This is a genomic window from Pradoshia sp. D12 (assembly GCF_008935075.1).
Taxonomy (GTDB): Bacteria; Bacillota; Bacilli; order Bacillales; family Pradoshiaceae; genus Pradoshia.
Window position 1 is genome coordinate 30,001 of the sequence record NZ_CP044545.1, and the last position, 57,671, is coordinate 87,671.

General features: G+C 39.9%; 53 protein-coding genes, 2 tRNA genes and 4 rRNA genes (2 of these 59 only partly in view). 55 read left to right on the forward strand and 4 right to left on the reverse strand.

Translation table 11 applies throughout. The features are described 5' to 3' along the window. From F7984_RS00145 to rsmI, 12 genes are all read left to right on the forward strand, one after another. Window positions 1-1,848, forward strand: a 23S ribosomal RNA gene (locus F7984_RS00145); it begins 1,088 nt to the left of the window's first position. A gap of 70 nt (window positions 1,849-1,918) precedes the next feature. Next, window positions 1,919-2,035 (forward strand): 5S ribosomal RNA (gene rrf, locus F7984_RS00150). Window positions 2,036-2,645: 610 nt separating this feature from the next. Next, window positions 2,646-2,855, forward strand: coding sequence for a sigma factor G inhibitor Gin (locus tag F7984_RS00155; RefSeq protein ID WP_066103225.1), 210 nt, complete (start codon window positions 2,646-2,648; stop codon window positions 2,853-2,855). 98 nt (window positions 2,856-2,953) lie between these two features. After that, window positions 2,954-4,402, forward strand: coding sequence for an aminotransferase class I/II-fold pyridoxal phosphate-dependent enzyme (locus tag F7984_RS00160; RefSeq protein ID WP_225983636.1), 1,449 nt, complete (start codon window positions 2,954-2,956; stop codon window positions 4,400-4,402). Window positions 4,403-4,409: 7 nt separating this feature from the next. Further along, complete coding sequence (gene tmk, locus F7984_RS00165) at window positions 4,410-5,090, forward strand: dTMP kinase (protein WP_148631348.1); 681 nt, start codon at window positions 4,410-4,412, stop codon at window positions 5,088-5,090. A 133-nt stretch (window positions 5,091-5,223) separates the two neighbouring features. After that, the gene (locus tag F7984_RS00170; protein WP_066103220.1) at window positions 5,224-5,553 is read left to right on the forward strand and encodes a cyclic-di-AMP receptor; all 330 of its coding nucleotides are present in this window, start codon (window positions 5,224-5,226) and stop codon (window positions 5,551-5,553) included. A gap of 37 nt (window positions 5,554-5,590) precedes the next feature. Then, complete coding sequence (holB, locus tag F7984_RS00175; RefSeq protein WP_066103216.1) at window positions 5,591-6,595, forward strand: DNA polymerase III subunit delta'; 1,005 nt, start codon at window positions 5,591-5,593, stop codon at window positions 6,593-6,595. After that, window positions 6,588-7,415 carry a PSP1 domain-containing protein gene (locus F7984_RS00180; protein ID WP_066103211.1) on the forward strand — a complete coding sequence of 276 codons (828 nt, stop codon included), beginning with the start codon at window positions 6,588-6,590 and terminating at the stop codon, window positions 7,413-7,415. Before holB ends, F7984_RS00180 begins: the two co-directional genes overlap by 8 nt. A gap of 17 nt (window positions 7,416-7,432) precedes the next feature. Beyond that, window positions 7,433-7,789 (forward strand): DNA replication initiation control protein YabA, encoded by a 357-nt coding sequence (gene yabA, locus F7984_RS00185; protein ID WP_066103206.1) that lies wholly within the window; start codon window positions 7,433-7,435, stop codon window positions 7,787-7,789. An 85-nt stretch (window positions 7,790-7,874) separates the two neighbouring features. Beyond that, window positions 7,875-8,612: a tRNA1(Val) (adenine(37)-N6)-methyltransferase gene (locus F7984_RS00190; protein ID WP_413242780.1), complete on the forward strand. Its 738-nt coding sequence runs from the start codon at window positions 7,875-7,877 to the stop codon at window positions 8,610-8,612. After that, window positions 8,599-8,883 (forward strand): GIY-YIG nuclease family protein, encoded by a 285-nt coding sequence (locus tag F7984_RS00195; protein ID WP_066103203.1) that lies wholly within the window; start codon window positions 8,599-8,601, stop codon window positions 8,881-8,883. Before F7984_RS00190 ends, F7984_RS00195 begins: the two co-directional genes overlap by 14 nt. Next, on the forward strand, window positions 8,861-9,742 hold the full coding sequence (rsmI, locus tag F7984_RS00200; RefSeq protein ID WP_066103200.1) for a 16S rRNA (cytidine(1402)-2'-O)-methyltransferase: 882 nt from the start codon (window positions 8,861-8,863) through the stop codon (window positions 9,740-9,742). Before F7984_RS00195 ends, rsmI begins: the two co-directional genes overlap by 23 nt. Window positions 9,743-9,786: 44 nt before the next feature. On the opposite strand, the gene F7984_RS00205 is transcribed toward rsmI, so the two are convergent. Next, window positions 9,787-10,077, reverse strand: a complete 291-nt coding sequence (locus F7984_RS00205; protein ID WP_139063808.1) for a transition state genes transcriptional regulator AbrB — start codon at window positions 10,075-10,077, stop codon at window positions 9,787-9,789. A gap of 503 nt (window positions 10,078-10,580) precedes the next feature. Here F7984_RS00205 and metG point away from each other — a divergent pair. From metG to F7984_RS00330, 25 genes are all read left to right on the forward strand, one after another. Next, on the forward strand, window positions 10,581-12,548 hold the full coding sequence (gene metG / locus F7984_RS00210; protein ID WP_066103195.1) for a methionine--tRNA ligase: 1,968 nt from the start codon (window positions 10,581-10,583) through the stop codon (window positions 12,546-12,548). A 93-nt stretch (window positions 12,549-12,641) separates the two neighbouring features. Beyond that, complete coding sequence (locus F7984_RS00215) at window positions 12,642-13,409, forward strand: TatD family hydrolase (RefSeq protein ID WP_066103192.1); 768 nt, start codon at window positions 12,642-12,644, stop codon at window positions 13,407-13,409. Between the two features lie 173 nt (window positions 13,410-13,582). Continuing rightward, a complete protein-coding gene (locus F7984_RS19620) occupies window positions 13,583-14,800 on the forward strand; it encodes a resuscitation-promoting factor (protein WP_316246012.1) in 1,218 nt (405 codons plus the stop codon). A gap of 163 nt (window positions 14,801-14,963) precedes the next feature. Continuing rightward, window positions 14,964-15,524: a ribonuclease M5 gene (gene rnmV / locus F7984_RS00225; protein WP_066103188.1), complete on the forward strand. Its 561-nt coding sequence runs from the start codon at window positions 14,964-14,966 to the stop codon at window positions 15,522-15,524. Continuing rightward, the gene (rsmA, locus tag F7984_RS00230; RefSeq protein WP_066103185.1) at window positions 15,517-16,398 is read left to right on the forward strand and encodes a 16S rRNA (adenine(1518)-N(6)/adenine(1519)-N(6))-dimethyltransferase RsmA; all 882 of its coding nucleotides are present in this window, start codon (window positions 15,517-15,519) and stop codon (window positions 16,396-16,398) included. Before rnmV ends, rsmA begins: the two co-directional genes overlap by 8 nt. Before the next feature lie 131 nt (window positions 16,399-16,529). Then, window positions 16,530-17,426 carry a sporulation peptidase YabG gene (yabG, locus tag F7984_RS00235; RefSeq protein WP_151675497.1) on the forward strand — a complete coding sequence of 299 codons (897 nt, stop codon included), beginning with the start codon at window positions 16,530-16,532 and terminating at the stop codon, window positions 17,424-17,426. Between the two features lie 483 nt (window positions 17,427-17,909). After that, window positions 17,910-18,167: a biofilm formation stimulator Veg gene (gene veg / locus F7984_RS00240; RefSeq protein WP_066103179.1), complete on the forward strand. Its 258-nt coding sequence runs from the start codon at window positions 17,910-17,912 to the stop codon at window positions 18,165-18,167. Window positions 18,168-18,304: 137 nt separating this feature from the next. Continuing rightward, window positions 18,305-18,460, forward strand: coding sequence for a small, acid-soluble spore protein, alpha/beta type (locus F7984_RS00245; RefSeq protein ID WP_066103234.1), 156 nt, complete (start codon window positions 18,305-18,307; stop codon window positions 18,458-18,460). 188 nt (window positions 18,461-18,648) lie between these two features. Further along, window positions 18,649-19,518, forward strand: a complete 870-nt coding sequence (ispE, locus tag F7984_RS00250; RefSeq protein ID WP_066103175.1) for a 4-(cytidine 5'-diphospho)-2-C-methyl-D-erythritol kinase — start codon at window positions 18,649-18,651, stop codon at window positions 19,516-19,518. Between the two features lie 53 nt (window positions 19,519-19,571). After that, window positions 19,572-20,393, forward strand: a complete 822-nt coding sequence (purR, locus tag F7984_RS00255) for a pur operon repressor (protein ID WP_066103173.1) — start codon at window positions 19,572-19,574, stop codon at window positions 20,391-20,393. Between the two features lie 168 nt (window positions 20,394-20,561). Continuing rightward, window positions 20,562-20,855: a septation regulator SpoVG gene (gene spoVG, locus F7984_RS00260; protein WP_066103170.1), complete on the forward strand. Its 294-nt coding sequence runs from the start codon at window positions 20,562-20,564 to the stop codon at window positions 20,853-20,855. Window positions 20,856-21,059: 204 nt separating this feature from the next. Continuing rightward, the gene (gene glmU / locus F7984_RS00265; RefSeq protein ID WP_066103167.1) at window positions 21,060-22,433 is read left to right on the forward strand and encodes a bifunctional UDP-N-acetylglucosamine diphosphorylase/glucosamine-1-phosphate N-acetyltransferase GlmU; all 1,374 of its coding nucleotides are present in this window, start codon (window positions 21,060-21,062) and stop codon (window positions 22,431-22,433) included. 15 nt (window positions 22,434-22,448) lie between these two features. Beyond that, on the forward strand, window positions 22,449-23,402 hold the full coding sequence (locus tag F7984_RS00270; RefSeq protein ID WP_066103164.1) for a ribose-phosphate diphosphokinase: 954 nt from the start codon (window positions 22,449-22,451) through the stop codon (window positions 23,400-23,402). A gap of 142 nt (window positions 23,403-23,544) precedes the next feature. After that, complete coding sequence (locus F7984_RS00275; RefSeq protein ID WP_151675498.1) at window positions 23,545-24,156, forward strand: 50S ribosomal protein L25/general stress protein Ctc; 612 nt, start codon at window positions 23,545-23,547, stop codon at window positions 24,154-24,156. A 215-nt stretch (window positions 24,157-24,371) separates the two neighbouring features. Then, window positions 24,372-24,935 (forward strand): aminoacyl-tRNA hydrolase, encoded by a 564-nt coding sequence (gene pth, locus F7984_RS00280; RefSeq protein ID WP_066103158.1) that lies wholly within the window; start codon window positions 24,372-24,374, stop codon window positions 24,933-24,935. A 79-nt stretch (window positions 24,936-25,014) separates the two neighbouring features. Continuing rightward, complete coding sequence (locus F7984_RS00285; protein WP_151675499.1) at window positions 25,015-25,245, forward strand: anti-sigma-F factor Fin; 231 nt, start codon at window positions 25,015-25,017, stop codon at window positions 25,243-25,245. A 116-nt stretch (window positions 25,246-25,361) separates the two neighbouring features. Next, on the forward strand, window positions 25,362-28,898 hold the full coding sequence (mfd, locus tag F7984_RS00290) for a transcription-repair coupling factor (RefSeq protein WP_066103153.1): 3,537 nt from the start codon (window positions 25,362-25,364) through the stop codon (window positions 28,896-28,898). A gap of 200 nt (window positions 28,899-29,098) precedes the next feature. Beyond that, window positions 29,099-29,635, forward strand: a complete 537-nt coding sequence (gene spoVT / locus F7984_RS00295; protein WP_066103150.1) for a stage V sporulation protein T — start codon at window positions 29,099-29,101, stop codon at window positions 29,633-29,635. Window positions 29,636-29,810: 175 nt separating this feature from the next. Beyond that, complete coding sequence (locus tag F7984_RS00300; RefSeq protein WP_151675500.1) at window positions 29,811-31,427, forward strand: putative polysaccharide biosynthesis protein; 1,617 nt, start codon at window positions 29,811-29,813, stop codon at window positions 31,425-31,427. A 12-nt stretch (window positions 31,428-31,439) separates the two neighbouring features. Then, window positions 31,440-32,903, forward strand: a complete 1,464-nt coding sequence (gene mazG, locus F7984_RS00305; RefSeq protein ID WP_077248005.1) for a bifunctional methyltransferase/pyrophosphohydrolase YabN — start codon at window positions 31,440-31,442, stop codon at window positions 32,901-32,903. Between the two features lie 26 nt (window positions 32,904-32,929). Beyond that, window positions 32,930-33,196 carry an RNA-binding S4 domain-containing protein gene (locus F7984_RS00310; RefSeq protein WP_066103147.1) on the forward strand — a complete coding sequence of 89 codons (267 nt, stop codon included), beginning with the start codon at window positions 32,930-32,932 and terminating at the stop codon, window positions 33,194-33,196. Window positions 33,197-33,260: 64 nt separating this feature from the next. Beyond that, a complete protein-coding gene (yabP, locus tag F7984_RS00315) occupies window positions 33,261-33,566 on the forward strand; it encodes a sporulation protein YabP (protein ID WP_066103144.1) in 306 nt (101 codons plus the stop codon). Continuing rightward, window positions 33,563-34,213: a spore cortex biosynthesis protein YabQ gene (gene yabQ / locus F7984_RS00320; RefSeq protein WP_151675501.1), complete on the forward strand. Its 651-nt coding sequence runs from the start codon at window positions 33,563-33,565 to the stop codon at window positions 34,211-34,213. The genes yabP and yabQ overlap by 4 nt, the downstream gene beginning before the upstream one ends. 13 nt (window positions 34,214-34,226) lie before the next feature. Then, complete coding sequence (locus F7984_RS00325; RefSeq protein ID WP_066103137.1) at window positions 34,227-34,613, forward strand: FtsB family cell division protein; 387 nt, start codon at window positions 34,227-34,229, stop codon at window positions 34,611-34,613. Between the two features lie 107 nt (window positions 34,614-34,720). Further along, entirely contained in the window at window positions 34,721-35,200 is a 480-nt protein-coding gene (locus F7984_RS00330; RefSeq protein WP_066103134.1) for a S1 domain-containing RNA-binding protein, read from the forward strand. A 327-nt stretch (window positions 35,201-35,527) separates the two neighbouring features. Here the strand turns inward: F7984_RS00330 and F7984_RS00335 are convergent. The 3 genes from F7984_RS00335 to F7984_RS19465 form a co-directional block, all read right to left on the reverse strand. Then, window positions 35,528-35,599, reverse strand: a tRNA-Glu gene (locus F7984_RS00335). A 6-nt stretch (window positions 35,600-35,605) separates the two neighbouring features. Continuing rightward, a tRNA-Met gene (locus F7984_RS00340) sits at window positions 35,606-35,679 on the reverse strand. Window positions 35,680-35,798: 119 nt separating this feature from the next. Next, the gene (locus F7984_RS19465) at window positions 35,799-35,924 is read right to left on the reverse strand and encodes a hypothetical protein (RefSeq protein WP_262366041.1); all 126 of its coding nucleotides are present in this window, start codon (window positions 35,922-35,924) and stop codon (window positions 35,799-35,801) included. Window positions 35,925-35,996: 72 nt separating this feature from the next. Here F7984_RS19465 and spoIIE point away from each other — a divergent pair, with 72 nt between their 5' ends. From spoIIE to F7984_RS00430, 18 genes are all read left to right on the forward strand, one after another. Beyond that, window positions 35,997-38,477: a stage II sporulation protein E gene (spoIIE, locus tag F7984_RS00345; RefSeq protein ID WP_066103129.1), complete on the forward strand. Its 2,481-nt coding sequence runs from the start codon at window positions 35,997-35,999 to the stop codon at window positions 38,475-38,477. Window positions 38,478-38,556: 79 nt separating this feature from the next. Then, window positions 38,557-39,291, forward strand: a complete 735-nt coding sequence (locus tag F7984_RS00350; RefSeq protein ID WP_066103126.1) for a VWA domain-containing protein — start codon at window positions 38,557-38,559, stop codon at window positions 39,289-39,291. After that, a complete protein-coding gene (locus F7984_RS00355) occupies window positions 39,263-40,231 on the forward strand; it encodes a protein kinase domain-containing protein (RefSeq protein WP_066103123.1) in 969 nt (322 codons plus the stop codon). Before F7984_RS00350 ends, F7984_RS00355 begins: the two co-directional genes overlap by 29 nt. 125 nt (window positions 40,232-40,356) lie before the next feature. After that, a complete protein-coding gene (gene tilS / locus F7984_RS00360; RefSeq protein WP_148631333.1) occupies window positions 40,357-41,742 on the forward strand; it encodes a tRNA lysidine(34) synthetase TilS in 1,386 nt (461 codons plus the stop codon). A 23-nt stretch (window positions 41,743-41,765) separates the two neighbouring features. After that, window positions 41,766-42,317, forward strand: a complete 552-nt coding sequence (gene hpt / locus F7984_RS00365) for a hypoxanthine phosphoribosyltransferase (RefSeq protein WP_151675502.1) — start codon at window positions 41,766-41,768, stop codon at window positions 42,315-42,317. Between the two features lie 124 nt (window positions 42,318-42,441). Continuing rightward, window positions 42,442-44,427, forward strand: coding sequence for an ATP-dependent zinc metalloprotease FtsH (ftsH, locus tag F7984_RS00370; protein ID WP_066103115.1), 1,986 nt, complete (start codon window positions 42,442-42,444; stop codon window positions 44,425-44,427). 410 nt (window positions 44,428-44,837) lie between these two features. Continuing rightward, complete coding sequence (locus F7984_RS00375) at window positions 44,838-45,608, forward strand: type III pantothenate kinase (protein ID WP_151675503.1); 771 nt, start codon at window positions 44,838-44,840, stop codon at window positions 45,606-45,608. 29 nt (window positions 45,609-45,637) lie between these two features. Next, window positions 45,638-46,516, forward strand: coding sequence for an Hsp33 family molecular chaperone HslO (gene hslO / locus F7984_RS00380; RefSeq protein ID WP_066103109.1), 879 nt, complete (start codon window positions 45,638-45,640; stop codon window positions 46,514-46,516). Window positions 46,517-46,534: 18 nt separating this feature from the next. Beyond that, window positions 46,535-47,416 carry a peptidylprolyl isomerase gene (locus F7984_RS00385; protein WP_066103106.1) on the forward strand — a complete coding sequence of 294 codons (882 nt, stop codon included), beginning with the start codon at window positions 46,535-46,537 and terminating at the stop codon, window positions 47,414-47,416. Window positions 47,417-47,589: 173 nt separating this feature from the next. Further along, a complete protein-coding gene (gene cysK / locus F7984_RS00390; protein WP_066103103.1) occupies window positions 47,590-48,516 on the forward strand; it encodes a cysteine synthase A in 927 nt (308 codons plus the stop codon). A gap of 153 nt (window positions 48,517-48,669) precedes the next feature. Beyond that, window positions 48,670-49,518, forward strand: a complete 849-nt coding sequence (gene folP, locus F7984_RS00395) for a dihydropteroate synthase (protein ID WP_148631327.1) — start codon at window positions 48,670-48,672, stop codon at window positions 49,516-49,518. Beyond that, complete coding sequence (gene folB / locus F7984_RS00400) at window positions 49,511-49,885, forward strand: dihydroneopterin aldolase (protein ID WP_151675504.1); 375 nt, start codon at window positions 49,511-49,513, stop codon at window positions 49,883-49,885. The genes folP and folB overlap by 8 nt, the downstream gene beginning before the upstream one ends. After that, complete coding sequence (gene folK / locus F7984_RS00405) at window positions 49,875-50,402, forward strand: 2-amino-4-hydroxy-6-hydroxymethyldihydropteridine diphosphokinase (RefSeq protein ID WP_151675505.1); 528 nt, start codon at window positions 49,875-49,877, stop codon at window positions 50,400-50,402. The genes folB and folK overlap by 11 nt, the downstream gene beginning before the upstream one ends. Then, window positions 50,354-50,563, forward strand: a complete 210-nt coding sequence (locus F7984_RS00410) for a helix-turn-helix domain-containing protein (protein WP_066103093.1) — start codon at window positions 50,354-50,356, stop codon at window positions 50,561-50,563. Before folK ends, F7984_RS00410 begins: the two co-directional genes overlap by 49 nt. Before the next feature lie 41 nt (window positions 50,564-50,604). Beyond that, window positions 50,605-51,600, forward strand: a complete 996-nt coding sequence (gene dusB, locus F7984_RS00415) for a tRNA dihydrouridine synthase DusB (protein ID WP_151675506.1) — start codon at window positions 50,605-50,607, stop codon at window positions 51,598-51,600. A gap of 171 nt (window positions 51,601-51,771) precedes the next feature. Then, window positions 51,772-53,259: a lysine--tRNA ligase gene (gene lysS, locus F7984_RS00420; protein ID WP_148631318.1), complete on the forward strand. Its 1,488-nt coding sequence runs from the start codon at window positions 51,772-51,774 to the stop codon at window positions 53,257-53,259. A gap of 398 nt (window positions 53,260-53,657) precedes the next feature. Further along, window positions 53,658-55,210, forward strand: a 16S ribosomal RNA gene (locus tag F7984_RS00425). A gap of 145 nt (window positions 55,211-55,355) precedes the next feature. Next, window positions 55,356-57,671, forward strand: a 23S ribosomal RNA gene (locus F7984_RS00430); it runs 620 nt beyond the window's last position. Together the 16S and 23S rRNA genes form the textbook arrangement of a ribosomal RNA operon.

Here is a 57,671-nt window from a genome sequence, read left to right on the forward strand (position 1 = left end):
CCCAGACAACCAGGATGTTGGCTTAGAAGCAGCCACCATTTAAAGAGTGCGTAATAGCTCACTGGTCGAGTGACTCTGCGCCGAAAATGTACCGGGGCTAAACGTATCACCGAAGCTGTGGATGCATACCGTATGGTATGCGTGGTAGGAGAGCGTTCTAAGGGCTGTGAAGCATGACCGGAAGGACATGTGGAGCGCTTAGAAGTGAGAATGCCGGTATGAGTAGCGAAAGAAGGGTGAGAATCCCTTCCACCGAATGCCTAAGGTTTCCTGAGGAAGGCTCGTCCGCTCAGGGTTAGTCGGGACCTAAGCCGAGGCCGAAAGGCGTAGGCGATGGACAACAGGTTGATATTCCTGTACCACCTCTCTTCCATTTGAGTGATGGGGGGACGCAGTAGGATAGGGTAAGCGCGCTGTTGGATATGCGCGTCCAAGCAGTTAGGCCGATGAGCAGGCAAATCCGCTCATCACATAAGGCTGAGCTGTGATGGCGAGGGAACTAGAGTACCGAAGTTCCTGATTCCACACTGCCAAGAAAAGCCTCTAGCGAGGAAGAAGGTGCCCGTACCGCAAACCGACACAGGTAGGCGAGGAGAGAATCCTAAGGTGATCGAGAGAACTCTCGTTAAGGAACTCGGCAAAATGACCCCGTAACTTCGGGAGAAGGGGTGCTCATTAGAGGTTTATAGCCTCGAAGAGCCGCAGTGAAAAGGCCCAGGCGACTGTTTAGCAAAAACACAGGTCTCTGCGAAGCCGCAAGGCGAAGTATAGGGGCTGACGCCTGCCCGGTGCTGGAAGGTTAAGAGGAGCGCTTAGCGCAAGCGAAGGTGCGAATTGAAGCCCCAGTAAACGGCGGCCGTAACTATAACGGTCCTAAGGTAGCGAAATTCCTTGTCGGGTAAGTTCCGACCCGCACGAAAGGCGTAACGATCTGGGCACTGTCTCAACGAGAGACTCGGTGAAATTATAGTACCTGTGAAGATGCAGGTTACCCGCGACAGGACGGAAAGACCCCGTGGAGCTTTACTGCAGCCTGATATTGAATTTTGGTACAGCTTGTACAGGATAGGTAGGAGCCTTTGAAGCCGGAGCGCCAGCTTCGGTGGAGGCATCGGTGGGATACTACCCTGGCTGTATTGACATTCTAACCCGCACCCCTGATCGGGGTGGGAGACAGTGTCAGGTGGGCAGTTTGACTGGGGCGGTCGCCTCCTAAAGAGTAACGGAGGCGCCCAAAGGTTCCCTCAGAATGGTTGGAAATCATTCGCAGAGTGTAAAGGCACAAGGGAGCTTGACTGCGAGACCTACAAGTCGAGCAGGGACGAAAGTCGGGCTTAGTGATCCGGTGGTTCCGCATGGAAGGGCCATCGCTCAACGGATAAAAGCTACCCCGGGGATAACAGGCTTATCTCCCCCAAGAGTCCACATCGACGGGGAGGTTTGGCACCTCGATGTCGGCTCATCGCATCCTGGGGCTGTAGTCGGTCCCAAGGGTTGGGCTGTTCGCCCATTAAAGCGGTACGCGAGCTGGGTTCAGAACGTCGTGAGACAGTTCGGTCCCTATCCGTCGTGGGCGCAGGAAATTTGAGAGGAGCTGTCCTTAGTACGAGAGGACCGGGATGGACGCACCGCTGGTGTACCAGTTGTTCTGCCAAGAGCATAGCTGGGTAGCTACGTGCGGACGGGATAAGTGCTGAAAGCATCTAAGCATGAAGCCCCCCTCGAGATGAGATTTCCCATAGCGCAAGCTAGTAAGAACCCTGAAAGATGATCAGGTTGATAGGTCCGAGGTGGAAGTGTGGTGACACATGGAGCTGACGGATACTAATCGTTCGAGGACTTAACCAAATGAATCAAGCATACTTGCCAAACTTACATTATCCAGTTTTGAAGGAATGATTTCTTTCTAACCAAATAGTCCGGTAATGATGGCGAAGAGGCCACACCCGTTCCCATTCCGAACACGGAAGTTAAGCTCTTCAGCGCCGATGGTAGTTGGGACGCGAGTCCCTGTGAGAGTAGGACGTTGCCGGGCAATTTAAGAAACCAGTTCAGTTGATGAGCTGGTTTTTTTGTGTTGTTTTTATAGGGACCAGGGAGGATTTTGGATACTTGTTAGAGCTGGATGGGTGAGGAGTCGGGAAGGATCTTTCGTCAAGGATACTACCTTAAAGACTTGTGGAAGCTATAGAAAAGCTGCGCTATTCAACACCTATGGGACATCTATACTCGGGGGAAGGTGGGTGAAGTGTGGAAGAAAGCAGTTATGCTCCACCTATGAAGCACCTACGCCCGATCTATCACCTACCTGCTCCCCACCTATCCCCGAAATAAAGATACGAAAAAGACAAAGGAAGCCATCTATCAAATACTAATGATTCCCCTTTCCTGGGGTTATGTAATTAAAGCTACGAATAGTTGAGCTATGCCAATTTCAAGAACACACCCCAGCATTTTGCTACAACATTTAAGCCGTGAATTCCAAAGGTTTCTACATGAATTATTCCTCAAAGATATTTATATGTTGGACATTTTGAAAGACATACAACGAAATTCACTTGTGGGCATAGAATAATATATAAATTTAAAATATTGTATACAGTTTGTGGCCGGGGGCGATACTAAGAGGTATGGAGGTGTAGTAAATGGCCAACTGCGAGCGTGAAACAAATGATCATCTTAACGAAGAATGTGCAATCTGTGAATCGACGAAAAAAAAGGGAATGCATCTATATAATATTTTTATTTGCTCGGAATGTGAGGATGTGTTAATTCATACAGAAACAAATGACCCTTTGTATAATGAGCATGTAGAGAAGTTGAAGAAAATGAATATTTCCAGTATTTACTCATAAAACTTGAATACCGCTATACTCCATCCTTATAATATAGTCAGCTGGCCCCTTCAACCGGAAGGAGCCTTTTTATTTGTTGGAAAAGGAGGCGTGTATGAGTGGCGGAAAAAATAATTAAAGTACCAATATTAGATATGCTGGAGAAACACCGAAATAAGAAGTCCATATCCATGCATGTTCCAGGCCATAAAAATGGTGTTGTCCTGCCTATTGAGGCTCCTCGGAGTTTTAGTTCGGTCCTGTCATGGGATGTGACAGAACTTGCAGGATTAGATGATTTGCATGAACCAGAAGAGGGTATTAAAGAGGCTGAAGCATTATTAGCGAAGTTTTATCAGACTAAAAAAAGTTACTTTCTTGTGAATGGAACAACTGTCGGTAATCTTGCGATGATCTTGGCTAGTATTGAGCCTGGAGATAAAGTCCTTGTACAAAGGAATTGCCATAAATCTGTGATGAATGGATTAAAACTAGCTAAAGCTAACCCAATATTTCTGACGCCTGTTATAGAATCTGATATTTCAATTGGTGTTCCATATGAAACAATTTATAATAGTTTGAATGATCATCTGGATGTAAAAGCAATTATTCTTACATATCCTAATTATTATGGGTTGGGAGTAGATCTGGCATCTATCATTAAGCGAGCTCATAAAAAGGGTATTCTAGTTTTAGTTGATGAAGCGCATGGTGCCCACTTTGCGGCAGGTGCTCCTTTTCCGCCATCTGCTGTCAATTTGGGGGCAGATATAGTTGTTCACTCAGCTCACAAAACCCTGCCTGCTATGACAATGGGCTCCTATTTACATATAAACAGTGAATTGGTAAACCAAGAGCGTGTGGAAGGGTATTTAAGAATGCTGCAATCAAGCAGCCCATCTTATCCAATTATGATGTCTCTAGATTTAGCGAGGGCTTATTTAGAGAGCTATTCAGAAAAGGATAAGGAATATTTAATAGAGCAAATTGAGTCTTTTAAACAATATTTACGAAGGCATGAGGAACTGTGCATTTTCGAATCAGAAAACAGCGATATTCAGGATCCTTTAAAGCTTGTTCTCTATCATAAAAACGGAATGTCAGGCTTTGAGCTGCAAAAATTAATGGAGCAAGCAGGGATTTATTCAGAGCTCACAGATGAGCTGCATGTACTGCTTGTTCTGCCTTTATTAAAGAAAAGTCAACCATATTCTGTTGATGATATTATACAAAGGCTAGAAAGGATTAATTGGATTACAGGAGAACAAACACGAATAAGCCTGGCTAGTAACCCATTAAAAAATAAACAACAACATATGGAGAGTGTCCTAGCAATATCCTATGAGGAAATGGATATAATGCCGCGGAAAAGAATTTCTCTTGCTCATGCATGTGGAGAAATCTCAGCAGAAACAATTGTTCCATATCCTCCAGGTATTCCGCTCATTCAAAAGGGAGAGATTATTACCTATGACATGGTGCAGAAATGCACATCCTTACTAACTCAGGGGGCTAAAATCCAAGGAGGAGTTTATTTAAAGCAACAACAAATTGAGGTCTTTGTGTAAGTCACATATGATATACTATCTAGTAGTTACAATATTGGAGGTTACTGCCTTGAAACGTGGAGTTTTTATAACGGTAGAGGGTCCTGAAGGGGCTGGGAAAACGACCGTACTAGCAAGAGTGGGAGAGCAGCTTGAAAAGGAAGGCTACTCAATTGTACTGACAAGAGAACCTGGTGGAATTCCTATTGCAGAACAAATCCGGCAGGTCATCTTAAATCCTGATCATACTGAAATGGATTCCAGGACAGAAGCACTGTTATATGCAGCAGCGCGCAGACAGCATCTTATGGAGAAGGTGGTACCTGCATTAAATAAAGGCTGTATTGTCTTATGTGACCGGTTTGTAGATAGCTCATTGGCTTATCAGGGGTATGCAAGAGGTCTTGGGATAGAGGAAGTCAGAGAGATCAATCGCTTTGCTATACAGGATACCATGCCAGAACTTACATTGTTCTTTATGATTGATCCTGAAATTGGCTTGAAGAGAATTGAAAATCATAAAAGTCGGGAAATAAATCGTTTGGATCTTGAGAAGCTCAATTTCCACCAAAAAGTATATGAGGGCTATCAACTATTAATAAAAAATGAACCTGATAGAATAAAGGTAATTGATGCAAATCAAAGCTTTGAAGAAGTTTATCAAGAAACTCTTCAACAAATTCGGACATATATTCACAGGAGACCTTAAGGCAAATGCTTTAAGGTTTTATATTTATCACTTGAATTGCTTTATGGTTACAGAATAACTGGTATAATGGATAAGTAAAGCTTAAATACGCACCGTCATTTTTTCTTTATAATCCTTATAGGAGGTTTTAGCCATGAAACTTATAATAGCAGTAGTACAAGATAAAGATAGTACTAAATTATTAGGTGATTTGGTCGACAATAACTTCCGAGCAACTAAGTTGGCTACAACTGGAGGATTTTTAAAATCCGGTAATACTACCTTTTTGATAGGTACTGAGGAATTAAGGGTGAATAAGGCTCTTGAAATCATAAAGAAGAACTGCAAATCCAGAGAGCAGCTTGTAGCACCAGTTACTCCAATGGGTGGTAATACAGACTCTTATGTACCTTATCCAGTAGAGGTCGAGGTAGGAGGAGCAACAGTTTTTGTAATGCCGGTGGATAAGTTTTACCAATTTTAACAATTTATACAGTCAGTGAGGATGAGAGGAAATAAGCATGATTAACACGTGGGATCAATTAGCCAATCAACAACCAAGAGTATCAATGATGCTCAAGAATAGCCTAATGAAGAATCGTGTGGCCCATGCTTATCTTTTTGAAGGAGAGCGTGGTACCGGTAAAAAGGATACAAGTATTCTTCTGGCTAAATCTTTATTTTGCCATAACCGAGAAGACGGTTTTCTTCCCTGTGAGGAATGTACAAATTGTAAAAAAATTGACCATAAAAACCATGCGGATGTCCATGTTATTGAACCGGATGGTTTATCGATAAAAAAGGAACAAATTCGATTGCTTCATGAGGAATTTCAAAAGAAGGCAGTTGAGTCATCACAAAAAGTTTACATTATTACGCATGCACATAAAATGACTGCTTCTGCGGCCAATAGTTTATTGAAATTTTTAGAAGAACCTCATGCAGGGACAACAATTATTTTGCTTACAGATCAAATTCACCGCATGCTTTCAACCATCCTATCCCGTTGCCAAACGTTATCCTTTATGCCGTTAAATCCAAAGGAATTAAGTAAGCAGTTAATACAGGCAGGAGTACCTGTCACGAAGGCTCCCTTGATTGCGAGTTTGACGAACAGTGTCGATGAAGGTTTGTCGTTAAATGAGGATGAGTGGTTTGCACAAGCCCAAAAAATAGTGGTAAAATTATTTGAAGCAATGAAAAATCCTGTGGATGGTATTATGGTCATTCAGGAGAGTTGGCTTTCGCATTTTAAAGAAAGAGAACAGACAGAAATAGGCTTAATGCTCCTATTGAATATATATCGTGATCTCCTTTATATACAGCTGGATAAGCCGGAAGAGATTGTATACAAAGATATGGAGGAAAGGCTTCGCCAATTGGCCATTCAACATTCCCCCAAAAAATTGGCGTATCAAATGAATCAAATATTAGAGTCAAAACGAAAAATTTCGGCTAATATAAACCCACAGCTGTTAATGGAGCAGCTTGTGCTTAACCTTCAGGAGGGGTTTACACTTGTATGATGTTGTAGGAGTCCGCTTTAAAAAGGCGGGTAAAATATATTATTTTGACCCAGGTGATTTGGAAATAGCCAAGGATGAATACATCATAGTTGAGACAGTACGCGGAGTAGAGTTTGGAAAAGCTGTTATACCCAGAAAGCAGGTTGGGGAAAATGATGTAGTTCTGCCCCTGAAAAAAGTTATTCGAATAGCTGATGAAAAAGACCGGCTGATTGTGGACGAAAATAAACAAATCGCTGAACAGGCATTTCAAGTATGCAGCGAAAAAGTGGTTGAGCATCGTTTGGAAATGAAGCTTGTAGATGTTGAATATACTTTTGATCGTAATAAGGTGATTTTTTATTTCACAGCAGATGGACGAGTTGATTTTCGTGAGCTGGTTAAAGATCTGGCAGCTATTTTCCGAACACGTATTGAATTAAGACAGATTGGTGTCAGGGATGAGGCAAAAATGCTTGGAGGCATTGGACCTTGCGGCAGGATGTTATGTTGTTCTACATTTCTTGGGGACTTTGAACCGGTCTCCATTAAAATGGCTAAAGACCAAAACTTATCATTGAATCCCACGAAAATCTCAGGTCTATGCGGGCGTTTGATGTGCTGTTTAAAATATGAGAATGATGAATATGAGAGCGCAAAAGAGCAGCTTCCAGATTTGGGAGAGTACGTGGTTACACCGGTTGGTCGCGGTAAAGTAATCGGTCTTAACATTCTTGAAAAAATCATGCAAATAGAATTGCAGGGTAAGGAACGAGTAGTTGAATATACGCTGGATGAGATGATGGAGGAAGGCACCTTCTCGATTCAAGCCACAGATTAATAAGGTGGTGGGTGTTGATGAATAAAAAGGAAATTTTCGATTCGGTTAGCAGTATGGAAGCTCAAATTGGAGATTTGTATAAGCAACTTGGAGATTTAAAAGAACATCTCGCAGAAATATTGGAAGAAAATAATTCCCTCAAGTTAGAAAACGAAAATGTAAGGCGTCGCTTGCTGGATTTAGAAAAGACAAAGCCTGCGGTTTCTCAGAAAAAGCAAGCAAAAAAAGGCAATAAGCTAATGGATGTCGGAGAGGGCTACGATAATTTAGCGAGACTATATCAAGAAGGTTTCCATATTTGTAATCTGCACTTTGGAAGTCCACGTAAAGATGGGGATTGCCTGTTTTGTCTTTCATTTTTAAATAAGAAATAAAGATAGTCTTTCCTATCGATAGGAAAGACTATTTTTATAATTGATTTTTTACTGTATATAGGTAGGAGCGGATTGTAGAGTGTATATATTAAAGGATGATGAGCGTCTGGATTATTTATTGGGAGAGCCACTTAGGATTATTCAAAGCCCGAGTGTCTTTTCTTTTTCATTGGATGCTGTTTTATTATCTAAATTTGTATATGTTCCCATTCAAAAAGGGAATTTGGTTGATTTATGTTCTGGAAATGGTGTCATTCCACTCTTGCTCAGTACACGCACCAAGGGGCGTATATACGGAGTGGAGATTCAGGAGCGACTATATGATATGGCCGTTAGAAGTATAGGCTACAATAAGCTGGATGATAGAATTGAAATGTACCATGAGGATTTAAATAAAATTATTCCAATTCTCGGCCATGATAAATATGATGTTGTCACCTGTAATCCACCCTATTTTTTGACACCAGCGAAGGAAATTCAAAATGAAAATGAACATTTTGCCATAGCCAGGCATGAAATTAAATGTACATTGGAGGATGTAATCAGAGTGAGCAGCCAGCTTTTAAAGAACGGCGGTAAAGCGGCCTTTGTTCATAGACCCGGTAGGCTGCTTGATATTGTAACGTTAATGAGAAAGTATAGATTAGAACCAAAACGTCTTCAATTTGTGTATCCAAAGGCAAATAAAGAGGCAAATACAATCCTGATTGAAGGAATAAAAGGCGGAAATCCTGATTTAAAATTATTGCCACCATTAATTGTGTATGATGAAAATAATGAGTATACCAAAGAATTGAGAACCATCACCAATGGACAAGAATAATCACTATTTTTATGTACTTGAATGTGCGGACGGCAGTTATTATGCTGGGTATACAAATGATGTAAATAAGAGAGTGAATACACATAATGATGGGAAAGGTGCCAAATATACACGAGGGAGAAGGCCTGTGGTGCTTCGCTATGTCGAGGAGTATCAGACAAAGACAGAGGCTATGCAGGCTGAGTATCGCTTTAAACAGCTAAGCAGGGGCGCCAAGGAAAGGATCGTACAAATGGGAGGAACAGATAATGAAGGCCCAAAAAAGCTTTGAAAAAGAGAATGAAGCAGTTCTCTATTTAGTACCAACACCAATCGGTAATTTAGATGATATGACATTTCGCACAATAAATATCCTCAAGCAGGCAGATTTAATTGCGGCAGAGGATACAAGGAATACAAAAAAACTGTGCAATCACTTTGATATTCAGACACCGTTAGTCAGTTATCACGAGCACAATATGAATCAGAGCGGGGAATCCTTGATTGAGAAAATGAAAAGTGGAAAACAAATTGCCCTCGTAAGCGATGCCGGAATGCCTGCTATTTCAGATCCTGGCTATGAGTTAGTCCAGTCCTGCATAGAGGAGGACATAAAGGTCGTATCATTGCCTGGTGCAAATGCGGCACTAACGGCACTGATTGCTTCAGGTATAGTCCCGCAGCCATTTTATTTCTATGGATTTCTAAACCGAAGCCGTAAAGAAAAGAAGAAAGAACTGGAGCGATTAAAAATAAAGGATTCGACCATAATCTTCTATGAATCTCCTCATCGTTTAAAGGAAACACTTACGATAATGTATGAGTATTTTGGAAATCGAAAAATAGTATTGGCAAGAGAGCTGACAAAAAAGTTTGAGGAATATATTCGAGGGACAATGTCTGAGATTATACAATGGGCTAATGAACATGAAATACGCGGTGAATTTGTGATCATAACCGAGGGGTCAGATAGGGAAGAGTTAGATGATCTAGGAACAGCCTGGTGGACAGAGATGGAATTGAAAGAGCACGTCGATTTTTATATTGAATCTGAGAACCTTAAACCGAATGAAGCGATAAAAAAGGTTGCGAAAGATAGGGGTCTTCAAAAAAGAGAAATCTATCAGGCTTATCATGTTGAAGAGAATTAAATTAAAAGCTAATCAAAAAGCTCCCCGAAAGGGAAGCTTTTTGATTAGTTGTTTACAACCAAGTTTTCTTGAATCTCTTTAAGAAGCTGTTCTGCTCCTTCACGGCTAAGGATTAATTTACCGTCAGCAAGTGTGAAGTTGTTGTCGGATACTTCACCTGTAACTTGGCAAGTCATATTCGGCTTATATTTTTTTAGAATAATTTTTTCATCGTCAACATAAATTTCTAAAGCATCTTTTTCTGCGATTCCTAAAGTACGACGAAGCTCAATTGGAATTACCACCCGTCCAAGCTCATCTACTTTACGTACAATACCTGTGGATTTCATAAAAATACTCCTCTCATAGTAAAATATTTTTTTAATAAAATTCGTCATTATTCGACAAAATTTAAGGATGTTTTCATAATACCAAGCATTCCCAAAACCGTCAATGTTTTTGGATTGCATAATAATAGTAGTTTATTCCATATTTAGTGAGGTTTTATGAAAAAAACAGTAAAAAAACGATATAAATTTACATAAATATACATTAAATGAATCATTTACATGGACAAATTGACAATAAATTATAAAAGATTCAAAATAAATCAAATATATTTTGCGCATATTTGTAATTTTATTACAAAATTAAATATATTCATATAATTAATACATCTTGTCTACAATAATTATTTGTGAAAAAGATTTCAATATATAAGTGTAATAAAATTTTCCAAAAGCGCCCCGGGTTCATATGTATAAAAATAATTAAAATTCCTTTATAATGTACTATTATGTAATGTATTTATAAGCAAATCTTACGTACTTTATTGCAAGGCCTTTAAGGAGTGGAAAAGATGAAGGAAAAATTAAATACTTTTTATATTACTACCCCAATTTACTATCCAAGTGGAAATCTTCATATTGGACATGCATATACGACAGTTGCAGGAGATGCAATGGCTCGTTATAAGAGAATGCGTGGATATGATGTTATGTACCTAACTGGTACAGATGAACATGGGCAAAAGATTCAGCAAAAGGCAGAAGAAAAAGGAATCAGCCCGCAGGAATATGTTGATGGTATGATCAGAGACATCAAAATACTATGGAACAAGCTTGATATTTCTTATGATGATTTCATTAGAACCACTGAAGAAAGACATAAGAAGGTTGTTGAGAAGATTTTTAAACGCTTGCTTGATCAGGGCGATATTTATCTTGATCAATATGAAGGCTGGTATTGCACTCCATGTGAATCATTTTTCACAGATCGTCAGGTAGAAGAGGGCAATTGTCCTGATTGTGGACGTCCAGTTGAAAAGGTAAAAGAAGAATCCTACTTCTTTAAAATGAGTAAATATGCTGACCGATTATTAAAGTTTTACGAAGAGAACCCTGAGTTCATTCAACCGGAGTCACGCAAAAATGAGATGATTAACAACTTCTTAAAGCCTGGTTTAGAGGATTTAGCTGTTTCCAGAACAACTTTTGACTGGGGCATAAAGGTGCCGGGTGATCCTAAGCATGTTATCTATGTTTGGATTGATGCATTATCTAATTATATTACGGCTTTAGGTTACGGTACTGATGATGACTCCAAGTACATGAATTATTGGCCGGCAGATGTCCATTTGGTTGGTAAGGAAATCGTTCGTTTCCATACTATTTACTGGCCAATCATGTTAATGGCACTTGATCTACCTCTTCCTAAAAAAGTATTTGCACATGGCTGGCTATTAATGAAAGACGGCAAAATGTCTAAATCTAAAGGGAATGTTGTAGATCCTGTAACGCTCATAGATCGATATGGTTTGGATGCCCTTCGTTATTACTTATTGCGTGAGGTTCCATTCGGAGCGGATGGCGTATTTACTCCAGAAGGCTTCGTTGAAAGAATTAACTTTGATTTAGCCAATGACCTTGGAAACTTATTGAACAGAACTGTTGCAATGATTAATAAGTACTTTGAAGGAAAAATACCAGCTTATAAAGGGTCAGAGCGTGAATTTGATCAGCAGCTGCTGCAGGCTAATAAGGAAACGGTAGTAAAATATGAAGAGGCAATGGATGATATGCAATTCTCTGTTGCGTTGTCTACTATATGGCAATTGGTAAGCCGCACAAATAAATACATTGATGAAACTCAACCATGGGCCTTAGCGAAAGATGAAGCTAAAGTTGACGAGTTGGCATCTGTAATGGTTCATTTAGCAGAATCCTTAAGAAGAGTTGCTATCATGCTGAAGCCGTTCCTAACTGTAACTCCTGAAAAAATATTTGAACAATTGGATTGTCAGGATCCTTTATTACAAAGCTGGGATAGCTTGAAAGAGTTCGGATTGATCTCTGAAAATTCAACTGTTAAAAAAGGACAGCCTATCTTCCCTCGCCTGGATATGGAGGAAGAAGTTACTTATATTAAGGAAGCGATGCAAAGCACGGCACCAGCTGCACCGGTCCAAGAAGCGAAAAAGGAAATCGAACAACCTACAGAGGTAGAAGAGATTACGATTGATGATTTCAAAAAGGTGGAGCTCAGAGTAGCTCAAGTAATAAAGGCTGAGCCCGTGCCAAAAGCAGACAAACTGTTAAAACTTCAATTAGATCTTGGATATGAGCAGCGTCAGGTTGTTTCTGGCATTGCGGAGCATTACAAACCAGAAGAATTGACTGGTAAGAAGGTTATTTGCGTAACGAATTTAAAACCGGTTAAACTTCGCGGTGTACTATCTCAAGGGATGATTTTAGCTGGTAGTCTTGATGGTCAATTAGCGTTGGCCTCAATTGCGGAATCCCTACCAAATGGGGCACAGGTTAAATAATTGATTTTGAACGTAGGGATGTTACATGTGAAACATCCCTATTGTTTTGGGTATAGAGAGGTATTCTAGGCAAATGGTAAAGGAGTGCTAACATTGTTATTTGATACACATGTGCATTTAAATGATGAGCAATTTGATAATGATTTGGAAGAAGTTATCAGTCGAGCCAAAGCGAATGGAGTAGAGCGGGTTATCGTTGTTGGTTTTGATGAGAAGACTATTAAACGAGCAATGGAGTTAATAGAAACTTATGACTTTATGTATGCAGCGATTGGTTGGCATCCGGTAGATGCAATCGATCTAACTGATGAATATCTTGAATGGATTGAGGAGCTGACCAAGCATCCAAAAGTGGTGGCAATTGGAGAAATAGGCTTAGACTATCATTGGGACAAATCACCGAAGGATATCCAAAAGGATGTATTCCGCCGTCAGATTCGTCTTGCTAAAAAACTTAAGCTTCCTATCATCATTCATAACAGGGATGCTACAGAGGACGTAGTAGAGATCCTTAAGGAAGAGCATGCAGAAGAAGTTGGCGGAATTATGCATTGCTTTAGCGGCAGTGTGGAAACGGCACAGGTATGCTTAGACATGAATTTTTATATTTCTTTAGGCGGACCGGTTACATTCAAAAATGCAGTTAAACCCAAAGAGGTTGCAAAGGCCGTGCCGTTGGAAAGATTATTGATTGAAACCGATTGTCCTTATTTAGCACCTCACCCGTTTAGAGGGAAACGAAATGAACCAGGCTATGTCAAACTTGTTGCTGAGGAAATAGCAAGGTTGAAAGAAGTTTCTTATGAGGAAGTTGCTGAAGCAACAATGAGTAATGCCAAAACACTTTTTAAATTGATTTAAAGACAGATTCCCCCATTTTATTGGATGAAAATATACGTATATGGATAGGTAGATTGGATGTCATTAACTGCTTCGAGACAATCCTTACTCTAATAAGCATGAGAGCGGTATTATTTGACAAGCCTATTTATATATTTATATAATGCATTCAGTGAAAAGGGGGTAATTTTTTCGTGAATAAATACATGAAAAACCTATTTTCCAGGCCGCGGCAAACGCCAAAGGTAATATTAATGATGACTAGTATCGCTGTATTTCTATTAGCTTCCGGAGTTTTATTTTTTGAAGGAACAAAGAAGACAGTGGCACTGAGCCTGGATGGAGAAAAGCAAAAGGTAAAAACCCATGCTGATACCATAAGTGAATTACTTGAAGAACATGACATATTAGTAGATTCGAAGGACTATCTCAGTATACCTGAAACGACTAAAATAAAAGATGATTTACACATTGTGTGGGAGCCTGCTGTTGATATAAAGGTCATAATAGATGACAAAGAGCAGAGCTTTGCTACGACTGCGAAGACAGTTGAAGATGTTTTAAAAGAGGAAAATATACAGCTAAGGAACGAGGATTTCCTGTCCCATGATATGAATGACAAGATAGAAGCCGGTATGATCATACATATTGAGAAGGCTTTTCCTGTTACCGTAATTGATGGTGAGAATGAAAAAATACTATGGACAGTCTCGACCCCTGTGAAGGACTTTTTAGATACTGCCAATATACATATTGGTGATTTGGACCGTGTTGAACCTGGGATAAACGAGCAGCTTAGTAAGAAAGCATCCTTGTCTATTACACGAGTTGAAAAAGATACGGAAGTAGTGGAAGAACCGATTGCATATGAGACTATCAAGCGAAATGATCCCGCATTAACCTCAGGAAAACAGAAAGTAACCACTGAAGGCGTTAACGGTCTCATAAGTAAGAAATATGAGCTTATTAAAGAAAATGGGAAAGTTGTGTCCAAAAAGCTGATTTCAGAAAATGTTATTAAGGAAAAAACTGATCAGGTAATCTCCGTTGGGACAAAACAAAAACTACCTATAGCAAAGCCAATGTCTAATGTAAAAAAGAACGTGCAAAAGGCTAGTGATAGTGATGAATATTATGTTACGGCTACTGCCTATACCGTTGACTGTGATGGCTGTTCGGGTAAAACTGCAGTTGGCATTGACCTGCGTGCAAATCCGAACAAAAAGGTTATCGCTGTTGACCCTAACCTAATACCGCTTGGCTCAAGAGTATATGTAGAAGGCTATGGTTATGCAGTTGCAGGAGATACAGGTGGCGCCATAAATGGGAATAAAATTGACGTCTATGTTCCTACATCTGCCGAAGCCCATAACTGGGGTGTAAAAAAGGTCAAAATAAAAGTTATTCGTTAAATATTACGGTAATTTATACAGTGGATTTCGTATCCGCTGTTTTTTTACGTTATAATAGGCAGGGTTAACCGTAAATAAATTAATATTACATTAATATTACAAAAATAACACAAATATATCAATTGTAAATTACAAATTTTAGATAAAATTTTTTGGAGGGAAAATGAAAATCAAAGAAATTATTGTCGTTGAAGGAAAAGACGACACCACGGCCATCAAACGCGCTTTAAATGCTGATACAATAGAAACGAATGGTTCAGCTATTAATCAGGAAACATTAAATAAAATTCGCTTGGCGCAAAAGGTCAGGGGAGTGATTGTTTTTACTGATCCTGACTTTCCGGGAGAGAGAATAAGACAAATCATTTCACAGGAAGTACCCGGATGCCAGCATGCGTTTCTGCCAAAGCACTTGGCTATCCATAAGTCAGGGCGTGGGCTGGGTGTTGAACATGCGTCTGATGAAGCCATCAGAGATGCATTAAAAAATGCGAAACTAATGGATTCGGAATTAAAAGAAGTAATCAGTAAGGATGATTTGGTCTTATTTGGTTTAGTTGGCGGTCCAGGTTCCGCTGAGAGACGGGAAAAGTTAGGTCGATATCTGAATATCGGCTATGCAAATGGCAAACAGCTATATACAAGATTGAAGATGTTTGGAATCTCAAAGGAAGAGTTCATGAAGGCAATCGAACATATAAATGGAGTGGAAATAAATGAATAAAGATATTGCAACCCCAATTAAAACAAGAGAAATACTGGATAAATATGGATTCTCCTTTAAGAAGAGTCTTGGCCAGAACTTCTTAATTGATACAAACATACTACGAAATATTGTTCACCATTCGGGTGTTCACTCAGAGAGCGGAGCAATAGAAATTGGGCCGGGTATTGGCGCGTTGACAGAACAATTAGCAAAGAACTGTAAGAAAGTTGTAGCCTTTGAAATAGATCAACGCCTTTTGCCGATCTTAAAAGATACTCTTTCAGCTTATGATAATATCCAAGTTATTCACGAGGATATACTGAAAGCAGACGTAGCAAAAGTGATTAAGGAGGAGTTTACTGGTCAGGTAGATGATCTTCATATTGTAGCGAACTTGCCATATTACGTTACTACGCCGATTATCATGAAACTACTTGAAGAACGTCTGCCCCTTGAAAGCATAACGGTTATGCTTCAAAAAGAAGTTGCTGATCGTATGGCAGCAGCTCCAGGAACGAAAGAATATGGGTCATTGTCGATTGCAGTCCAGTATTACACAACAGCTGCAGTAGCCATGATTGTACCGAAAACGGTATTTGTGCCGCAGCCTAATGTAGATTCTGCTGTTATCCATCTAAAGGTCAGAGATAAACCGGCTGTAGAGGTTGAAGACGAAGGTTTCTTTTTTGAAATTACGAGGGCAAGTTTTGCTCAAAGAAGAAAAACGATTTTAAATAACTTAGTTTCCCAGCTTCCTGATGGAAAAGCAAGAAAGGAACTGATTCTCCAAGGGCTGGAAGCTGCGGGTATAGATCCGATTAGAAGAGGAGAGACATTATCTCTGCAAGAGTTTGCCGATTTGAGTAATGCTCTTAAACCTCATTTTAAATAAATATATAAAGCAAAAAAAGCCAGTTCAAGTTGATCTGGCTTTTTTCTGTCTTCACATCTGACCCTTGATCTGCATAGCCTATGTTGAATCCATTGATTAGTTGCAGTGACATAATATGGAGTGAGGCTTTCATGATAAAGGTTAATGATATAGTTGGTCGGAAATCGTATGATTGCGATATCTATTTTCGTGTTATAGATATTTTGGAGCATGATGGCGGAAAAATTGCGATCATATTTGGTGAAGATATACGTTTGGAAGCAGATGCACCCCTCTCGGATCTAAAAGTAATAGGCGAAGATGAGAGAGCTACAAGAAATATGTATACAGATACTTTGGTGAATCAATCAAATCATCTTATATCACAGGAATTTGAGCGATTGCGTCATAAAAAAGAATATGAAGTCACAGATGGGTACCGACAGCCTATTGATTATTTTCAAATCCCTGGAAAGGTGCTGCATCTTGATGGAGATCCTAGTTATTTGGAGAAATGCCTGACCCTTTATAAGCGCATTGGAATTCCTGTACACGGAGAACATTGTAAGGAGCGTGAAATGCCTTATAAGGTTGGAGAATTATTGGATCAATACAGGCCTGATATCCTTGTCATCACAGGCCATGATTCCTATTCGAAGTCTAAAGGAGCCATTAATGATATAAATGCATATAGGCATTCAAAGGACTTCGTAATGGCCGTCAAGGAGGCTAGGAAAAAAATTCACCATTTGGACCATTTAGTTATCTTTGCAGGTGCTTGCCAATCTCATTTTGAATCATTAATCGTTGCTGGTGCTAATTTTGCCAGTTCTCCTTCCCGTGTGAATATCCATGCATTAGATCCGGTTTATATTGTTGGAAAGATAAGTCTTACGCCTTTTATGGATCATGTGAATGTATGGGAGGTTCTTCGTAATACTTTAACGGGTGAGAAAGGGCTTGGAGGAGTTGAATCGAAGGGTGTTCTTAGAATCGGAATGCCTTATCATACAAACGAGGCGAAGGAAAAGCTTGAAACAGATGACTGATTGTCTAACCCATATCATATGGTTTTTTAAAAGGTTCTTACCTATCTCTCAACTCTTGAATTAGTACTATTTATAAGCAGATTCTTAACAGAATGATTGCTAATGCCAAAAGTACCGATGGTTAATGATCGGTGCTTTTTTTATATTCACCAGATAAAGGGATAAAGTCAGTATTGATCCCTGCTAAATTGATTCCGCTGACTCGTGTTTAGTGAAGGGTAGAATGTTTTGTAGAAGTGGCTCTCCAAGATAGTTTTATTCAACAAAATAAATCATTTATCCCCTCTATAATCTTAAACATAATGTAATTGGAATTTACATACATATCTATCTGTCGAATAGGGTAGAATAAAAGAGAGAAAAAAACGGCATTTTTCTTGTGAAAAACATTGACAAACAAATTTGATCACTGATATAATTTATTATTTTATTTGACCGTCATTAGTCTATGTGATATACTACTTTTAGTGAGGTGGACGAAGCATGCCAAAAAGTTTGAATGATATTAAACAGATTTTGGATTCCCATTTGGGACAGAAGTTGCTACTCAAAGCGAATGGCGGTAGAAGAAAAACTATCGAACGTTCAGGTGTATTAGCTGAAACTTATCCCTCAGTATTCGTTGTCGAATTAGATCAGGATGAGAACTCTTTTGAAAGAGTTTCATACAGCTATGCAGATGTATTAACAGAAACGGTAGAATTAACATTTACTGAAGAGACATCAGGAAAAATGGCGTAACGGCAGTGAACAATAGTTCTCTGCTTTTTTATTTGCCTACATGAATATATTGGCTGTTATGAAATTTAGTTTTAGATAAATGATATAAAGGTCGTACCGATAAAAAGGAGCTGTTAAACTTGGGCAGAAGAAGTATGATGTCTGAAAAGTTTAAAGAAGAGCTTGCTAAGGAACTTGGTTTCTGGGATGTAGTGCAGAAAGAAGGATGGGGCGGAATTAGAGCCGTTGATGCAGGGAATATGGTGAAAAGGGCAATTGAAATAGCAGAGCAGCAATTAGCCAATCGATCATAAATGCTGTGACATTCGACTTTCCGAAAACTAATACTTGTTCGGTACGGCAATTAAACCCCAGGGATTTATATCCTGGGGTTTTCTTGTTCGCCACAAATTAAAGAGAAAAATTTATACGAATAGTGGCGATTGGTGTTACGAAAATGTACAATGTGAGAAGGTAACAAAAGGATAAGTAGGTGAACAGAATGAAATGGATGGAGAAAGCACCTGCTAAGATTAACTTGGCACTGGATGTTTTATATAAAAGGGAAGATGGCTTCCATGAAGTTGAAATGGTTATGACGAATGTCGATTTAGCAGATCGGATCGAACTGATGGAACTAAATAACAATACCATAAAAATTAACTCGCATAACCGCTATGTGCCGGATGATAGTCGGAATTTAGCTTATCAGGCAGCAGCATTATTGAAAAAGAAATACGAGATTAATACAGGTATTGAAATAACCATTGATAAACATATCCCTGTGGCAGCAGGTCTTGCAGGTGGCAGCAGTGATGCTGCAGCAACATTAAGAGGGTTAAACCGCATTTGGAACCTTGGCCTTTCTATGGACCAGCTTGCAGAGCTTGGAGCTGAGATAGGATCAGATGTATCATTTTGTGTGCATGGTGGTACAGCAATCGCAAGAGGCAGGGGAGAAAGAATTGAGCATTTGCCAGCACCTCCAAACTGCTGGGTAGTTTTGGCGAAGCCGACAATAGGGGTATCTACAGCAGATGTCTATCGTAATTTGAAGATAAATGAATTGGCACACCCTAATATAAATTCAATGGTAGAGTCTATATATAATCAAAATTATGAGGCTATGTGTCAAAGTATGGGAAACGTTTTAGAGAGTGTAACGTTAAAAATGTATCCTGAAGTGAAAATGATTAAGGAACAAATGAGCAGGTTCGGAGCTGACGCTGTGTTAATGAGTGGAAGCGGACCTACAGTATTTGGCTTGGTTGAACATGATTCACGTATGCAAAGGATTTATAATGGGTTAATGGGTTTTTGTGAACATGTTTATGCAGTTCGCCTGCTTGGAAACAGGCTGGATATTGAATAAGCACGGACATTAATATAAAATCATAATAAAATATTCGTGTTCTGGGGGTAAAAATGAAATTGCGCAGAAGTGAACGTCTTGTAGATATGACAACCTATTTGATGGATCATCCCTCCACCCTTATTCCACTATCCTTTTTCTCAGAAAGATATCAATCTGCGAAATCTTCTATCAGTGAGGATCTCGTGATTATTAAACAGACCTTGGAAGCAATGGGGAATGGAACGTTGGTTACTGTCCCTGGAGCGGCAGGCGGAGTAAAGTATATTATTGGCGTGAGTATGGAGGAATCTGACCAAATCATCAAGGATTTATGTGCTTTGATGGAGACACCGGAAAGGCTGTTACCAGGCGGCTACCTTTATATGACGGATATTTTGGGTCAGCCAAAAATAATTGGTAACGTAGGAAAACTAATTGCCTCACATTATGCAAACCAAAATATTGACGTTGTTATGACAGTAGCAACAAAAGGTATTCCTTTAGCATATTCAGTAGCTCACTATTTAAATGTTCCGGTGGTTATTGTCAGAAGAGATTCATTAGTAACAGAAGGCCCGACATTAAGCATTAATTATGTGTCAGGCTCAAATAAAAGAATTCAAACAATGGTCTTGTCGAAGAAAAGTCTTAAAAGGGATTCGAAGGTTTTGATTGTGGATGACTTCATGAAAGCCGGCGGAACCGTAAACGGTATGATTAACTTAATTGAGGAATTTGATGCAAATGTAGCAGGGATTGCTGTGTTAGTTGAAGCTGAAAATTCTGAGGAGCGTCTTGTCGATGAGTACCTATCTTTGATTAAATTGACGGATGTAAATATGAAGGATAAAACAATTAAGGTAAATAAAGGTAATTTCTTCCGATCTAAGTAGGAAGTAATCGGCATAACCGATTGGATGTTCAGTGCCTTTTATACTGCGATTATATTCAGTTATTAAAAAATTTCACAATTATTTCTATATTTTTCAAAAAAAAGAAGGAATATCATAATTTTTGTGGAAATAGTTTAGTAATTCGCATTATAAAAGGTGGTGACATAGATGGAAGTGACTGACGTAAGATTACGCCGCGTCAATACAGATGGTAGAATGAGGGCGATTGCATCCATTACTTTGGATAATGAATTTGTTGTTCATGATATTCGAGTTATAGATGGGAATAATGGCCTGTTTGTGGCAATGCCAAGCAAACGCACACCAGATGGAGAGTTCCGTGATATCGCTCATCCAATCAATTCTGGAACGCGCGGTAAAATCCAGGAAGCTGTTCTTGCCGAGTATCACCGTATTGGTGAAATGGAAGAGGTAGAGTTAGAAGGAGCAGGAGCATCTTAATAGATAGAAAATTTAAAATCAACATCTAGAGCCGACCATCTGAGAGGCTCTTTTTTATTTTTCTTCACAAATTCCTCTAATACTCTCCAGTGCATTTCTCTTCACAAATTTATAAATTAATTCATGGTTTTGACTCCACTTCTTGAAAAGAACATGGAGTTAAGGTATATTCGTAATGGATAAAAAGGTAAACGGAGGGCAATCATGACGAACCGAAATGCTGTAATACTAGCTGCGGGAAAAGGGACGAGAATGAAATCCAGCTTATATAAAGTATTACATCCCGTATGCGGCAAGCCGATGGTAGAACATGTTATAGATAACGTATCATCCATTAAGGCGGAGAAAATTGTAACGATTATTGGTCATGGCGCTGAAGAGGTTAAGTCAGTCTTAAAGGACAAGACTGAATATGCACTGCAAGCAGAACAATTAGGAACTGCCCATGCGGTTATGCAAGCACAGGACCTACTTGGTAGTGAAGAAGGCACAACTCTTGTGATTTGCGGAGATACACCTCTTATTACAGCAGAAACGTTAGATGCATTATTAAATCTGCATGCTGAGCAAAAAGCAAAAGCTACAATCCTCACGGCACGAACAACCAATCCTGCTGGTTATGGTCGTATCGTGCGAAACAAAGAGGGCTTGGTTGAGAAAATTGTAGAACATAAAGATGCAACTGAAGAAGAATTGCTTATTGAAGAGATTAACACTGGCACTTACTGTTTTGATAATAAGCTCTTATTTGATTGCTTAAAGAATGTTTCTAATCATAATGCACAGGGTGAATACTATTTACCGGATGTTATTGAGATACTAAAGAAACAGGGAGAAATTATTTCTGCATATGAGACACCTGATTTTGCAGAAACGCTAGGTATTAATGATCGAGTAGCACTGTCTCAGGCAGAAACATATATGAAGCGTCGTATTAATGAACAGCATATGCGTAATGGAGTCACTATTGTAGATCCAGAAAACACATATATCCATAAGGATGTACAAATAGGAACGGACTCATATATATATCCAGGTACGACTATTACTGGTCATACAGTAATAGGAAGCGGCTGTAAAATAGGGCCGAATACGGAAATCGAAAATTGTAATATCGGAGATAATACGGTTATTCGCCAATCGGTTGCACATGATAGCCAAATTGGATCTGAGGTTCAAATAGGACCTTTCGCCCACATTCGTCCTCAATCCAATATTATGGACGATGTTAAAATTGGGAACTTTGTTGAAATCAAAAAAACCACCTTTGGTAAAGGAAGCAAGGCATCTCATTTAAGTTACTTAGGAGATGCAATTGTTGGAGAAGGTGTAAATGTTGGATGCGGAAGCATCACGGTAAATTATGATGGTAAAAATAAATTCCTGACTACGATTGAAGACGGAGCTTTTATCGGTTGTAACTCGAACCTGGTTGCTCCTGTAACTGTAGGCAAGGGAGCATATGTTGCCGCTGGTTCAACGATTACGAAAGATGTTCCAGGTGAGGCATTATCAGTTGCCCGTGCACGTCAGGTAAACAAAGAAAATTATGTAGGCAAGTTAAATCTTAAAAAATAGTCTTGGAGGCCCATAATGTCAAATCGATATTTAGATCCTAATTTAAAGGTTTTTTCTCTTAATTCGAATCCCGGATTAGCAGAAGAAATTGCTAAAGAGATTGGCGTTGAATTAGGAAAATGCACAGTGTCGCAATTTAGCGATGGTGAAGTACAAATCAATATTGAAGAAAGTATTCGCGGATGTGATGTTTATGTCATTCAATCAACAAGCCAGCCTGTAAATGAACATCTAATGGAGCTGCTAATTATGATTGATGCGCTGAAAAGAGCGTCTGCTAAGACCATTAATATTGTTATGCCTTATTATGGTTACGCGCGTCAAGATAGAAAAGCAAGAGCACGTGAACCTATTACAGCCAAGCTTGTAGCTAATTTATTGGAAACAGCAGGGGCATCACGTGTCATTACACTTGATCTTCATGCTCCTCAAATTCAAGGATTCTTTGATATTCTGATTGATCACTTAATGGGTGTGCCAATTCTTGCGGATTATTTCCAACAGAAGAATTTGGAGGATATCGTTATTGTATCTCCGGATCATGGCGGAGTAACAAGAGCCCGTAAAATGGCTGATCGCTTAAAAGCACCTATTGCTATTATTGATAAACGCCGTCCAAGACCAAATGTTGCAGAAGTAATGAATATTGTTGGCAACATTGAAGGAAAAACAGCTATCTTAATTGATGATATTATTGATACTGCCGGTACGATTACACTCGCTGCCAATGCGTTGATTGCAAATGGAGCAAAAGAAGTATATGCCTGCTGTACACATCCAGTACTATCAGGTCCGGCAATTGAAAGAATTCAAAGCTCCAAAATTAAAGAACTGGCTGTTACAAACACCATTGCACTACCAGAAGAAAAAAGAATTGATAAGATCGTAAATCTATCAGTGGCTTCTTTAATTGGAGAGGCAATTATCCGTGTTCATGAGGAACAATCAGTAAGTACATTATTCGATTGATCAGAAGTCTGCCATAAGGCAGACTTCTTTTAGTTATCATTCAATGTAACTTACCCATAGTGATAAGTGAATTGTTTCAAGTTCGGGAGATTAGGGAATATGAAAGGGTGATATTTAAAATAGATTAGGATGGTGAAGCAAAATGGTTACAAATTTAACAGTAAGTGAACGAACAGATTTGAAAAACTCATCTTTAAGAAAATTAAGATCAGAAGGTAATTTCCCTGCAGTTGTATATGGGAAGGAAAAAGAAGCGAAGACAATATTTGTAGAAGAAAGTAGTTTTTTAAAGGCGATTAAAGAAAGTGGACGCAATGGCGTACTATCGCTTGAGATAAATGGAAGTAAGGAAAAGGTAATGCTTACAGAGTATCAACAAGATCCTATAAAAGGGAATATTGTGCACGCTGACTTTTTAATCGTGAATATGTCGCAGGAAATGGATGTAGAGGTGCGAATTGATCTTGTTGGACAGGCAGAAGGAGTGAAATCCGGAGGTATGCTGCAACAAACTCTGCACACAGTAACAGTATCCTCTAAGCCTGATGATATTCCAAGCTCAATCGAATATGATGTTTCTGAATTAAAAATTGGCGATTCCATTATCATCGCTGATTTAAATGTTGAAGGTTCTTATACCATTTCACAGGATGAAGATGAAGTCGTTGCATCTATCCTTCCTCCTACAGTTGATACGGATGATGATGCTGAAGAAAAGGAAAGTGCCGAGACAACAGATAATAAAGAAGACTAAGATTAAACTAAGATAGAGCAATATAGGTCGTGAATTAAGAAGGTTGTTGAGAACTGTCGTTTCTCAGCAGCCTTTTTTATCATGACAAAAAAGAGAAGAGGACATGCTAAAAAAATCACAAATTTTTGTTATCCTTATTTTCCTTTGAGGATGAAACAGTATAAAATGTTAAGAGGAAACTAATTAGTTTGATATTCACAAGGATGTGTAAAGGTATGAAGTTGATTGTAGGTCTTGGAAACCCAGGATCACAGTATGAGCGAACACGTCATAATATCGGGTTTTTAATCATTGATTATTTGGCTGAACGCTGGAATATTAAAATGAATCAAAGTAAATATAATGGCTTATATGGAACAGGAACCGTTAATGGAGAAAAGGTCGTTTTATTAAAGCCATTGACATATATGAATCTTTCGGGGGAAGCCATTGCTCCGTTAGCCCGTTTTTATAAAATAGGTCTGGATGATATTGCAGTCATCTATGATGATCTTGATTTACCAAGGGGTAAAGTTCGACTCAGACAAAAGGGAAGCGCCGGCGGTCATAATGGGATGAAATCAACCATCCAGCATTTGGGCGGAGATAGTTTTAACCGTATAAGAGTTGGAATTGGCAGGCCGGAAGGAAGAATTCCTGTACCCGATTACGTTTTAACCAATTTCAAGGATGATGAATGGGAAATCATGAAGGAGGCAATTGATAAATCCTTAAAAGTCTGCGATCAATGGCTTAATGAGCCATTTTTAAAGGTAATGAACTCATTTAATGGGCAATAATCATATCCATCCACTAGACTGAATAAACAATAAGATAATGGTGCATACTAGCGGTATATAATAAAGCGGAGGGTATGATATGACGCTACACTATTGCTGCAGGCACTGTGGGCACACTTTAGGTGAGATTAGCGAACAGCAGGATGAATTATATCAATCGGTTTATGATTCTCTTTCAACCGAGGAAAGAAAAGAGATTATTGAATATGGTGAGAATGGAACTATTCGCATTCGATCAATTTGTGAAAGCTGCCAGAATACGCTGGATCAAAATCCAGACTATCATTTGCTTGAACACTTAATACAATAAGACAGTGGACTGCTTTGGATGAAAATTCCAAAGCGTTTTTCTGTTTATTATTTTCACATAGCAGACCAACTATAAATATATAAATTATGTAGAAGGCTGAAGGGAGGACGGATTATATGAATAAATTGCAGCAACTACTTACAGATAACAAAGATATTCGATCCATTACAGATGGGCTACAGGAAGGTCTGAAGGAACAATTATTAGCCGGTTTAACAGGTTCTTCGCGTTCTCTCTTTATGGCAGCGCTATATGAACAAACAAATCGGCCCCTTCTAGTGGTGGTACCGAATCTTTTACATGCCCAAAAAGTATATGAAGACCTAACGTCGATTTTAAATAAAAATAAAGTATTTCTATTTCCAGCAAATGAATTGATTGCTGCTGAATTAAGTATTGCCAGTCCTGAACTGCGTACACAGAGAATAGAAACACTTAATTATCTTGCAACAGAGGAAAAAGGCGGAGTTATTATTGCTCCGATTTCCGGTATTAAAAAGGTGCTTCCACCTCGTTCTGTTTGGAAGGAATCCTTGATTGAATGGAATGTGGGCGATGATCTGAATATCGAGAGCGTATTGGAGAATTTAATCTCGCTTGGATATTCGAGAACGGATATGGTATCGACTCCAGGTGAGTTTTCTCTTAGAGGCGGAATATTGGATATCTATCCTCTGACAGAAGAAAACCCTTTCCGGATTGAATTGTTTGATACAGAGATTGATTCCATTCGTATATTTTCAGCTGAAGATCAAAAATCGCTACAAAAGGTAGAAAAGGCATTTATCAGCCCGGTCAATGAAATTATTTTGAATAAGGGCAATGTGGCTAAAATAGCAGAGCATTTAGAAGCCGGCTTAAGCCAATCCTTAAAAAGAATTAAAAATGCAGATGCACAACAGCGGATGGTTCAGCAAATCGAGCATGAAATTGAAATGCTTAGAAGCGGGAATAAGTTTGACCATATCACTCAATATATGTCACTGGCCTATGATAAACAGGCTAGTTTGCTAGATTATATTCCGACAGAGAGTATCGTCATTTTTGATGAAATCAGCAGAATTCAGGAGATGGGTGAACAGCTGGATAAAGAAGAGGCTGAATATTATACAACTCTACTTGATGAGGGGAAAATTATTCATGATATTACTCTATCTCATTCACTCTCTTCACTTATGAGTCAACATAAATATCCGCATATTTATATGTCATTGTTTTTAAGGCATGTACCTCAAACAAGCCCTCAAAACATCGTAAATATCAGCTGCAAGCAAATGCAGGATTTCCATGGGCAGATGAATTTATTTAAAGCTGAGGTAGAACGCTGGAAAAAAGGAAAATACACAGTTGTTCTTATGGGTGCCGATGAGGAGCGGGTCAAGAGAATAGAGCGTATCCTAGAGGATTACGAAGTCGATGCAAGCTTTGTACAAAATAAAGATGATATTAAGATAGAATCCCTGCAAATTATGGAGGGGCAGCTACTGACTGGATTCGAGCTTCCTATGCAGAGACTAGCACTCATTACGGAGAAAGAACTGTTTAATAAGCGAACAAGAAAATCAGCCAGAAGGCAAAAAATGTCCAATGCCGAACGTATAAAAAATTATTCGGAATTGAAGCCTGGCGATTATGTTGTCCATGTAAATCACGGGATAGGGAAGTTTATTGGTATTGAAACATTAGAGATTAATGGAATTCATAAAGATTATCTTCATATTCGCTATCAGGGAACTGATAAGCTTTATGTGCCAGTAGATCAAATTGACCTGATTCAGAAATATGTTGGTTCAGAAGGTAAAGAACCTAAGATGTATAAGCTTGGCGGTAATGATTGGACACGCGTAAAAAGTAAGGTTCAATCAACGGTCCAGGATATAGCTGATGATCTAATCAAATTATATGCAGAACGAGAGACCGCGAAGGGCTATGCTTTTATGCCGGATGGAGAAATGCAGAAGGATTTCGAAGCCTCTTTTCCATATAAGGAAACAGAAGATCAGCTGAGATCTATTGTTGAAATCAAGAAGGATATGGAACGTGAACGTCCAATGGATCGTTTACTATGCGGTGATGTAGGATATGGGAAGACTGAGGTTGCCATTCGGGCAGTATTTAAAGCTGTTGCTGATGGTAAACAGGTTGCCTTTTTAGTGCCAACTACCATTCTTGCACAGCAGCACTATGAGACCATGCGTGAAAGGTTTCAGGATTTCCCAATCAACATCGGCCTTTTAAGTAGATTCAGAACAAGAAAACAGCAGAATGAAACAATTAAAGGTCTAAAAAACGGAACAGTTGATGTGGTTATTGGAACACATAGAATTTTATCTAAGGACATCGTTTATCGAGATCTTGGTTTACTTGTTGTAGATGAAGAGCAACGATTTGGTGTAACACATAAAGAAAAAATTAAACAACTAAAAACAAATGTAGATGTTCTGACTCTGACAGCTACCCCAATACCAAGAACCTTGCATATGTCCATGCTTGGTGTGAGGGATCTTTCAGTAATTGAGACACCTCCGGAAAATCGTTTCCCTGTGCAAACCTATGTAATGGAATATAATCCGATGCTAGCACGGGAGGCAATTGAGCGGGAGATGGCAAGAGGAGGACAGGTATACTATCTGTATAACCGTGTAGAAGATATTGAAAGAAGAGCTGAAGAGCTGTCGATGCTAATCCCGGATGCCAAAATCGTGACTGCGCATGGAAAAATGACAGAAAGTGAGCTTGAATCTGTCATGTACAGTTTCCTTGAGGGTGAGGCTGATGTGTTGGTAAGTACTACCATAATTGAGACTGGAGTGGATATTCCTAATGTAAATACACTCATCGTTTATGATGCAGACAGGATGGGCTTATCCCAGTTATATCAACTACGGGGAAGGGTTGGAAGATCCAATCGTGTAGCATATGCGTATTTTACTTATCGGCAGGATAAGGTATTGACAGAGGTTGCAGAAAGAAGATTGCAGGCAATAAAGGAATTTACAGAGTTGGGTTCAGGCTTTAAAATAGCAATGAGGGATCTGACCATTCGAGGTGCAGGTAATCTTTTGGGTGCGGAGCAGCATGGCTTTATCGATTCTGTTGGATTTGACCTTTATTCCCAAATGCTCAAAGAGGCAATTCAGGAACGAAAAGGGGATACCAATAAAGAAGTCCATAATCTGATTGAAATTGATCTTAAAGTAGATGCATATATTCCGGATTCTTATATTTCTGACGGCAATCAAAAAATCGAAATGTACAAACGTTTCAGAAGCATATCAACTTCTGAGGAATTGGATGAACTTCAGGAGGAAATGCTTGACCGATTTGGAGAATTTCCACAAGAAGTTACCTACCTGTTTAAAATTGCAGAAATTAAAGTTCTTGCCATTCGGGCAGGTGTAGAATTAATTAAACAAACAAAAGATGAAGTTACTATTATCACCTCTGAAAAAACAAGTAAAGAAATTGATGGACATGTATTATTCAGATCTGCTTCAAAGTTTGGTCGTATGGTCGGACTGGGTATGGAGGCTAATCGCTTGAAAATGGTTCTTTACGTAAAGAAAGTACCGGTTCAGGACTGGCTCAATGCTGCCTTTGAATTAGTTTCTGAGTTGGAACGTAACAAAAAGGTTAAAGAAAAGACTGAATAGTAAAATGTGAACTATGTGCTTTTTAAAGCAATCAAGTGTACCAATGCCCTCCTTTTTATGGTGATACATAAAGAAAAAATTTTCTTTATGTATAGAAGTTACCATTAGAAAAATACTATGTACAACATCGGCGGCATAGTCGATTTGGGCAGCAGGATGTGTCGCAAAAAATCAACCCGATGAAAGAGAGGCAACATAGAATGAAAGCAACTGGTATTGTTCGTCGTATAGATGATCTAGGACGCGTTGTTATTCCAAAAGAAATCAGAAGAACATTGAGAATCCGTGAGGGAGATCCTTTGGAAATCTTCGTTGACAGAGATGGCGAAGTAATTTTAAAAAAATATTCTCCTATCAGTGAACTTGGAGACTTCTCTAAAGAATATGCAGAGGCACTTTATGATAGCTTAGGAAACCCAGTTCTAATCTGTGACCGTGATACATTTATCGCAGTAGCAGGAAGCTCTAAAAAGGAATTCCTTAATAAAGCAATCAGTGACTCTTTAGAGAAAATTATGGAGGATCGTAACTCAGTTCTACATACTCAAAAAGGTTCTTTTTCACTTGTAGATGGCGTTGATGAAGAAGTAGCATCCTACACAGTGGCTCCAATTGTTGCAAACGGCGATCCAATCGGCGCAGTTGTGATTTTTGCTAAAGAAGCTACAGTTGGTGAAATTGAATTAAAAGCAATCGAAACAGCTGCAAGCTTCCTTGCGAAGCAAATGGAACAATAATATATTATTGTTTAACGGTTAATTGTGAAAACTCCAAGGAGTCTCCAATTAACCTTTTTTTGTCTCCTAAAAACAGGACATGACTATGAAAAAGAGGCAACCAATACTCCAAATAATGATTATTTTTGCTTATGTTATAATGTTTTGGAAATAGATAGAGAGGTGCTTTATTTGGATGAGCCGTCAGAATGATTCTTCACACAAAGTTTTAAAGGGCGCTGTTATTCTGACAGCAGCAGCTTTAATCGTAAAAATATTGAGTGCTGTATACCGAATTCCTTTTCAGAATATGGCTGGGGACACGGGTTTTTATATTTATCAACAGGTTTATCCATTTTACGGAATAGCTGTTGTTCTGGCTACTTATGGATTTCCAGTTGGTATCTCTAAGCTACTGATCGAATTTAACAGGTCTGGTAATGATAAAAAAGAAAAGAATAAAATAATAGCAGCTTCTTTTATATGGGTTGCTCTCTTCGGAATTATATTGTTTTTATTCTTGTACTTGGGAGCGGACTTGATAGCGAAGATTATGAATGATATTCAACTTGCCCCGTTAATTCGTATGGTGGCCTTTTCCTTTTTGCTAATGCCCTTCATTTCCATTGTAAGGGGTACTTATCAGGCGTCTGGAAATATGCTTCCAACTGCACTTTCCCAAACCTTTGAGCAGCTATTTAGAGTTACCTTTATTTTGATTGGTACATATTTGCTTATGAAATTAGAATATTCTTTATACACTGTTGGAAAAAGTGCGATAGCAGGGTCGTTAATTGGCGGTATTGCCGCTATGGGGGTTTTGGGACTTTATTTATGGAGAGAACGCCGTGATTATTTTCCAACCCTGATGCCAGAAAAGGAAATATTGATCAAAACGGGAGCAGTCCTTTTATTTCAGGGGTTAGCTTTTTGTTTAAGTAATATGTACTTGCTCCTTCTTCAACTAATTGATTCCTTCCAACTGTATACGAATCTCCTGTCTCAAGGGATACCTGCAGAGGAAGCGAAAGCGATGAAGGGTGTTTATGACCGAGGGCAACCGTTGATACAGGTAGGGCTTGTTGTAGCCACTTCACTTTCTTTGTCAATTGTCCCGGTATTAACCAGCTTGCAAAAAAGTAAAGCAATTGAAGAAGTAAAGAAAATGTGCCGTTTGGCTATAAAAATCAGTTCTGCTATTGGGGTTGGAGCAGCTATTGGGTTGGCTGGAATTATTCAGTCAGTAAATATTATGCTTTTTAAAGATGATGAAGGGGTTGGAGCTTTAAGCGTTCTCGCTATTTTAATATTGTTCGCATCCCTCCTGGTGACATGCTCAACTATTTTGCAAACAATGGGGTTTTGGAAAGCATCAGTTATGGTTATTCTGCTATCGGTAGGGATTAAAGTCCTTTTAAATCCTTGGTTGATTGCCGGAAGCGGAATAAAAGGGGCTGCCTACGCAAGTCTTCTTGCGCTGATGGCTGCTTGTATCCTGCTGCTTTATCTGGTAGGGAAATATATAACTGGAAGGAATATGGAATTTCATCATATAGCAAGCCTGGTGATAGCCGGAATTGTCATGTATATTGTATTAAAAGGCTATTCAGCTTTATTTTCCTTTTTTGTGGGGGAACTTGGTCAGTCAAGAATACTGGCCTCCATACATGCATTAAGTTCCGTTGCAATCGGAGGAATGATTTATCTGTATATGCTGCTTAAAATGAATCTATTTGAAAATGATGAATTGGCCCATCTACCTGGAGGACATCATTTGATAAGAATTATGAATAAAGGGAAAATCAAACGTTAGGAGAGCTGAAGTGTGACTAACCAAATCACAATTATAGGTTTAGGGGCAGGAGAGCTTGATCAAATGCCTTTGGGCATTTATAAATTACTGAAAAATACAGAGCTCGTATATGCGAGAACTATTGAACACCCGGTATTGAAAGAATTGGTGGCTGAGGGTCTGAAGGTTGAGAGCTTTGACTCCATCTATGAGGAGCATGATCAGTTCGAAGCAGTTTATGAGAAAATTGCAGAAATTCTAATTCAGAAGGCTAAGGTCCAGGATGTAATCTATAGTGTGCCGGGGCATCCGCTAATCGCTGAAAAGACTGTACAAATCTTACTTTCGGAAGGTGAAAAGAAAGGGATACCTGTACATATTAAAGGCGGCCAAAGCTTCCTCGATGCCATGTTCACATCCATTAAAGTGGATCCGGTTGAGGGTTTTCAATTTCTAGATGGTACGGACCTTTCATTGAGGGATGTCAATATCACTCAGCATATGATTGTAAGTCAGGTTTATGACGCCTTTGTTGCTTCCGAAGTGAAACTGACCTTAATGGAAAAATATCCGGATGATCATGAAGTTTATTTAGTGACCGGTGCGGGGATGAGCTCCGAATCAGTTGAACGTATGCCACTTTATGAATTGGATCGTGCCATGCAATTGAGCAATTTAACGTCAGTCTATGTACCTCCGATTCAGAAGGAAGAAAATCAATATAAGGAGTTTTGGAAGCTGAGAGAGATCATTGATAAACTCAGATCTCCGGAGGGATGCCCATGGGACAGAGAACAGACTCATGAATCGCTAAGGAAGTATTTACTGGAAGAGGCTTATGAACTGATTGATGCAATTAATGAAGGTGATATTGATCACATAATTGAAGAGCTTGGTGATGTATTACTTCAGGTGATGTTACATGCCAGAATCGGGGAAGATGAAGGGTACTTTTCCATTGATGATGTCATTCAAGGGATATCTGAAAAAATGGTGCGCAGACATCCCCATGTTTTTGGTAATGAAAGGGCAGAATCAGCAAAAGATGTAGAGGAAACCTGGCAGAGGGTTAAAAAGGAAGAAGGTTCAAATACCTCTGATTCCATTTTGAATGTCAGCACCCATTTTCCGAATCTTATACAGGCTTATGATATTCAGAAGCAAGCCTCTAAATTGGGCTTTGATTGGAATGATGTTTCACCTGCCTGGGAAAAGGTTTTTGAAGAACTTGATGAATTTAAAGCAGAGTGGAATAAGAATAAACCAGACACCCATAATATAGAATCAGAGTTTGGAGATGTTCTGTTTGCCCTTGTAAATGTGGCTAGATTGTTAAAAATCAACCCTGAAGAGGCGCTACATCGGACAAATCAAAAATTTAGAAAGAGATTTTTGTTTGTAAATGATTGCGTAAGGGAATCAGGAAAAGCATGGAGCGATTATACACTTAAAGAGCTTGATGAGTTTTGGGAACAAGCCAAAGAGTCAGGTATATAAAGGAATAAATGGAGGTTGAATACATAGTGAGATTAGATAAGTTTTTAAAGGTTTCCCGGATTATTAAAAGGAGAACAATTGCAAAAGAAGTTGCAGATCAGGGAAGAATTAAAATAAATGGTAAAGAATCCAAAGCTTCAGCCGATGTAAAGATTGGAGATATTTTGGATATCAGATTGGGGCAAAAAGTACTGACTGTCCGTGTAGATAAACTTCTGGAGACAACGAAGAAGGATGAGGCAGCAGGAATGTATACCCTCATAAAAGAAGCAAAACTATCAGAGTCGTTTTAAGCATGGTCTAATTCCTATCATCCTATCATACACTTGTACAAATGTTTGATAATGGGGGATTAGGATGAACCAATATTATGATACAAACCAAACGAGTAAATCAGCTGGACCTGATCACGATATTAGCATGAAGGGTAGAAGGCTTCTCGATATATCAGGTGTTAAGCAGGTAGAGAGCTTTGACAATGAGGAGTTCCTTCTCGAAACGGTCATGGGGTTTCTTTCGGTCAGAGGGCAAAATCTACAAATGAAAAACCTGGATGTCGATAAAGGAATTGTATCAATTAAAGGTAAAATACTTGAAATCAATTACTTGGACGAACATAGCGGGGAGAAAGCTAAAGGATTCTTTGGCAAACTGTTCAGATGAGTCTGGACACCCAGTTTGTAACCCTGTTATCCATGATTGGCATGGGTATTTACTTTGGAGCAGCATTTGATACATACAACCGCTTTTTAGTTAGAGCAAAGAGAAAAGTATGGTTTGTTTTTATTAATGACATCTTATTTTGGTGCATTCAGGCCTTGCTCATTTTCTATGTTTTATACGAATCCAATCAGGGAGAATGGCGCTTTTATATCTTATTGGCACTGCTATGCGGTTATTCCGCCTATCAAGCCCTTCTTAGAAATTCATATAAAAGATTGCTGGAAATGACTATTTATTGGGTTAATAAATTCAGTGAATTCCTTGTTAAATTGGGAGCTCTCTTATTCATTCGGCCAATAAAAGGGTTAATTGCGCTAATTATTACTGTTATATTGCTTATATTTCAAGTGTTGCTAAAGTTTGGCAATCCTCTATTATGGCTTGCCAAGTATCTTTTAAAGGCATTAATATCGATAGTAAGGGTGATTTTCTATCCCTTTACTAGTACAGCGTCATGGCTTTGGAAGACAATTCCGGGCGGTGTGCGATCACCTGTCGAAAAGTTTTTTGATAAACTAGCAGGAATTGGAAAAAAGTTGAAGAATACTATCAATAAATTATTAAAAAAATGGACAAATAAGTCTTAAAGGAGGAAAGGAAATGGGATCGCTTGATAAAAAGAAGGAAAATATCAAACAAATCGATACGCCATATGCCCAATATCAAGAGAAACGAACCCAGTCCTTTGAGAAAAAGAAATTAGGATTGACAAGAAGGCTTGTAATATTTGGGCTTTTTGCCATCATAACAACTGGGATCGTTCTTACAACACTCTTTTCTCAACATTCCGCTTTGAAGGCTAAAGAAGAACATAAAAGTGAATTGAAAGTGAAATTGTCAGATCTTCAAAAGGATGAAGCAAGATTAAAGGAAGAAATCATTAAATTGAATGATGATGAATATATAGCAAAGTTTGCGCGTAAAGAATATTTTCTATCAGATGATGGAGAAATAATATTCAATCTTCCCGAAAATGAGGGCAAGTAGATATCCCTCACGTTGACACATATTTTTTTAAGTGATTATAATATAAGGGGAAGCTATAACTTCCATTATTTTATTTTTTTAATTTCTTAAGGAGGAGCAATTTTTTTATGTCAATCGAAGTAGGCAGCAAGTTACAAGGTAAGGTAACAGGAATCACTAATTTCGGAGCATTTGTTGAGCTGCCCGAGGGTTCAACAGGACTTGTCCACATCAGTGAGGTTGCTGATAATTATGTAAAAGATATTAATGATCACCTAAAAGTGGGAGATCAAGTTGAAGTAAAAGTCATAAATGTAGAGAAAGATGGCAAAATCGGTCTTTCTATAAAAAAAGCTGTTGAGAAGAAGGAGAGCGAACAACCTGCGCAATCATCTTATCAACAACGACCTCGTTATAACAGAGGAAACGATTCACGTGGTGGAAGAAATGACTCTCGGGGAGGAAGAGGAGGACATGATTCCAGACCGCCGCGAGAAAGCTTCGAACAAAAAATGGCCCGCTTCTTGAAAGATAGTGAAGAGCGTATGTCATCTCTTAAGAGGAACACAGAATCCAAACGAGGTGGCAGAGGCGGAAGACGCGGCTAAACCTTGCTGCTGAAACAAAATGGCAATTTATATAACAGACCAACATCAGTTGTTGGTCTGTTTTTGTTTTTTACATTTGATTATCAATTGATATAGGGATTATATGGCATAGATAGGGTAGTATAATCCTGCTGTTTAAAGGATTTGACTAGAATGAGCATGTCAGTAAATGTTGTTCATTTAAAAATCAATAAAGCCATCATGTTAAAAATGTTTGATTGTTGAGTGTTCTTATAGATGGAATAGTATGAAGTGATAAATCTAGAAGAGTTATATTCTTTATAAACACAAAAAAACCAGGGATATATCCCTGGTTTTTTGTATAGATGACCCCTACGGGATTCGAACCCGTGTTACCGCCGTGAAAGGGCGGTGTCTTAACCGCTTGACCAAGGGGCCTCAAAATAGCGGCGGAGGGGATCGAACCCCCGACCTTACGGGTATGAACCGTACGCTCTAGCCAGCTGAGCTACACCGCCATAATCAAATATACTTTTAAACACAAAAATTATCTTACAATCTAGTAAATACTTTGTCAATGGTTTAAATATTTTAGCCAATAATTAGAATATTACATTTAAATAAGTATCTATTTCTTCTATCTTCTAGCCTTTCCTACAAAGTAGTTTAATAAAATATTCTCCTTTATGATTCCTTCGATAACCTTTGTGTTTTCTTCTGCCCATTCACATGGAATGCCGTCGAACACTTTATAAAAACTCATCCTCCGTTCTGACAAATTTAGGATTATATCCCCTTTATAATAAAAGACAATCACCTGTTAGGGAGTGGTAATGTGGATAAAACACAAAGTACAATGTATGGATCGGTAACGGATGTTCAATATGATGCTGGCAAATGGAATCCTACTCAATTAGTGGACAAGTATGTAACGAAGCTAGAGGATTACTTCGTGAAACAAGGATATATATTAGTAGTTTTGGGATTTCTCCTGGGAAGGGCGCTTATCCTTTCACAGTTGGCTCCTTTTTCTCTCCCATTCTTTGCAGCAGTATACATGATGAGGCGGGAACGTTCTCCGCTTGTTATGGTCGCCTCAATAGGAGGTGCGTTAACAATCTCCTGGTCAGCAGGTTTAAGTTTATTTGCTTCATGTGCCTTATTCCTCCTCTTATATAAGCTAAGACAGCCATCAGTGGAGAATCAATTTAAAGTTGTTGGTGTATATGTTTTAATAGCCATGGGAATTGCAGGAGCAACGGAACGCTATTTGAAATATATGAAGTTTGAGATATACGATGCCATGATGATCGGTGTTGAAGCAGGTTTAGCTCTTATTCTTACCATGATTTTTATTCAATGTATCCCACTGATTGCTATGAAAAAAAGTCCACAGGGACTAAGGACAGAGGAAGTTATCAGTTTGATTATCATGCTGGCCTCTGTTATGACCGGTACGATCGGCTGGTCGATTTATCATATATCTCTTGATCATACATTGAGCAGATACTTAGTTCTCCTTTTTGCAGTCTCTGGAGGAGCCTCAATTGGATCGACAGTAGGAGTGGTAACTGGTTTAATATTCAGTCTGGCCAATCTGAGCAACCTTTTCCAGATGAGCTTATTGGCCTTCTCTGGTTTACTAGGAGGCCTTCTTAAAGAAGGGAAAAAAATAGGGGCATCATTAGGTTTAATAATTGCCACATTATTAATTGGCCTTTATGGGGAAGGGAGTCAAAATATATCAGTAACTCTATATGAATCTTTATTGGCTATTGCTTTATTTTTTATGACCCCTGCTACCCTTATTTCAAAAGTAGCCAAACATATTCCTGGAACAGCAGAGCATACGAATGAACAGCAACGTTATGTCAGGAGGGTCAGAGATGTTACTGCGCAAAGAGTGAATCAATTTTCATCTGTTTTCCAGGCTTTATCGAATAGTTTTTCACAGATGGAGGAACAAACAACGAAGGAGGTAGAAAAGGAACGTGAGTTGGATTATTTTCTTAGCAATGTGACTGAAAAAACATGCCAGACCTGTTTCAAAAAGGATCATTGCTGGGCGAAGAATTTTGATTATACGTATGGAATGATGGGAGAGTTGGTTGAGAGTTTACAGGACGAGTCCGGGCAAGTTCCGCAGGCCACGCAGAGAGAATGGAAACGGTTCTGTACAAGATATGATAAAGTGACGGAGGCGATGCTTCAGGAGATCTCTTATTACAATGCAAACCAAAAATTAAAAAAACAAGTGAGAGAAAGTAGAAAGCTCGTGGCAGATCAACTCCAGGGAGTTTCAAAGGTAATGGAGGACTTTGCTAAGGAGATTACAAAAGAACGCGAAAATCTCCATATTCATGAAGAACAATTACTGGATTCCATACGGGGGTTCGGTTTGGATATCCACCAAATAGAAATTTATTCCCTGGAACAAGGGAATGTTGATATAGATATGCAAATCCCAGATTGCGAGGGAAGTGGTGTAGGTGAGAAATTAATTGGCCCCATGCTCTCAGATATATTGGAAGAGCATATCATTGTTTACAAAGAAGAGTGCAGTTCGTTTCAGGGAGGTTTATGCCGCTTAACATTCCGTTCTGCCAAACGCTACACAGTAGAAACTGGTGTAGCCCATGCTGCAAAGGGAGGAGGGCTTGTATCAGGGGACAGTTACACCATGATTGACATCGGAAAAGGGAAGCATGCGATTGCCATTAGTGATGGCATGGGAAATGGAGAAAGGGCCCATAATGAAAGCTCAGAAACCTTAGGGCTACTGCAAAAAATACTAGAGTCTGGAATAGAGGAAAAGGTAGCTATTAAATCGATTAACTCGATTCTCTCATTGCGGACTACAGATGAAATCTTTTCAACACTTGACTTATCGATGATTGATTTGCAGGATGCGAGTGTGAAATTTTTAAAAGTGGGTTCAACTCCAAGCTTTATAAAGAGAGGGCAGCAGGTTACGAAAATCCAATCTAATAACTTGCCAATTGGTATTATCAAAGAATTTGATGTGGATGTGGTTCATGACCAATTAAAGGCCGGTGACCTTTTAATTATGATGAGTGATGGAATATTTGAGGGGCCAAAACATGTAGAAAATTATGAAGCATGGATGATTAGAAAGATTAGAGAAATCGGGACTGACAGGCCACAGGAAATAGCTGATATTATTCTCGAGGAGGTAATCAGGACAAGCTCAGGAAAAATTGAAGATGATATGACAATTGTCGTCGCACAAATCAATCATAATATTCCAAAATGGACAAGTATACCTGTCGGTGCCAAGAAGAAAAAAGCTCAATAATAATATCCTCCTAATCGTATAAAGCGCCTATATATAGGCGAAGATGGAAATAATAATAGCGGTATAGGAGGATGATGAAATGAAGACAGGTACAGTTAAACAAATATTATTGCTGACAGACGGCTGCTCCAATCAGGGAGAGAGCCCGACAGCGATGGCTGCACTAGCACGTGAGGAAGGAATTACTGTAAATGTAATTGGTGTTATGGATAAGGACATTATAGACGAGGGGGGAATGCAAGAGATTGAGAATATAGCATCATCTGGTGCTGGCATTCATCAAATCGTCTATGCTGAGCAATTATCACAAACTGTACAAATGGTCACTAGGAAGGCAATGAACCAAACGATACAGGGCGTAGTGAATAAAGAGCTTCAGCAAATATTGGGGAATCATATCACTATGGAAGAATTACCACCTGATAAACGCGGCGAGGTAATGGAGGTAGTGGAGGATCTGGGAGAAAAAGTAAAAATGGAGGTTCTTGTATTGGTTGATACAAGTGCCAGTATGAAGCATAAGCTGCCAACGGTTAAAGAGGCGCTTATAGATTTGTCTATAAGTCTAAATGCGAGAAGTGGTGAAAATCAGTTCTCAGTTTTTATATTTCCCGGGAAAAGAACCGAAGTGGAAAGAGTAATGGATTGGAGTCCTAGACTTGAATCTCTTTCTAAAATTTTCGCCAAATTAACGACTGGAGGGATTACCCCGACTGGTCCGGCTATTCGTGAGGCCATTAAGTATTTTAATAAAGAGTCTTCTATAAGGAGAATAGTAGGCGACGATGATCAATACTTCGAAGAAACCATGTAGCTTCCCAATTGGATCAGTAATCAGGGGCAAATGGCATCATAAGAGTTATATCATTCGAAAAGAATTAGGGTATGGCGCTAATGGAATTGTTTACCTCGCAGATTCTTCGGATGGATCAGTAGCAATCAAGTTTAGTGATAACAGTGCTACTATTGCTGCAGAAGTAAATGTATTAAAATCATTTGCAAAGGTCCAGGGAATATCCCTAGGACCTTATTTGATAGATGTGGATGATTGTATAGGGAGTGGAAAAATTATTCCTTTCTACGTGATGGAGTATATTTCCGGAGATTCCTTTCTAACGTTTGTGCAAAAAAGAAGTTCAGATTGGCTTGGTGTACTCATGCTGCAGCTTCTAAACAGCCTTGAGGAAATGCATAAGCTAGGATGGGTTTTTGGGGATTTAAAACCTGAAAACTTGATAGTACAATTACCCGATTTTAAAGTCCGTTTTATAGATGTAGGAGGAACCACGCAAATCGGTCGTGCGATTAAAGAATACACTGAGTATTTTGACCGGGGATATTGGGAGCTGGGGGGCAGAAGAGCAGAGCCATCATATGATTTATTTGCGCTCGCTATGATAGTGATCAATGCAGCCTATCAAAAAAGGTTTAATAAAAACGGAGAAGGAATTAACCAATTAAAGGAATTGGTGAAAAACAAGCAGGAACTCAGAGAGTTGGAGTCCATTCTTTTAAAAGCTTTGAAGGGTCATTACATAACGGCAACTGATATGAAAAAGGAAGTCATATCTCATTTACACACAAAACAAACCGCTACCCGCACCGCTGTAAAAAAGAATACTCCAGTTAACACCAGTCGAGTACAGATGAGGAAACGAAAATCCAATGATAAAAGCAGTTTCTTTGAAACGTTTTTTTTAGTTGCTATCATTACTTTGCTTTATGCATTTTATATGTTTGGTCAAGTTGTATAAGTTCACAACAAATACAAACAATAACGCTGTCTCTACCGTTTTTTTTTGAAAGATAATTTTTGGATTCCATTTGTAAGAGTGGTACGATAATAATTAATTGAAAGCAACGGTAGAAAGGAATATTTATGTTAGAGGCGAAAGTGACTGCTTATATTAATAAAAAACAATTGATTAATCATAATGACACGATTTTGGTTGGTGTTTCCGGTGGGCCGGATTCATTGGCATTGCTTGCTTATTTAAATAGCATAAAAAAATCCTATAATCTAACCCTTGTGGTTGCCCATGTAGATCATATGTTCAGAGGTGAAGAATCATTTGAGGAGTATTTATTTGTAGAAAAAATATGTGAGGAATGGGGAATCCCATTTGAAGGAAGTCGGATAGATGTCCCAAAATATATTAAAGATACAGGTAAAAATCCACAACAGGCATCCAGAGATTGTCGATATGCATTTTATAGGGATATAATGGAAAAGTATGCGGCGCAAAAATTAGCTCTTGCTCATCATAAGGATGATCAAGCGGAGTCAGTCTTAATGAACCTTATTAGAGGGACTTCTGGGATGGCGAGGATTGGAATTCCTCTGAAAAGATTATTCGGGGGTGGATGGATCATACGTCCTTTTCTTGCTGTTACAAGAGAAGATATTCTGGAATATTGTACAGAGATGAATCTCAACCCACGCATAGATCCGAGTAATGAAAAGGATATTTATACCCGAAATCGATTCCGCAAATACATATTACCGATGATAAAAAAGGAAAATAGTAAAGCGCTTGATCATATTCAACGGTTTAGCGAGGATTTGGAGCAAGATGAAGGGTTTTTGATGGTGTTAGCTGAAAAAGAGTATAATTCTCTTGAATTAACTGAAAAGGACGGGATTTTAAAAGTTCCCATATCTTCTCTTGGAAAGGTGCCAAAACCTTTACAAAGGAGGGTGATTCATCTAATATTAAACTATCTTTATCAAGTGAAACCTTATGTATTTTCATACGTACATATAGAGTGTATTCAGTCTTTATTGACAGAATCCAATCCTTCCACCTCCGTGCAATTACCTTCTGGGCTTCAAGTTACGAAAGCATATGATCAGTTGCTTTTCCATTTTGGAAGGCTGCCATCAGTAACTTTATCAAAGGAACTCCGTATACCGGGGAAGACGGCTCTTGCGAATGGCGCCGTTATTGAAACAGTACTGCTGGATCCCTTATCTGAAAAATGGGAGCATGCATCTCGATATACATGTATTTTACCTTTAAGTGAAGAGGACTTACCATTAAGGGTGCGGAATAAGCGGGATGGAGATCGTTATCAGCCTAAAGGCTTCACGGGCCATAAAAAACTGAAAAAGCTGTTTCTTGAACACAAGATACCTGTGCATGAGCGGGAGAGTTGGCCAATTATTGTTAATAAGAATGATCAAATTGTTTGGATACCAGGTCTGCAAAAGATTAATTTAGAAAAGACCCCGATGCCAGCCATCATGATAAAGTATGTTGAATAATGCTCTTCTAGGAGGACTACCGAATGACGATTCATAATGATATTGAGAAAATTTTGATTTCAGAAGAAGAAATCCAAGGCAAAATTAAAGAACTCGGGGCTTTGCTTACAGAGGAATACGAGGATCTTAATCCATTAGTGATAGGTGTGCTGAAAGGTGCAATGCCTTTTATGAACGATTTATTAAAGCATGTAGACAGCTATTTGGAAATGGATTTCATGGATGTTTCCAGCTATGGTACTTCTACGGTTTCAAGCGGTGAAGTTAAAATCATTAAAGATTTAAACACATCTGTAGAAGGCAGAGATTTGCTGATTATTGAAGATATCATAGACAGCGGTCTTACCCTCTCTTATTTAGTGGATTTATTTAAATACAGAAAAGCTAAATCCATCAAGCTTGTCACATTATTGGATAAGCCATCCGGAAGAAAAGCGGATATACATGCGGATTACGCTTGCTTTAATGTACCTGACGAATTTGTTGTCGGATACGGGCTTGACTACATGGAAAAATACAGAAACATTCCATACATTGGCGTGTTAAAAAGGGAAGTTTACGAAACTGCCAAATAGGGATATAGATGATTAATAACCGCTATTCACATAATAGACTGTGCTATGATCTTTATATAAAATATATAAGTAACCTGATTGTAGATACGAATACTATATTTAGTTTTTTGGGAGGAGGTTAGGGATGAACCGTATTTTTAGAAATACCATATTCTATTTACTTATTTTTGTGGCGATTATCGGAGTAGTAAGTGTGTTTAACCAAAATTCCGAGCCAACTAAACATATTTCTAATAATGAGTTTATTGAAAGCCTTGAAAAAGGTGAGGTTAAATCCGCTGATTTACAGGTGGAACGCGGAGTATATTCTGTTAAGGGTCAATTAAAGGATGCTAAGGAAAATGAGTATTATTTAACATATATCCTTGCAGAACAGGCTGAAGAGGTTACTGACTTAATTGATGAACAGGGTGTAAAATCTACAGTTGCTCCAGCAAAAGAAACAAGTGTATGGGTAACATTCTTAACTTCAATTATTCCGTTCGTCATTATTTTGCTATTGTTCTTCTTCTTGATGAATAGTGCGCAAGGTGGCGGAAACAAAGTAATGAGCTTTGGTAAAAGTAAAGCTAAGCTTTACAGTGAAGAAAAGAAAAAAGTGCGCTTCAAAGATGTAGCAGGTGCTGATGAGGAAAAGCAAGAACTGGTTGAAGTTGTTGAGTTCTTGAAGGACCCTCGTAAATTTGCTGAATTAGGTGCGAGAATTCCAAAAGGTGTACTTTTAGTAGGACCTCCGGGAACAGGGAAAACCTTGCTTGCAAGAGCAGTAGCTGGTGAAGCAGGTGTACCTTTCTTCTCTATCAGTGGTTCAGACTTTGTTGAGATGTTCGTGGGTGTGGGTGCTTCCCGTGTGCGTGACCTTTTTGAAAATGCGAAGAAGAATGCACCATGTATTATTTTTATCGATGAAATCGATGCAGTTGGACGTCAGCGTGGAGCTGGCCTTGGCGGGGGACACGATGAACGTGAACAAACCCTGAACCAATTGCTTGTTGAAATGGATGGTTTCGGAGCAAATGAAGGTATCATTATCATTGCTGCTACAAACCGACCTGATATTCTTGACCCGGCTCTTTTACGTCCAGGCCGCTTTGACCGACAAATTACGGTTGACCGTCCTGACTTAATTGGAAGGGAAGCTGTACTTCGTGTACATGCACAAAACAAACCGCTTGATGAAAATGTGGATCTTAAAGCAATTGCGATGAGAACCCCAGGTTTCTCCGGTGCTGATTTAGAAAATCTCTTGAATGAAGCTGCTTTGGTAGCTGCAAGACAAGATAAGAAAAAAGTAGATATGAGCGACATTGATGAAGCAACGGATCGTGTGATTGCCGGTCCTGCTAAAAAAAGCCGTGTCATTTCTAAGAAAGAAAGAAATATTGTTGCCTTCCATGAATCCGGACATACGGTTATCGGGTTGGTACTTGACGAAGCAGATATGGTCCATAAGGTAACAATTGTTCCGCGTGGCCAGGCAGGTGGTTATGCTGTAATGCTTCCGCGTGAAGATCGTTACTTTATGACTAAGCCTGAACTGTTCGATAAGATTACCGGATTATTGGGCGGACGTGTTGCTGAAGAAATTGTCTTTGGTGAAGTGAGTACAGGAGCTCATAATGACTTCCAACGTGCTACAAGTATTGCCCGCAAAATGGTAACTGAATATGGAATGAGTGATAAACTCGGACCGATGCAATTTGGCCAGGCTTCAGGAGGCCAAGTATTCTTAGGTCGCGATATTAATAGTGAGCAAAACTATTCTGATAAGATTGCTTATGAAATTGATATCGAAATCCAAAATATCATCAAAACTTGCTATGAACGTGCAAGAAAAATTCTTACTGAAAACCGCAGTAAGTTAGACTTAATTGCTAATACATTACTTGAGATTGAAACGTTAGATGCTGAACAAATTCGCCACTTAGCGGATTATGGTAAGTTGCCTGAGCGTAAGGTAGCGAGCGATGTTACAGTGAATGTATCAGCTAAAAAGGAAATTCTGTCTGAGGATCTATCCAAAGACGATACAATATCCGAGCAAAGAGAAGATGATCAAACTCCTCCTACACCACCGGATATGGAAACAAACGATCCTAATAAATTGTAAGAATTCTGAGTGTCCCATCATATGAATGGGGCACTTTTTTTGAAAAGGGATAGAATGCTAACAGGAAGTTGGTCATGAAGGCGTTGCCACAGGATGTGGCGTACTTAGTCTTTGTTCGTTAAATAAGGGGCTTCAGCTTTTTGATTAATCCAGCTTCAGGGCCTAGGAGCTCGGGACATAAGCATGATCTCTGCGGGAGGAAAGAGCACCTCCCTCCGAGTATTCGTCTTATGCTTGTCGCTCCTGACCAGTCGTCTCAGCTTTTTGATGTAATCTAGCTTCAGGGCCTAACCGCTCGAGACATAAGTGTAGCTGCTGCGGGAGAGAAAAAGCGCTCTCCCTCCGCACCTCCTCTTATGCTTGTCGCGGTTGACCAAGGCCCTTCAGCTTTTTTGATAGGGGGTTTTTGCATGTTATTGGTGATGGATGTGGGGAATACGAATATTTCGATTGGTGTTTATAGGGATGATGATCTTTGTTTTCATTGGAGAATTGGTACGAATCGGGGAAAAACTGAAGATGAATACGGAATGATATTTAATCAGTTGTTGAGTCATGTTGGGTTAACCTTCCATGATGTAAAAGGAATGATTCTTTCCTCTGTTGTGCCTCCCATAATGTCTTCACTTGAAAGAATGTGTACAAAATACTTTCAACTGAGGCCTTTGGTTGTTGGGCCTGGTGTTAAAACGGGATTAAATATAAAATATGATAATCCTAAAGAAGTTGGGGCAGATCGAATCGTGAATGCTGTGGCTGCAATTCATGATTATGGAGCGCCAATCATTATAGTAGACTTTGGTACAGCGACAACGTATTGTTATGTAAATGAGCATAGCCAGTATTTAGGAGGGGTGATTGCCCCGGGAATTGAAATTTCTACAGAGGCGCTCTATTCGAAGGCTGCTAAACTGCCCAGGATAGAGATTGTTCGTCCTGCCAATATCATTGGGAAGAATACAGTAAACGCTATGCAGTCCGGCGTTTTATATGGTTTTATTGGACAGGTAGAAGGAATTGTAACCAGGATAAAAAAACAGAGTAAGCAGAATCCTATGGTTATCGCTACTGGCGGAAGAGCATCTATGATTGCAAATGAAACATCCATAATTGATGTTGTCGATCCGTATTTAACATTAAAAGGTCTGCAAATCATCTATTCAAAGAATATACAACAATAATCCTGTAATGGATTTGGAAGGAGTTTATCATGAACGATTATTTAGTTAAAGCACTAGCATTTGATGGACAAGTAAGGGCGTATGCAGTCTCAAGTACGCAAACTATTGCAGAGGCACAAAGAAGACAGGATTCTTGGCGTACAGCATCTGCTGCGTTGGGAAGAGCAATGACAGCGGCTGTAATGATGGGAGCCATGCAAAAAGGCGAAGCAAAGATTACTATTAAAATTGAGGGTGATGGTCCGATTGGTCCGGTTATCATTGATAGTAATGCAAAGGGTGAGGTTAGGGGATATCTGACAAACCCTCATGTTGATTTTGAGTCTAATGAACATGGAAAACTTGATGTAAGACGTGCTATTGGTACAAATGGTACGTTAACTGTTGTTAAAGATATTGGATTAAGAGATAATTTCTCTGGCCAAGTTCCTTTAATTTCAGGCGAGCTTGGTGAAGACTTTACTTATTATTTTGTTGCCTCTGAGCAAACTCCTTCATCTGTAGGAGTCGGTGTTTTGGTTAATCCGGATGACTCGATTCTTGCTGCGGGTGGATTTATTATCCAGCTAATGCCCGGCACGGAAGAAGAGGTTATAGAAAAAATAGAGAAAGCTCTAGGATCAATTCCGCCTATATCCAAAATGATTCAGGATGGTTTAACTCCGGAAGAAGTACTTAATAAAGTATTGGGAGAAACAAACGTAAAAATATTAGAAAAAATGCCAATATCGTTCCAGTGTCAATGTTCCAAGGATAGGATAGCAAATGCTTTAATCAGTCTTGGAAAAGAAGAATTAGAAGATATGATCGAGACAGATGGTCAGGCTGAAACCCAATGTCATTTCTGTAATGAAAAATATATATTTACCAAAGAGGAGCTTCAGGAGCTAAAAGACACAGCTAAGTAATTTATTGGAGGAGTTACTTTGTCAAGTAAGCAATGTTGGTCCATTATCGCCGGTTTAATTCTATTGAATATTGTGACTGTCCTTTACTTTACGGTGGGGGAAAATTCAATGAAGGAAGATGCAACGGAAATTGTTGCTGCAGTAGGGGATGAAGAGATTAGCCGTCCAGACTGGCTCGCTGAATTGGAAAGGATACATGGCAAAGATGTATTAACTACAATGGTAAATGAAGAAGTTATTCTTCAATTGGCGGCTAAGCATCAGCTGACTGTTTCTGAGGATGAGATGAAAGTGGAGGCTGTTCTTCGGCAAGCGTTATATGGTTTTACTGGAAATTCACCCGCTCATATAAGTGATAAGGAGCACAAAAAGAAACTTGAAGTTTCAATTCTGCTTGAGAAGTTGTTGACAAAGGATGCCGTTATAACAGACAAGGAAGTTGAGTCTTACTATAAAAGTAATGAAAGCTTATTAAAGTTCACTGATCTCTATCGTCTATCCCATATCGTACTTAGTGAAAAGGCAAAAGCAAATGCGATTATTAAGGAATTGAAGGCGGGAACTGATTTTGCTGCAATGGCAATAGAGCGCTCGGAAGATAAATATACGGCCAATAATGGTGGAGAATTAGGGTATATATCTTTAGATTCCGAGTCTGTCCCTGAAGAATATAAAGAAACTGCGGCTTCATTAAAACCAGGGGAATGGAGTCAGCCAATTAAGATCAAGGATGGATATGCGATACTCTATTTGCGTGATCAGATTGGTAAATCCGAACTATCCTTTGGAAAAATAAAATCTAATCTTAAAAGAAAGACTGCAATGGAACAAATGAATATACCTGTATCTGCAGATATGCTTTGGGAACAGTATGATGTGGATTGGATTTATGGAAAATAGAGTCATGTGCTCTATTTTCTTTTATATACTGTAAATGAGCCATAAAGATTATTTCACATGGTTAGATGCGAGAAAATCTGGGAATTTAGAAGTATAATAGTTGACAGAAAGCGTAAAAATAGCTAAATTGTATATAAAACCAATGAAAATACTATGGATTAGGGGTGGATAAGTTGGGTAAAATAGCAAATAATATTTCTGAATTAATAGGTAATACACCTGTTGTTAAATTAAATAAGATTGTAGAAGATGGATCTGCAGAGGTTTATTTGAAATTGGAATATATGAATCCGGGAAGCAGTGTTAAGGATCGTATCGCACTTGCCATGATTGAAGATGCCGAGGAAAAAGGTCTTCTAAAGCCGGGTACAACGATAGTTGAACCAACAAGCGGTAATACAGGCATTGGGTTGGCATGGGTTGCAGCAGCAAAAGGGTATAAAGCTATATTGGTAATGCCGGATACAATGAGTATGGAACGCCGTAACTTATTGAAGGCATATGGAGCCCAACTTATTCTTACTCCTGGTAAAGATGGAATGAAAGGTGCAATTGCTAAGGCGGAGGAACTTGTTAATGAACATGGGTACTTTATGCCGCAGCAGTTTAAAAATGAGGCCAATCCAGAAGTCCATAGAAAAACAACCGGTAAAGAAATTGTAGAACAAATGGGCGATCAATTGGATGCCTTTATATCCGGTATAGGTACAGGCGGAACTATTACGGGTGCTGGAGAAGTGCTGCGTGAGAAATACAAAGATATTAAAATTATTGCAGTTGAACCAGCGGATTCACCGATTCTATCAGGCGGTACTCCAGGGCCTCACAAAATTCAGGGGATTGGTGCAGGCTTTATACCTGATACATTAAATACAAATATTTATGATGAAATTATAAAAGTTGAAAATGAACAAGCCTTTGAACAAGCAAGAAAAGCTGCTAAAGAAGAGGGTATTCTTGGTGGTATTTCTGCAGGGGCAGCTATTTTTGCAGCATTGGAAGTTGCCAAAAAACTTGGTGCCGGCAAAAAAGTTCTAGCAATCATCCCGGATAATGGTGAAAGATATTTAAGTACACCATTATATAACTTTGAAGATTAATCGTATAGAAGAGTAAATAAGCTAAACATATGGAGGAGGCTAAATGCCTCCTTTTGTTTTGGTTTTCTGTGTTTCTTTCTTTTTTACAAATAACATGTGGTATAGTGATTTGCATAGAGTAATTTCGGAGTCTAATTAAAGGAGCAAATTATTATGGAACTACCACAAAAAAAGATGATTCTAGAATGTGGACAATATAGATTGGAACTTGGACAAAGCACTAAGATTATGGGAATTTTAAATATCACTCCGGATTCGTTTTCTGATGGAGGCCAGTTTAACAAAGTAGAACAAGCGGTTTTGCGTGCAAAGGAAATGATAAAAGCTGGAGCAGATATCATTGATATCGGTGGTGAGTCGACGAGACCTGGCCATCAGCGAATTTCGTCAGATGAAGAATTGGAGCGAATCATTCCTGTTATTAAGGAATTAACAAAAGAGATCAATGTACCGATCTCGGTAGATACATATAAAGCGGATGTGGCAAAAGAAGCACTTCATGCAGGGGCAACTATCATAAACGATGTTTGGGGAGCTAAAGGTGATGAGGAAATGGCCCGTGTTGCTGCCGATTCAGGCGCTCCGATCATCCTCATGCATAATCGTAAGCAGGCTTCCTATGATCATTTTTTGCGTGATGTTTTAAATGATTTATATGAAAGTATTCAGATTGTTAAAGATGCTGGAGTTAGTAACGATAAAATTGTGCTGGATCCAGGTATCGGCTTCGCGAAGTCACTGGAGGAGAACTTGCTGATGATGCGAAATTTAGACATATTGACCAGCCTGGGTTACCCCGTCTTATTGGGAACATCACGTAAATCAATGATCGGCAGAACACTTGATCTACCAGTAGAGGAAAGAATGGAAGGTACAGGGGCGACAATATGTTTAGGGGTTCAGCAGGGGTGTCAAATCATAAGGGTGCATGATGTGAAAGAGATGTCCCGTATGGCCCGTATGATGGATGCGATGCTTGGAAAGGTGAAAGTAAATGGATAAAATAATTCTTGAAAATATGGAATTTTATGGATACCATGGTGTTTATGAAGAAGAAAATAAGCTTGGACAGCGTTATAGAGTAAGTGCAGAATTGTATATGGATCTGCAAGTCGCCGGAGAAACAGATGATCTGAATAAATCGGTTAATTATGCTGAAATATACACTTTATGTAAGGCTATTGTGGAAGGAAAGCCATATAATCTAATCGAAGCAGTGGCAGAAAAGATATCAGCAGAAATTTTAGGCACATATTCAATTATTCATTCATGCAAAATCAAGGTTGTGAAACCAGACCCACCGATACCGGGTCACTACGATTTTGTTGCAGTTGAGATTATAAGGGAGCAAGAGCAGCATGATGAATAAAGTTTATATTGGATTAGGTACAAATGTAGGGGATAGAGAATCGAATTTAAAGGATGCCATAAGCGAATTGGCAGCAGTACCTGAAATTGAGATTATATCTTTATCATCTATATATGAGACAAATCCAGTAGGCTATTTAGAACAAGGTAAATTTTTGAATATGGTTGTTTGTATAAACACAACTTTCGATGCACAAACACTATTGGTTACCTGCATGAAGATAGAACAAAATCTTGGCAGAAAAAGGGAAATTAGGTGGGGTCCGCGAACAATAGACCTTGACATTTTGTTATATAATCAAGAAAATATTGTAACGAAAAACCTAATTGTCCCTCATCCGCGGATGCTTGATAGGGCCTTTGTGGTTATCCCGCTCGTGGAGATAGATAAGGACATCATTCTGCCTAATATGGAAAAACCTATAAGGGAAATCATGGATGATATCCCCGAAAAAGAAGGGGTTCGGATATGGAAGCGGAAAAATGGGGAAGGCGTATTAGGGCATTTAGAAAGCTGAAAGGTTTTACTCAAGAGGAATTTGCAAGGGAGTTATCTGTCTCTGTCTCAATGCTTGGCGAGGTAGAAAGAGGCAACCGAATACCCTCTGAGCGCTTTTTGCAGGATATTGCAAATCAGTTGGACATTACAGTGGAGGAACTAAAACCTCTCGTTAAATAGATTTAATGATAAGTGCAAGTAAAGGATAGGGAGGAATTGAATTGTTGAAGATTGGCAATGTCGAAATGAAGAATCCGGTTGTACTTGCACCTATGGCCGGAGTTTGTAACTCAGCATTTCGTTTAACAGTTAAGGAATTTGGGGTAGGGCTTGTTTGTGCAGAAATGGTTAGTGATAGGGGAATAATTTATGGAAATGAAAAAACCCTCAACATGCTCTATATTGATGAACGAGAAAAGCCATTGAGCCTTCAAATTTTTGGTGGAGAAAAAGAATCGCTTGTTCAGGCTGCTCAGTTTGTGGATAAGAACACCAATGCAGATATAATTGATATTAATATGGGCTGTCCTGTTAACAAGATTATTAAATGTGAAGCGGGAGCCAGATGGTTACTAAATCCGGATAAGATTTATGAGATGGTTTCAGCTGTAGTTGATAAAGTAGATAAACCGGTTACGGTTAAAATGAGAATTGGCTGGGATGACAAGCATATATTTGTTGAAGAGAATGCAAGGGCAGTTGAAAGAGCGGGCGGAAGTGCGATATCTGTCCATGGACGTACTCGGGTTCAAATGTATGAAGGAACGGCAAACTGGGATTATATCCGTATGGCAAAAGAAGCTGTCAATATACCGGTTATTGGAAATGGGGATGTACAGACTCCGCAGGATGCCAAGAGGATGCTTGAAGAAACTGGCTGTGATGGAGTCATGATCGGTCGTGCTGCACTCGGGAATCCGTGGATGATGTACCAAACCGTTAAGTATTTAGAAAATGGGTTCCTTTTGCCGGAGCCATCTGTTCGTGAAAAAATCGATGTTTGCGTCCTGCATCTTGACCGCCTTATTGCATTGAAGGATGAGTTTATCGCTGTGCGTGAGATGAGAAAACACGCAGCTTGGTATTTGAAAGGTATTAAAGGAAGCGGTAGAATCAGAAATGAGATAAATGAGTGCAACACACGTGAACAATTGGTAGGGCTGCTTTATAATATGGTGGAAGATATTGAACTCCATGAAGCCGTTCGTGCAGTTTGATGATTTGACAGTACCTGATATACTGTATAATAAGTATGTAGAAACTGCCGGTAAAACCGGCAGTTTTTATGATACTTTTAAAAGGATAATGATATTTTTTATATATTAGGTTCTAAGGTTGTGTAAAATAAAGGAACAGTATATACGTGATAGAGATGGAGTGGAAATAAGATGAGCAATTATGAAGAATTAAACGACCAATTAAAAGTCAGACGTGACAAAATGAACCGCATCCAAGAAATGGGCATAGATCCATTTGGCAAAAGATTCGAACGTACACATTTGGCTCAAGAAATTAGCAATGAATATGCAGATGTGGAAAAAGAGGATTTAGAAGCAAAGAATGCGGAAGTATCTATAGCTGGCAGAATTATGACAAAGCGTGGAAAAGGAAAAGCAGGCTTTGCTCATATTAAAGATGTGAGCGGTCAAATTCAAATATATGTGCGTAAAGATGCTATTGGGGAAGAAGCTTATGAGCTATTCACTATGGCTGACCTTGGCGATATTGTAGGTATTAAAGGAACGGTATTTAAAACTAAAGTGGGAGAGCTTTCTATAAAAGTAAGCCAGTTTACATATCTTACTAAGTCCCTTCGTCCTCTTCCGGAAAAATATCATGGATTAAAAGATATTGAAGAGCGCTATCGTAAGAGATATTTAGACTTAATTACAAGTGAAGAAAGCCAAAAAACATTTGTAACACGCAGTCGTATCATTCAAGCAATGAGACGTTACTTTGACGACCAAGGATTCCTTGAGGTTGAAACACCAATGCTTCATTCAATTGCTGGTGGTGCATCTGCACGTCCGTTTATAACGCATCATAATGCGCTTGATATGCCTATGTATATGCGTATTGCCATTGAATTACACTTGAAAAGGCTTATTGTTGGTGGTTTGGAAAAAGTATACGAAATCGGCCGAGTATTTAGAAATGAAGGAGTGTCCACAAGACATAATCCTGAGTTCACAATGCTTGAGCTTTACGAAGCTTATGCTGACTACAATGATGTAATGGACTTGACTGAAAATGTCATTGCTTATATTGCAAAAGAAGTTTTAGGAACAACTGTCATTCCTTACGGTGATTATGAAGTGGATTTAACACCAAAATGGACAAGACTTCATATGGTAGATGCAATTAAAGAATACGTAGGTGTAGATTTCTGGAAAGAAACATCAGTTGAAGAAGCGCGTGCGCTTGCTAAAGAACATGATGTCCAAATTACTGAATCTATGACATACGGTCATATTGTTAACGAATTCTTCGAGCAAAAAATCGAGGAGAAGTTAATACAACCAACCTTCATTTATGGTCATCCGGTAGAAATTTCTCCGTTGGCTAAAAAGAATGAGGATGATCCACGCTTTACTGATCGTTTTGAGTTATTTATCGTGGGACGTGAGCATGCGAACGCCTTCACTGAGCTAAATGATCCAATTGATCAGCGTCAACGCTTTGAAGCGCAATTAAAAGAGCGTGAACAAGGTAATGATGAAGCACATATGATGGACGATGATTATATAGAAGCATTGGAGTATGGTATGCCTCCAACAGGAGGTCTTGGAATTGGTATGGACCGTCTAATTATGCTACTAACTAATTCACCTTCAATTCGTGATGTACTGTTATTCCCGTTAATGAGACATAGATAAGATTTTAAAGAAGAAGCTGCCGATTAAGGGCAGCTTCTTCTTTATTTTCTTTCATTCGTATAATTGATATATGAAGATAAGGATATAAATCTAAGCTTCATAGTATAAGAAAGGATAAAAACAAAAACTTTTATAAAAAAGTATTGCAAAATAAAAAACAAGGTGGTATATTAATAAACGTCGCTGCTGCAGTATTAAATACGAAGCAAGCGATAAAGAAAAAAATAAAAAAAGTTGTTGACATGAGGTTGCTAACTTGGTATGATAGTTAAGTCGCCAAAACGACAACGAAACAGATTGTTCTTTGAAAACTAAACAAAACGAAACGCCAAGCAAGTCTAAAATTAAGAGATTTTTAATCTCGTCAATTTGCTTTAAAATTTAGCTAGATCAAACATCTTTCGGAGAGTTTGATCCTGGCTCAGGACGAACGCTGGCGGCGTGCCTAATACATGCAAGTCGAGCGAATCTAAGGGAGCTTGCTCCCGAAGGTTAGCGGCGGACGGGTGAGTAACACGTGGGCAACCTGCCCCTAAGATTGGGATAACTCCGGGAAACCGGTGCTAATACCGAATAGTTTCCAACACCACATGGTGTTGGAAGGAAAGTTGGCTTCGGCTAACACTTAGGGATGGGCCCGCGGCGCATTAGCTAGTTGGTGAGGTAACGGCTCACCAAGGCAACGATGCGTAGCCGACCTGAGAGGGTGATCGGCCACACTGGGACTGAGACACGGCCCAGACTCCTACGGGAGGCAGCAGTAGGGAATCTTCCGCAATGGACGAAAGTCTGACGGAGCAACGCCGCGTGAGCGAAGAAGGCCTTCGGGTCGTAAAGCTCTGTTGTCAGGGAAGAACAAGTACCGTTCGAATAGGGCGGTACCTTGACGGTACCTGACCAGAAAGCCACGGCTAACTACGTGCCAGCAGCCGCGGTAATACGTAGGTGGCAAGCGTTGTCCGGAATTATTGGGCGTAAAGCGCGCGCAGGCGGTCCTTTAAGTCTGATGTGAAAGCCCACGGCTCAACCGTGGAGGGTCATTGGAAACTGGGGGACTTGAGTGCAGAAGAGAAGAGTGGAATTCCACGTGTAGCGGTGAAATGCGTAGAGATGTGGAGGAACACCAGTGGCGAAGGCGACTCTTTGGTCTGTAACTGACGCTGAGGCGCGAAAGCGTGGGGAGCAAACAGGATTAGATACCCTGGTAGTCCACGCCGTAAACGATGAGTGCTAAGTGTTAGGGGGTTTCCGCCCCTTAGTGCTGCAGCTAACGCATTAAGCACTCCGCCTGGGGAGTACGACCGCAAGGTTGAAACTCAAAGGAATTGACGGGGGCCCGCACAAGCGGTGGAGCATGTGGTTTAATTCGAAGCAACGCGAAGAACCTTACCAGGTCTTGACATCCTCTGATAACTCTGGAGACAGAGCGTTCCCCTTCGGGGGACAGAGTGACAGGTGGTGCATGGTTGTCGTCAGCTCGTGTCGTGAGATGTTGGGTTAAGTCCCGCAACGAGCGCAACCCTTGATCTTAGTTGCCAGCATTCAGTTGGGCACTCTAAGGTGACTGCCGGTGACAAACCGGAGGAAGGTGGGGATGACGTCAAATCATCATGCCCCTTATGACCTGGGCTACACACGTGCTACAATGGGTGGTACAAAGGGCTGCAAAACCGCGAGGTCGAGCAAATCCCATAAAACCACTCTCAGTTCGGATTGCAGGCTGCAACTCGCCTGCATGAAGCTGGAATCGCTAGTAATCGCGGATCAGCATGCCGCGGTGAATACGTTCCCGGGCCTTGTACACACCGCCCGTCACACCACGAGAGTTTGTAACACCCGAAGTCGGTGGGGTAACCCTTACGGGAGCCAGCCGCCGAAGGTGGGACAGATGATTGGGGTGAAGTCGTAACAAGGTAGCCGTATCGGAAGGTGCGGCTGGATCACCTCCTTTCTAAGGAAAATAGACTTATTGGCCAGTAGTTTTGTTTAGTTTTGAAGGAGCAATCCTTCGCAATAATCGTTCTTTGAAAACTGGATAATGTAATGTAAGGCAAAGTAAATGCGTTTTAATAAAAACCGAGTAAGAGTTTTTTAACGGTTAAGTTAATAAGGGCGCACGGTGGATGCCTTGGCACTAGGAGCCGATGAAGGACGGGACTAACACCGATATGCTTCGGGGAGCTGTAAGTAAGCTTTGATCCGGAGATTTCCGAATGGGGAAACCCACTGCCCGTAATGGGGCAGTATCTTACACTGAATTCATAGGTGTATGAAGGCACACCCGGGGAACTGAAACATCTAAGTACCCGGAGGAAGAGAAAGCAAATGCGATTTCCTGAGTAGCGGCGAGCGAAACGGAATCAGCCCAAACCAGATGGCTTGCCATCTGGGGTTGTAGGACACTCATTGTGGAGTTACAAAGGAACGGGGTAGATGAAGCGACCTGGAAAGGTCCGTCAGAGAAGGTAACAACCCTGTAGTCGAAACTTCGTTCCCTCCCGAGTGGATCCTGAGTACGGCGGGACACGAGGAATCCCGTCGGAATCCGGGAGGACCATCTCCCAAGGCTAAATACTCCCTAGTGACCGATAGTGAACCAGTACCGTGAGGGAAAGGTGAAAAGCACCCCGGAAGGGGAGTGAAAGAGATCCTGAAACCGTGTGCCTACAAGTAGTCAGAGCCCTTTTATGGGTGATGGCGTGCCTTTTGTAGAATGAACCGGCGAGTTACGATCCCATGCAAGGTTAAGTTGATGAGACGGAGCCGCAGCGAAAGCGAGTCTGAATAGGGCGTTTGCAGTATGTGGTCGTAGACCCGAAACCAGGTGATCTACCCATGTCCAGGATGAAGTCCAGGTAACACTGGATGGAGGTCCGAACCCACGCACGTTGAAAAGTGCGGGGATGAGGTGTGGGTAGCGGAGAAATTCCAATCGAACCTGGAGATAGCTGGTTCTCTCCGAAATAGCTTTAGGGCTAGCCTCGAGTTTAGAGTCTTGGAGGTAGAGCACTGTTTGGACTAGGGGCCCTCATCGGGTTACCGAATTCAGACAAACTCCGAATGCCAAAGACTTATACTCGGGAGTCAGACTGCGAGTGATAAGATCCGTAGTCAAAAGGGAAACAGCCCAGACCACCAGCTAAGGTCCCAAAGTATACGTTAAGTGGAAAAGGATGTGGAGTTGCCCAGACAACCAGGATGTTGGCTTAGAAGCAGCCACCATTTAAAGAGTGCGTAATAGCTCACTGGTCGAGTGACTCTGCGCCGAAAATGTACCGGGGCTAAACGTATCACCGAAGCTGTGGATGCATACCGTATGGTATGCGTGGTAGGAGAGCGTTCTAAGGGCTGTGAAGCATGACCGGAAGGACATGTGGAGCGCTTAGAAGTGAGAATGCCGGTATGAGTAGCGAAAGAAGGGTGAGAATCCCTTCCACCGAATGCCTAAGGTTTCCTGAGGAAGGCTCGTCCGCTCAGGGTTAGTCGGGACCTAAGCCGAGGCCGAAAGGCGTAGGCGATGGACAACAGGTTGATATTCCTGTACCACCTCTCTTCCATTTGAGTGATGGGGGGACGCAGTAGGATAGGGTAAGCGCGCTGTTGGATATGCGCGTCCAAGCAGTTAGGCCGATGAGCAGGCAAATCCGCTCATCACATAAGGCTGAGCTGTGATGGCGAGGGAACTATAGTACCGAAGTTCCTGATTCCACACTGCCAAGAAAAGCCTCTAGCGAGGAAGAAGGTGCCCGTACCGCAAACCGACACAGGTAGGCGAGGAGAGAATCCTAAGGTGATCGAGAGAACTCTCGTTAAGGAACTCGGCAAAATGACCCCGTAACTTCGGGAGAAGGGGTGCTCATTAGAGGTTTATAGCCTCGAAGAGCCGCAGTGAAAAGGCCCAGGCGACTGTTTAGCAAAAACACAGGTCTCTGCGAAGCCGCAAGGCGAAGTATAGGGGCTGACGCCTGCCCGGTGCTGGAAGGTTAAGAGGAGCGCTTAGCGCAAGCGAAGGTGCGAATTGAAGCCCCAGTAAACGGCGGCCGTAACTATAACGGTCCTAAGGTAGCGAAATTCCTTGTCGGGTAAGTTCCGACCCGCACGAAAGGCGTAACGATCTGGGCACTGTCTCAACGAGAGACTCGGTGAAATTATAGTACCTGTGAAGATGCAGGTTACCCGCGACAGGACGGAAAGACCCCGTGGAGCTTTACTGCAGCCTGATATTGAATTTTGGTACAGCTTGTACAGGATAGGTAGGAGCCTTTGAAGCCGGAGCGCCAGCTTCGGTGGAGGCATCGGTGGGATACTACCCTGGCTGTATTGACATTCTAACCCGCACCCCTGATCGGGGTGGGAGACAGTGTCAGGTGGGCAGTTTGACTGGGGCGGTCGCCTCCTAAAGAGTAACGGAG

What these genes read in the sequence shown, in the direction of transcription:
- ftsH (WP_066103115.1), top strand. Translation starts at nt 42,442, where the DNA reads ATGAACCGTATTTTTAGAAATACCATATTCTATTTACTTATTTTTGTG.
- metG (WP_066103195.1), top strand. Translation starts at nt 10,581, where the DNA reads ATGAAGGAAAAATTAAATACTTTTTATATTACTACCCCAATTTACTAT.
- tmk (WP_148631348.1), top strand. Translation starts at nt 4,410, where the DNA reads ATGATATACTATCTAGTAGTTACAATATTGGAGGTTACTGCCTTGAAA.
- veg (WP_066103179.1), top strand. Translation starts at nt 17,910, where the DNA reads ATGCCAAAAAGTTTGAATGATATTAAACAGATTTTGGATTCCCATTTG.
- F7984_RS00410 (WP_066103093.1), top strand. Translation starts at nt 50,354, where the DNA reads ATGGAAGCGGAAAAATGGGGAAGGCGTATTAGGGCATTTAGAAAGCTG.
- glmU (WP_066103167.1), top strand. Translation starts at nt 21,060, where the DNA reads ATGACGAACCGAAATGCTGTAATACTAGCTGCGGGAAAAGGGACGAGA.
- hpt (WP_151675502.1), top strand. Translation starts at nt 41,766, where the DNA reads ATGACGATTCATAATGATATTGAGAAAATTTTGATTTCAGAAGAAGAA.
- F7984_RS00330 (WP_066103134.1), top strand. Translation starts at nt 34,721, where the DNA reads ATGTCAATCGAAGTAGGCAGCAAGTTACAAGGTAAGGTAACAGGAATC.
- hslO (WP_066103109.1), top strand. Translation starts at nt 45,638, where the DNA reads ATGAACGATTATTTAGTTAAAGCACTAGCATTTGATGGACAAGTAAGG.
- lysS (WP_148631318.1), top strand. Translation starts at nt 51,772, where the DNA reads ATGAGCAATTATGAAGAATTAAACGACCAATTAAAAGTCAGACGTGAC.
- F7984_RS00195 (WP_066103203.1), top strand. Translation starts at nt 8,599, where the DNA reads ATGGACAAGAATAATCACTATTTTTATGTACTTGAATGTGCGGACGGC.
- purR (WP_066103173.1), top strand. Translation starts at nt 19,572, where the DNA reads ATGAAATTGCGCAGAAGTGAACGTCTTGTAGATATGACAACCTATTTG.
- F7984_RS00275 (WP_151675498.1), top strand. Translation starts at nt 23,545, where the DNA reads ATGGTTACAAATTTAACAGTAAGTGAACGAACAGATTTGAAAAACTCA.
- F7984_RS00245 (WP_066103234.1), top strand. Translation starts at nt 18,305, where the DNA reads ATGTCTGAAAAGTTTAAAGAAGAGCTTGCTAAGGAACTTGGTTTCTGG.
- yabG (WP_151675497.1), top strand. Translation starts at nt 16,530, where the DNA reads ATGATAAAGGTTAATGATATAGTTGGTCGGAAATCGTATGATTGCGAT.
- rsmI (WP_066103200.1), top strand. Translation starts at nt 8,861, where the DNA reads ATGAAGGCCCAAAAAAGCTTTGAAAAAGAGAATGAAGCAGTTCTCTAT.
- F7984_RS00155 (WP_066103225.1), top strand. Translation starts at nt 2,646, where the DNA reads ATGGCCAACTGCGAGCGTGAAACAAATGATCATCTTAACGAAGAATGT.
- rsmA (WP_066103185.1), top strand. Translation starts at nt 15,517, where the DNA reads ATGAATAAAGATATTGCAACCCCAATTAAAACAAGAGAAATACTGGAT.
- spoVG (WP_066103170.1), top strand. Translation starts at nt 20,562, where the DNA reads ATGGAAGTGACTGACGTAAGATTACGCCGCGTCAATACAGATGGTAGA.
- pth (WP_066103158.1), top strand. Translation starts at nt 24,372, where the DNA reads ATGAAGTTGATTGTAGGTCTTGGAAACCCAGGATCACAGTATGAGCGA.
- yabQ (WP_151675501.1), top strand. Translation starts at nt 33,563, where the DNA reads ATGAGTCTGGACACCCAGTTTGTAACCCTGTTATCCATGATTGGCATG.
- mfd (WP_066103153.1), top strand. Translation starts at nt 25,362, where the DNA reads ATGAATAAATTGCAGCAACTACTTACAGATAACAAAGATATTCGATCC.
- folP (WP_148631327.1), top strand. Translation starts at nt 48,670, where the DNA reads ATGGAACTACCACAAAAAAAGATGATTCTAGAATGTGGACAATATAGA.
- F7984_RS00375 (WP_151675503.1), top strand. Translation starts at nt 44,838, where the DNA reads ATGTTATTGGTGATGGATGTGGGGAATACGAATATTTCGATTGGTGTT.
- yabA (WP_066103206.1), top strand. Translation starts at nt 7,433, where the DNA reads ATGAATAAAAAGGAAATTTTCGATTCGGTTAGCAGTATGGAAGCTCAA.
- folK (WP_151675505.1), top strand. Translation starts at nt 49,875, where the DNA reads ATGATGAATAAAGTTTATATTGGATTAGGTACAAATGTAGGGGATAGA.
- yabP (WP_066103144.1), top strand. Translation starts at nt 33,261, where the DNA reads ATGAACCAATATTATGATACAAACCAAACGAGTAAATCAGCTGGACCT.
- F7984_RS00285 (WP_151675499.1), top strand. Translation starts at nt 25,015, where the DNA reads ATGACGCTACACTATTGCTGCAGGCACTGTGGGCACACTTTAGGTGAG.
- F7984_RS00270 (WP_066103164.1), top strand. Translation starts at nt 22,449, where the DNA reads ATGTCAAATCGATATTTAGATCCTAATTTAAAGGTTTTTTCTCTTAAT.
- F7984_RS00300 (WP_151675500.1), top strand. Translation starts at nt 29,811, where the DNA reads ATGAGCCGTCAGAATGATTCTTCACACAAAGTTTTAAAGGGCGCTGTT.
- ispE (WP_066103175.1), top strand. Translation starts at nt 18,649, where the DNA reads ATGAAATGGATGGAGAAAGCACCTGCTAAGATTAACTTGGCACTGGAT.
- F7984_RS00325 (WP_066103137.1), top strand. Translation starts at nt 34,227, where the DNA reads ATGGGATCGCTTGATAAAAAGAAGGAAAATATCAAACAAATCGATACG.
- folB (WP_151675504.1), top strand. Translation starts at nt 49,511, where the DNA reads ATGGATAAAATAATTCTTGAAAATATGGAATTTTATGGATACCATGGT.
- F7984_RS19465 (WP_262366041.1), bottom strand. Translation starts at nt 35,924, where the DNA reads ATGAGTTTTTATAAAGTGTTCGACGGCATTCCATGTGAATGGGCAGAA.
- rnmV (WP_066103188.1), top strand. Translation starts at nt 14,964, where the DNA reads ATGAAAATCAAAGAAATTATTGTCGTTGAAGGAAAAGACGACACCACG.
- F7984_RS00170 (WP_066103220.1), top strand. Translation starts at nt 5,224, where the DNA reads ATGAAACTTATAATAGCAGTAGTACAAGATAAAGATAGTACTAAATTA.
- F7984_RS00350 (WP_066103126.1), top strand. Translation starts at nt 38,557, where the DNA reads ATGAAGACAGGTACAGTTAAACAAATATTATTGCTGACAGACGGCTGC.
- tilS (WP_148631333.1), top strand. Translation starts at nt 40,357, where the DNA reads ATGTTAGAGGCGAAAGTGACTGCTTATATTAATAAAAAACAATTGATT.
- spoVT (WP_066103150.1), top strand. Translation starts at nt 29,099, where the DNA reads ATGAAAGCAACTGGTATTGTTCGTCGTATAGATGATCTAGGACGCGTT.
- holB (WP_066103216.1), top strand. Translation starts at nt 5,591, where the DNA reads ATGATTAACACGTGGGATCAATTAGCCAATCAACAACCAAGAGTATCA.
- F7984_RS00355 (WP_066103123.1), top strand. Translation starts at nt 39,263, where the DNA reads ATGATCAATACTTCGAAGAAACCATGTAGCTTCCCAATTGGATCAGTA.